General features: G+C 53.2%; 38 protein-coding genes and 1 pseudogene (1 of these 39 cut by a window edge). 18 read left to right on the forward strand and 21 right to left on the reverse strand.

Annotated elements, in window-relative coordinates; genetic code table 11:
- The 6 genes in view from lptD to apaH are tightly spaced (at most 53 nt apart) and all read left to right on the forward strand, a layout consistent with a single transcriptional unit that may run on beyond the window.
- Window positions 1-1,121, forward strand: the 3' end of a protein-coding gene (gene lptD, locus ABVN44_RS18170; protein ID WP_000746127.1) for an LPS assembly protein LptD. 1,240 nt of this gene lie to the left of the window's left edge; only the last 1,121 of its 2,361 coding nucleotides appear in the window; the start codon falls outside the window, past its left edge; it ends in the stop codon at window positions 1,119-1,121.
- Between the two features lie 53 nt (window positions 1,122-1,174).
- Entirely contained in the window at window positions 1,175-2,461 is a 1,287-nt protein-coding gene (surA, locus tag ABVN44_RS18175) for a peptidylprolyl isomerase SurA (RefSeq protein WP_000800482.1), read from the forward strand.
- Window positions 2,461-3,450, forward strand: a complete 990-nt coding sequence (gene pdxA / locus ABVN44_RS18180; RefSeq protein ID WP_023232477.1) for a 4-hydroxythreonine-4-phosphate dehydrogenase PdxA — start codon at window positions 2,461-2,463, stop codon at window positions 3,448-3,450. Before surA ends, pdxA begins: the two co-directional genes overlap by 1 nt.
- Complete coding sequence (gene rsmA, locus ABVN44_RS18185) at window positions 3,447-4,268, forward strand: 16S rRNA (adenine(1518)-N(6)/adenine(1519)-N(6))-dimethyltransferase RsmA (RefSeq protein ID WP_001065397.1); 822 nt, start codon at window positions 3,447-3,449, stop codon at window positions 4,266-4,268. The genes pdxA and rsmA overlap by 4 nt, the downstream gene beginning before the upstream one ends.
- A 2-nt stretch (window positions 4,269-4,270) precedes the next feature.
- Window positions 4,271-4,648, forward strand: a complete 378-nt coding sequence (gene apaG / locus ABVN44_RS18190; RefSeq protein ID WP_000610894.1) for a Co2+/Mg2+ efflux protein ApaG — start codon at window positions 4,271-4,273, stop codon at window positions 4,646-4,648.
- Window positions 4,649-4,658: 10 nt separating this feature from the next.
- On the forward strand, window positions 4,659-5,507 hold the full coding sequence (gene apaH / locus ABVN44_RS18195) for a bis(5'-nucleosyl)-tetraphosphatase (symmetrical) ApaH (RefSeq protein WP_000257211.1): 849 nt from the start codon (window positions 4,659-4,661) through the stop codon (window positions 5,505-5,507).
- A 105-nt stretch (window positions 5,508-5,612) separates the two neighbouring features.
- Here apaH and folA read toward each other — a convergent pair whose 3' ends face one another.
- The 3 genes from folA to kefF all read right to left on the reverse strand — a co-directional run bounded on the left by folA (window position 5,613) and on the right by kefF (window position 8,676).
- Window positions 5,613-6,092: a type 3 dihydrofolate reductase gene (folA, locus tag ABVN44_RS18200; protein WP_000624379.1), complete on the reverse strand. Its 480-nt coding sequence runs from the start codon at window positions 6,090-6,092 to the stop codon at window positions 5,613-5,615.
- 198 nt (window positions 6,093-6,290) lie between these two features.
- Entirely contained in the window at window positions 6,291-8,153 is a 1,863-nt protein-coding gene (kefC, locus tag ABVN44_RS18205; RefSeq protein WP_000377163.1) for a glutathione-regulated potassium-efflux system protein KefC, read from the reverse strand.
- Window positions 8,146-8,676 carry a glutathione-regulated potassium-efflux system oxidoreductase KefF gene (gene kefF / locus ABVN44_RS18210; RefSeq protein ID WP_023232476.1) on the reverse strand — a complete coding sequence of 177 codons (531 nt, stop codon included), beginning with the start codon at window positions 8,674-8,676 and terminating at the stop codon, window positions 8,146-8,148. The genes kefC and kefF overlap by 8 nt, the downstream gene beginning before the upstream one ends.
- Window positions 8,677-8,811: 135 nt before the next feature.
- On the opposite strand from kefF, the pseudogene ABVN44_RS18215 reads away from it, so the two are divergent.
- A pseudogene (locus tag ABVN44_RS18215) lies at window positions 8,812-8,877 on the forward strand (hypothetical protein); the annotation flags it as partial.
- A gap of 351 nt (window positions 8,878-9,228) precedes the next feature.
- Here the strand turns inward: ABVN44_RS18215 and ABVN44_RS18220 are convergent.
- Entirely contained in the window at window positions 9,229-11,118 is a 1,890-nt protein-coding gene (locus tag ABVN44_RS18220; RefSeq protein WP_001658528.1) for a sulfatase-like hydrolase/transferase, read from the reverse strand.
- 897 nt (window positions 11,119-12,015) lie between these two features.
- Here ABVN44_RS18220 and srfN point away from each other — a divergent pair.
- Entirely contained in the window at window positions 12,016-12,306 is a 291-nt protein-coding gene (gene srfN / locus ABVN44_RS18225; RefSeq protein ID WP_000710534.1) for a DUF1471 family virulence protein SrfN, read from the forward strand.
- Between the two features lie 223 nt (window positions 12,307-12,529).
- Here the strand turns inward: srfN and ABVN44_RS18230 are convergent, their stop codons facing one another.
- From ABVN44_RS18230 to ABVN44_RS18260, 7 genes are all read right to left on the reverse strand, one after another.
- Window positions 12,530-12,946, reverse strand: coding sequence for a hypothetical protein (locus ABVN44_RS18230; protein ID WP_161460226.1), 417 nt, complete (start codon window positions 12,944-12,946; stop codon window positions 12,530-12,532).
- Window positions 12,947-13,245: 299 nt separating this feature from the next.
- On the reverse strand, window positions 13,246-13,476 hold the full coding sequence (locus ABVN44_RS18235; RefSeq protein WP_001172089.1) for a YgdI/YgdR family lipoprotein: 231 nt from the start codon (window positions 13,474-13,476) through the stop codon (window positions 13,246-13,248).
- 88 nt (window positions 13,477-13,564) lie between these two features.
- Window positions 13,565-14,905, reverse strand: coding sequence for an MFS transporter (locus ABVN44_RS18240; RefSeq protein WP_001187057.1), 1,341 nt, complete (start codon window positions 14,903-14,905; stop codon window positions 13,565-13,567).
- A 146-nt stretch (window positions 14,906-15,051) separates the two neighbouring features.
- Window positions 15,052-15,339: a ferredoxin-like protein FixX gene (gene fixX, locus ABVN44_RS18245; protein WP_000203736.1), complete on the reverse strand. Its 288-nt coding sequence runs from the start codon at window positions 15,337-15,339 to the stop codon at window positions 15,052-15,054.
- Complete coding sequence (locus tag ABVN44_RS18250; protein WP_001287774.1) at window positions 15,336-16,622, reverse strand: FAD-dependent oxidoreductase; 1,287 nt, start codon at window positions 16,620-16,622, stop codon at window positions 15,336-15,338. The genes fixX and ABVN44_RS18250 overlap by 4 nt, the downstream gene beginning before the upstream one ends.
- A 49-nt stretch (window positions 16,623-16,671) precedes the next feature.
- Complete coding sequence (locus ABVN44_RS18255) at window positions 16,672-17,613, reverse strand: electron transfer flavoprotein subunit alpha/FixB family protein (protein WP_023232475.1); 942 nt, start codon at window positions 17,611-17,613, stop codon at window positions 16,672-16,674.
- Between the two features lie 15 nt (window positions 17,614-17,628).
- Window positions 17,629-18,399, reverse strand: a complete 771-nt coding sequence (locus ABVN44_RS18260) for an electron transfer flavoprotein FixA (protein WP_000692185.1) — start codon at window positions 18,397-18,399, stop codon at window positions 17,629-17,631.
- A gap of 480 nt (window positions 18,400-18,879) precedes the next feature.
- Between ABVN44_RS18260 and caiT the strand changes: the two genes are divergently transcribed.
- From caiT to caiE, 6 genes are all read left to right on the forward strand, one after another.
- A complete protein-coding gene (gene caiT / locus ABVN44_RS18265) occupies window positions 18,880-20,397 on the forward strand; it encodes an L-carnitine/gamma-butyrobetaine antiporter (RefSeq protein ID WP_000787073.1) in 1,518 nt (505 codons plus the stop codon).
- A gap of 34 nt (window positions 20,398-20,431) precedes the next feature.
- Window positions 20,432-21,574: a crotonobetainyl-CoA dehydrogenase gene (gene caiA / locus ABVN44_RS18270; protein WP_000347134.1), complete on the forward strand. Its 1,143-nt coding sequence runs from the start codon at window positions 20,432-20,434 to the stop codon at window positions 21,572-21,574.
- A 111-nt stretch (window positions 21,575-21,685) separates the two neighbouring features.
- Window positions 21,686-22,903 carry an L-carnitine CoA-transferase gene (gene caiB, locus ABVN44_RS18275; RefSeq protein ID WP_001016212.1) on the forward strand — a complete coding sequence of 406 codons (1,218 nt, stop codon included), beginning with the start codon at window positions 21,686-21,688 and terminating at the stop codon, window positions 22,901-22,903.
- A 62-nt stretch (window positions 22,904-22,965) separates the two neighbouring features.
- A complete protein-coding gene (gene caiC, locus ABVN44_RS18280) occupies window positions 22,966-24,519 on the forward strand; it encodes a crotonobetaine/carnitine-CoA ligase (RefSeq protein ID WP_000355818.1) in 1,554 nt (517 codons plus the stop codon).
- Between the two features lie 53 nt (window positions 24,520-24,572).
- Complete coding sequence (gene caiD / locus ABVN44_RS18285; protein WP_000004383.1) at window positions 24,573-25,358, forward strand: crotonobetainyl-CoA hydratase; 786 nt, start codon at window positions 24,573-24,575, stop codon at window positions 25,356-25,358.
- Between the two features lie 108 nt (window positions 25,359-25,466).
- Window positions 25,467-26,063 carry a carnitine operon protein CaiE gene (gene caiE, locus ABVN44_RS18290; RefSeq protein ID WP_000122863.1) on the forward strand — a complete coding sequence of 199 codons (597 nt, stop codon included), beginning with the start codon at window positions 25,467-25,469 and terminating at the stop codon, window positions 26,061-26,063.
- A 77-nt stretch (window positions 26,064-26,140) separates the two neighbouring features.
- On the opposite strand, the gene caiF is transcribed toward caiE, so the two are convergent.
- The 10 genes from caiF to citC all read right to left on the reverse strand — a co-directional run bounded on the left by caiF (window position 26,141) and on the right by citC (window position 38,264).
- Entirely contained in the window at window positions 26,141-26,536 is a 396-nt protein-coding gene (caiF, locus tag ABVN44_RS18295; RefSeq protein WP_000333324.1) for a carnitine metabolism transcriptional regulator CaiF, read from the reverse strand.
- A gap of 273 nt (window positions 26,537-26,809) precedes the next feature.
- Window positions 26,810-30,037 carry a carbamoyl-phosphate synthase large subunit gene (gene carB / locus ABVN44_RS18300; RefSeq protein ID WP_023232474.1) on the reverse strand — a complete coding sequence of 1,076 codons (3,228 nt, stop codon included), beginning with the start codon at window positions 30,035-30,037 and terminating at the stop codon, window positions 26,810-26,812.
- A gap of 15 nt (window positions 30,038-30,052) precedes the next feature.
- Window positions 30,053-31,201: a glutamine-hydrolyzing carbamoyl-phosphate synthase small subunit gene (carA, locus tag ABVN44_RS18305; RefSeq protein WP_000597277.1), complete on the reverse strand. Its 1,149-nt coding sequence runs from the start codon at window positions 31,199-31,201 to the stop codon at window positions 30,053-30,055.
- Window positions 31,202-32,062: 861 nt separating this feature from the next.
- Window positions 32,063-32,884, reverse strand: a complete 822-nt coding sequence (gene dapB, locus ABVN44_RS18310; protein ID WP_000544037.1) for a 4-hydroxy-tetrahydrodipicolinate reductase — start codon at window positions 32,882-32,884, stop codon at window positions 32,063-32,065.
- A 179-nt stretch (window positions 32,885-33,063) separates the two neighbouring features.
- Complete coding sequence (gene citG, locus ABVN44_RS18315) at window positions 33,064-33,972, reverse strand: triphosphoribosyl-dephospho-CoA synthase CitG (RefSeq protein ID WP_001103238.1); 909 nt, start codon at window positions 33,970-33,972, stop codon at window positions 33,064-33,066.
- Window positions 33,950-34,501, reverse strand: coding sequence for a citrate lyase holo-[acyl-carrier protein] synthase (gene citX, locus ABVN44_RS18320; RefSeq protein WP_023232516.1), 552 nt, complete (start codon window positions 34,499-34,501; stop codon window positions 33,950-33,952). Before citX ends, citG begins: the two co-directional genes overlap by 23 nt.
- Window positions 34,501-36,021, reverse strand: a complete 1,521-nt coding sequence (gene citF / locus ABVN44_RS18325; RefSeq protein ID WP_000665573.1) for a citrate lyase subunit alpha — start codon at window positions 36,019-36,021, stop codon at window positions 34,501-34,503. Before citF ends, citX begins: the two co-directional genes overlap by 1 nt.
- A 10-nt stretch (window positions 36,022-36,031) precedes the next feature.
- A complete protein-coding gene (citE, locus tag ABVN44_RS18330) occupies window positions 36,032-36,901 on the reverse strand; it encodes a citrate (pro-3S)-lyase subunit beta (protein ID WP_001247813.1) in 870 nt (289 codons plus the stop codon).
- Complete coding sequence (gene citD, locus ABVN44_RS18335) at window positions 36,898-37,191, reverse strand: citrate lyase acyl carrier protein (protein ID WP_000691461.1); 294 nt, start codon at window positions 37,189-37,191, stop codon at window positions 36,898-36,900. The genes citE and citD overlap by 4 nt, the downstream gene beginning before the upstream one ends.
- Window positions 37,192-37,220: 29 nt before the next feature.
- Window positions 37,221-38,264 (reverse strand): [citrate (pro-3S)-lyase] ligase, encoded by a 1,044-nt coding sequence (gene citC, locus ABVN44_RS18340; RefSeq protein WP_072103663.1) that lies wholly within the window; start codon window positions 38,262-38,264, stop codon window positions 37,221-37,223.
- A 244-nt stretch (window positions 38,265-38,508) separates the two neighbouring features.
- On the opposite strand from citC, the gene citS reads away from it, so the two are divergent.
- From citS to ABVN44_RS18360, 4 genes are all read left to right on the forward strand, one after another.
- The gene (gene citS, locus ABVN44_RS18345; RefSeq protein ID WP_000183602.1) at window positions 38,509-39,849 is read left to right on the forward strand and encodes a citrate/sodium symporter CitS; all 1,341 of its coding nucleotides are present in this window, start codon (window positions 38,509-38,511) and stop codon (window positions 39,847-39,849) included.
- 158 nt (window positions 39,850-40,007) lie between these two features.
- Window positions 40,008-40,247: an oxaloacetate decarboxylase subunit gamma gene (locus tag ABVN44_RS18350; protein ID WP_001001155.1), complete on the forward strand. Its 240-nt coding sequence runs from the start codon at window positions 40,008-40,010 to the stop codon at window positions 40,245-40,247.
- 15 nt (window positions 40,248-40,262) lie between these two features.
- Complete coding sequence (oadA, locus tag ABVN44_RS18355) at window positions 40,263-42,035, forward strand: sodium-extruding oxaloacetate decarboxylase subunit alpha (protein WP_079840669.1); 1,773 nt, start codon at window positions 40,263-40,265, stop codon at window positions 42,033-42,035.
- A 12-nt stretch (window positions 42,036-42,047) separates the two neighbouring features.
- Window positions 42,048-42,226 (forward strand): sodium ion-translocating decarboxylase subunit beta (locus ABVN44_RS18360; protein WP_001707323.1); only part of this gene is annotated, 179 nt, incomplete at its 3' end.

Genomic DNA, 42,226 nt, shown 5'->3' on the forward strand with positions numbered 1-42,226 from the left:
CGGTACATTTCGTCAACACCAAAGACAATATGCCGGAAGCGACCCGCGTCCACCTGGAGCCAACCATCAATTTGCCGCTCTCCAACCGCTGGGGCAGCCTGAACACCGAAGCGAAGCTGATGGCGACGCACTATCAGCAAACGAATCTGGACAGCTATAACAGCGATCCAAACAATAAAAATAAGCTGGAAGATTCGGTTAACCGCGTCATGCCGCAGTTTAAAGTCGACGGTAAGCTCATCTTCGAACGCGATATGGCGATGCTGGCGCCGGGGTATACCCAGACGCTGGAACCACGCGTGCAGTACCTGTATGTGCCGTACCGCGACCAGAGCGGCATCTATAACTACGATTCTTCTTTGCTGCAATCCGACTATAACGGCCTGTTCCGCGACCGCACTTATGGCGGTCTCGACCGTATTGCTTCCGCCAACCAGGTCACGACCGGCGTCACAACACGCATTTATGATGATGCCGCCGTTGAACGTTTTAACGTTTCTGTTGGTCAAATCTACTATTTCACGGAGTCTCGCACCGGCGATGACAACATTAAATGGGAGAATGACGACAAAACCGGTTCGCTGGTTTGGGCAGGCGACACTTACTGGCGTATTTCAGAACGCTGGGGGCTGCGTAGCGGAGTGCAGTACGATACCCGTCTGGATAGCGTCGCTACCAGCAGCAGCAGCCTCGAATACCGTCGGGATCAGGATCGTCTGGTACAGTTGAACTACCGCTATGCCAGCCCGGAATATATTCAGGCTACGTTGCCTTCGTATTATTCCACGGCAGAGCAGTATAAAAACGGCATCAACCAGGTGGGCGCGGTGGCAAGTTGGCCGATTGCCGATCGCTGGTCGATTGTCGGCGCGTACTACTTCGATACCAATTCGAGCAAACCTGCAGACCAGATGCTCGGCTTGCAGTACAACTCTTGCTGCTATGCGATCCGCGTCGGATACGAACGTAAGCTGAACGGTTGGGATAACGATAAACAACACGCGATTTATGATAACGCGATTGGCTTCAACATTGAGCTGCGCGGTTTGAGCTCTAACTACGGCCTCGGCACGCAAGAAATGTTGCGTTCGAACATTCTGCCGTACCAAAGCTCTATGTAATCTGATTGATTTACAACGTAATCCGCATTGCGGTTAATTGAAATGGAAAAAGTATGAAGAACTGGAAAACGCTGCTTCTCGGTATCGCCATGATCGCGAATACCAGTTTCGCTGCCCCCCAGGTAGTCGATAAAGTCGCAGCCGTCGTCAATAATGGCGTCGTGCTGGAAAGCGACGTTGATGGCTTAATGCAATCAGTCAAACTCAACGCGGGTCAGGCAGGTCAGCAGCTTCCGGACGACGCCACGCTGCGTCACCAGATCCTGGAACGTTTGATTATGGATCAAATTATCCTGCAGATGGGTCAGAAGATGGGGGTGAAGATTACGGATGAGCAGTTGGATCAGGCCATCGCCAACATCGCCAAACAAAACAATATGACGATGGATCAGATGCGCAGCCGTCTGGCTTACGATGGGCTGAACTATTCAACCTACCGTAACCAGATTCGTAAAGAGATGATTATCTCTGAAGTGCGCAACAACGAGGTTCGTCGCCGTATCACCGTTTTGCCGCAAGAAGTTGACGCGCTGGCAAAACAGATTGGCACCCAAAACGACGCCAGCACCGAGCTGAACCTGAGCCATATCCTGATTGCTCTGCCGGAAAACCCAACCTCCGAGCAGGTTAACGACGCGCAGCGCCAGGCGGAAAGCATTGTTGAAGAAGCGCGTAACGGCGCAGATTTCGGCAAACTGGCGATTACCTACTCTGCCGACCAGCAGGCGCTAAAAGGCGGTCAGATGGGCTGGGGCCGTATCCAGGAGCTGCCGGGGATTTTCGCCCAGGCGCTGAGCACCGCGAAGAAAGGCGACATTGTCGGCCCGATTCGCTCCGGCGTCGGCTTCCACATTCTGAAAGTAAACGACCTGCGCGGTCAGAGCCAGAGTATCTCCGTGACCGAAGTTCACGCTCGTCACATTCTGCTTAAGCCGTCGCCTATCATGAACGATCAGCAGGCACGCCTGAAGCTGGAAGAAATCGCGGCTGACATTAAGAGTGGTAAAACCACCTTTGCCGCTGCGGCGAAAGAGTACTCTCAGGACCCGGGCTCCGCTAACCAGGGCGGTGATTTGGGTTGGGCTACGCCAGATATTTTCGATCCGGCGTTCCGCGACGCGCTGACGAAGCTGCATAAAGGCCAAATAAGCGCGCCGGTACACTCCTCTTTCGGCTGGCATCTGATCGAATTGCTGGATACGCGTAAGGTAGACAAAACCGATGCGGCGCAGAAAGATCGCGCTTATCGTATGCTGATGAACCGTAAGTTCTCAGAAGAAGCGGCGACCTGGATGCAAGAACAGCGCGCCAGCGCTTACGTTAAGATTTTGAGTAACTAATGAGCAGTGCGCAACGCGTTGTTATCACTCCCGGCGAACCCGCCGGGATTGGCCCCGATCTTGTCGTCCAACTGGCGCAACGCGCGTGGCCGATTGAACTGGTCGTCTGTGCGGACGGCGCGCTCCTGACGGAGCGGGCCGCCATGCTCGGCCTGCCCCTCTCGCTTCTCCCTTACTCGCCTGATGTCCCCGCTGCGCCGCAGCCCGCGGGAACGCTGACCCTATTGCCGGTCTCGCTGCGCGCGCCTGCCCTCCCCGGTCAGTTGACGGTAGAAAATGGCCCCTACGTGGTAGAGACGCTGGCGCGAGCGTGTGATGGCTGTCTGAACGGTGAATTTGCCGCGCTGATCACAGGCCCCGTGCACAAAGGCGTTATTAACGACGCAGGCATTCCGTTTACCGGTCATACCGAGTTTTTCGAAGAGCGTTCGCAGGCGAAAAAAGTCGTGATGATGCTGGCAACCGAAGAACTTCGCGTGGCGCTGGCGACCACGCATCTGCCGCTACGGGCGATTGCAGACGCCATCACCCCTGGGCTTTTGCACGAAGTGATTGCTATTTTGCATCACGATTTGCGGACCAAATTTGGTATTGCCGAACCGCGCATTCTTGTCTGTGGCCTGAATCCGCACGCAGGCGAAGGCGGTCATATGGGCACGGAAGAGATAGACACCATCATTCCGGTGCTCGACGAGCTGCGGGCGCAGGGGATGAAACTCAACGGGCCGCTACCTGCTGATACGCTGTTTCAGCCCAAATATCTCGATAATGCCGACGCGGTGCTGGCAATGTACCACGATCAGGGCCTGCCCGTGCTAAAATACCAAGGATTCGGTCGGGGAGTGAATATTACGCTCGGCCTACCTTTTATTCGAACCTCCGTTGACCACGGCACCGCGCTTGAACTGGCAGGCCGTGGAAAAGCGGATGTCGGCAGTTTTATTACGGCGCTTAATCTCGCCATCAAAATGATTGTTAATACCCAATGAATAATCGAGTCCATCAGGGCCATTTAGCCCGTAAACGCTTCGGGCAAAACTTTCTCAACGATCGGTTTGTGATCGACAGTATTGTTTCTGCTATTAATCCGCAAAAAGGCCAGGCGATGGTTGAAATCGGCCCCGGTCTGGCGGCGCTGACGGAGCCGGTCGGCGAACGACTGGATAAGCTCACGGTCATTGAACTTGACCGCGATCTGGCGGCGCGTTTGCAAACCCATCCGTTCTTAGGGCCGAAGCTGACTATTTATCAGCAGGACGCCATGACCATGAACTTTGGCGAACTGTCTGCGCAGTTGGGCCAACCGCTGCGTGTGTTCGGCAATCTGCCCTATAATATATCCACCCCGCTGATGTTCCATCTCTTTAGCTATACTGATGCCATTGCCGACATGCACTTTATGTTGCAAAAAGAAGTGGTAAATCGTTTGGTTGCAGGGCCGAACAGCAAAGCGTATGGTCGTTTAAGCGTGATGGCGCAATATTACTGTCAGGTGATCCCGGTGCTTGAAGTGCCGCCATCCGCCTTCACGCCGCCACCCAAAGTGGACTCCGCCGTGGTGCGTCTGGTTCCACACGCAACAATGCCTTACCCGGTTAAAGATATTCGCGTGTTGAGCCGTATTACCACCGAGGCCTTTAACCAGCGCCGTAAAACGATCCGTAATAGTCTCGGCAATCTTTTTAGCGTTGAGACGTTGACGGAAATGGGTATTGACCCGGCAATGCGCGCGGAAAATATCTCTGTCGCGCAGTACTGCCAGATGGCCAATTATCTGTCGGAAAACGCGCCTTTGAAGGAGAGTTAAACATGATCAATTCGCCCAGAGTGTGTATTCAGGTGCAAAGCGTCTACATTGAGGCGCAATCCTCACCTGACGATGAACGTTACGTTTTTGCCTATACCGTAACCATCCGCAATCTGGGCCGGGCGCCAGTGCAGCTATTGGGCCGCTACTGGCTAATTACCAATGGTCATGGCCGTGAAACTGAAGTCCAGGGCGAAGGTGTGGTTGGCGTCCAGCCGCGCATTGCGCCTGGCGAAGAGTATCAGTACACCAGCGGCGCGGTAATTGAAACGCCGCTGGGCACCATGCAGGGTCATTACGAAATGATCGATGAAAATGGCGACGCCTTTACCATCGACATTCCCGTGTTTCGACTCGCCGTCCCTACACTCATTCACTAAAATTATAACAATGGCAACTTATCTCATCGGCGACGTTCACGGTTGCTACGACGAACTGATCGCCTTATTACAGCAAGTGGAATTTACGCCAGATACAGACACTCTATGGCTGACTGGCGATTTGGTCGCCCGCGGTCCCGGTTCGCTGGACGTGTTACGCTACGTCAAATCGCTTGGCAATAGCGTGCGTTTGGTGCTGGGGAATCACGATTTACACCTGTTGGCCGTATTCGCCGGGATTAGCCGCAACAAACCTAAAGACCGGCTGACCCCGCTTCTTGAAGCGCCGGACGCCGATGAGCTGTTGAATTGGTTACGCCGTCAGCCGCTGTTGCAGGTAGATGAAGAGAAAAAGCTGGTCATGGCGCATGCGGGTATTACCCCGCAGTGGGATTTGCAGACGGCAAAAGAGTGCGCCCGCGATGTTGAAGCGGTGCTGTCGAGCGACTCGTACCCGTTTTTCCTCGACGCGATGTATGGTGATATGCCGAATAACTGGTCGCCGGAGTTAAGCGGTCTGGCGCGGCTACGCTTTATTACTAATGCTTTTACCCGTATGCGTTACTGCTTTCCTAACGGTCAACTGGATATGTACAGTAAAGCGTCGCCGGAAAATGCCCCTGCGCCGCTGAAGCCGTGGTTCGCCATTCCGGGGCCGGTGAGCGAGGCTTACAGTATTGCGTTCGGGCACTGGGCGTCGCTGGAAGGGAAAGGGACGCCGGAAGGTATTTACGCGCTGGATACCGGCTGCTGCTGGGGCGGGGAGTTGACCTGTTTACGTTGGGAAGATAAACAGTATTTTGTGCAGCCGTCAAACCGCCAGATGGATATGGGCGAAGGCGAAGCGGTCAACGCCTGATAGGTTTATGCCTGATGGCGCTACGCTTATCAGGCCTACATCTGTCTACATCTGGCTCAAGAGTAGGCCGGATAAGGCGTTTCGCCGCCATCCGGCACTACAGTATTAACGACGCTCCAGAATCTCGAAACAATAGCTGTGAGAATTCTGCGCGTCGGCATCGTGAAACTCACTGAATACCGATTCCCAGTCATCCGGTTCATAATCCGGAAAATGGGTATCGCCTTCGACTTCCGCATCAATATGCGTCAGATAAAGCTTCTGCGCCTTTGGCAGGAACTGCTCGTACACGCGCCCGCCGCCAATAACCATAATTTCCGGCGCATCGCCGCAAGCGGCAATCGCCTCATCGACAGACTTCACCCACTGCACGCGATCGTCGGTGCCCGGCTGGCTGCTGATAACAATATTTTTACGTCCCGGTAAGGGGCGCCCGATGGACTCCCAGGTGTGACGTCCCATGACGACAGGTTTATTTAACGTGTTACGTTTAAACCAGGCGAGATCGGCAGGCAGGTTCCACGGCATGGCGTTTTCCATACCGATGACGCGATCCACCGCTAACGCCGCAATCAGACTGATCATTAATTATTTCCTGATACAAAAAAAATTGCCGCCACTATACGTAAAGCGCAATCTTTCGTCGACTGACGAAAAGAGGATGAGCACGAAAATTTTTCGTTCTGCTGGCGACGCCACTCATTTGATGTGGAGCGCCAGCATTACAGTAGTTCAAAAACAGCCAATTAGCAGTAAAGTTTGCAGAACATCACATTTTTTACTTTAGATTGACGGTTTGACCTCGGGTTCATCAGCGGCCTCCCCGGAATGTTTGCCCTCAGCCGTTCCCTGCCAGCCGTGGCGCTGAATCAACGACAGATGCTCCCGGTCCTCGGTAATAATTTCGCTCAACATCGCGCTGGTACGTTTATAGGCGGCGGCGCGAGATAACGGATCGTTTTCCCCTTTCGCCATCTCTTCCACCATCCGGGTATTAAAATGACGGAACAGATCCGCGCGCTCGCGGGCTTCATAACGCCCCAGCCCCAGCGCCTCCAGCGCCTGTCGCCCGCTTTTGAGCGCGCCTTCGAAGGTTTCACGTTCGGGCATCGCCACACCAGCCTGGCGCAGGCGAATGTAATGATCGACATCACGGGCGCGGGCGATAATCTGCAGATGCGGGAAATGCGACTTCACCAGTTCACTCAGTTGCAAATTGGTTTGCGGATCGTCAATGGCGTTAATCAATACCTCCGCCTTCGCCGCTCCGGCAGATTCCAGTAAATCCATACGCGTCGCGTCGCCATAAAAAACCTTCATGCCGAATTTACGCAGCGTTTCGATATGATCGGGGTCGTGATCGAGCACCACCATCTTCACCCCGCTCGACAGCAGCAGACGCCCGGCTATCTGCCCAAATCGTCCAAACCCGGCCACAATAACCCGCGGCTGCTCTTCGTCGATTTCATCCGCCTCGCGCGCTTCACCCGTCGCGGTCTTCTCCATGCGCGTCAGCAGCACCAGAAAAATCGGCGTTGCCGCCATCGACAGCGCGACCGCCAGCGTCAGCGCTTTTGCCCATTCCGGCTCAAGTACATCCGCCATTTGCGCCGCGCCAAAAACCACAAACGCAAACTCACTTCCCTGGCCTAATAAGACGGCAAACCAGCGACGCTGTTTTGCCGGTACGCCCAGCGGCCTCGCGACCAGCCACAGCATGACGATTTTGATTGCCAGAAAACCGGCCAACAACAGCAGAATGCGCAGCGGATTCTCCACCAGCGTGCCGAAATCAATCGACATGCCGACGCCAATAAAGAACAACCCCAGCAGCAACCCCTTAAAGGGTTCAATATCGCTTTCCAGCGCATGACGGTATTCCGAACTCGCCAGCAGAACGCCCGCCAGGAACGCGCCCATCGCCATTGACAGCCCAACCTCTTCCAGCAACAGGCCGAAACCAAACACCAGAAATAGCGCCACGGCGCTGAACACCTCCCGCAAACCAGAACGCGCGACAAAGCGCAGCGCCGGGCGCGTAACGTAGCGTCCCAGCAGCACCACCAGCGCCAACGCGCCTGCGACTTTCAACGCCGACAGCGCAAACGCGCCAAGCGTGGTGGATGCGCCGCTGGCGGCCAGCAGCGGAATCATCGCCACCAGCGGGATCGCCGCGATATCCTGGAACAAGAGCACTGCGAATGCGCTACGTCCTACTTGTGAAACGGTCAGGTTACGCTCATTCATTGCCTGCATGGCGATAGCCGTGGACGAAAGCGCCAGCGTCATGCCAATCAGTTCCGCCACCTGCCAACGCAGGCCAAGAAACATACAGAACAGACCAATCAGTCCGCCGCAGACCACCATCTGTAACGCGCCGCCGCCAAATACCGAGGCGCGCAGCTTCCATAACCGTTGCGGGTCCAGCTCAAGCCCAATAACAAACAACATCAGCACGACGCCGATTTCCGCAAAATGCAGAATAGATTCGGCGTCCGTCACCAGCCGTAGCCCCCAGGGGCCGATAATGCAACCCGCAATCAGATACCCCAGCACCGATCCTAAGCCCAAACGTACCGCAATCGGCACAATCAGCGCCGCCGAACCAAGATAGATCAGCGCCTGCAGTAGAGTATGGCTATCCATGATTCACCTCCAGCCATGCCAGTAAACGCTGTTTATACTGACGCGCCTGCGCCTGTAAGGTGTCGTCATCGCAAATGAACGTGCAGTGCATGGCAAACGGCGGCAGCCATTTGAGGCCACAATAGAGCGCCGTCGCCTGTAGCGGCTGAGAAAGGACGTCAAATCCCGGATGGGAGCCGATAGCAAAGTGGTTTTCACCACCGCCGGTCGTTACCGCCCACAGCAGATGTTTACCATGCAATGCCGTACCGCCATGACCGTAAGCCCAGCCGTGGGTGAGGACTTTATCCATCCATAATTTGAGTAAAGGAGGGACGCTGTACCACTGCATCGGATGCTGCCAGACGATAAGACTCGCGCGCGACAGCACCTCCTGCTCGGCGGCAACGTCAATATTGAAATCGGGATAGAGGTGATAAAGCGAACGTATTTCGACGTTTTCCAGCGTCCCTGCCTGTTCAAGCATCCGTTTATTCGCATGAGAATGATGCGGATACGGATGCGCATAAATAATGAGGATCATGATTAGCCTGTGATGATCTGTTTTTTATTACAAAGTGTAGTGACAAATTCGCCAGGCTAATAGTGAATATTATTGAGCGGCTAACCAGAAAAAATTGAATTAACGCCAGCAAGGAGTTGGCGCCATCCAGCCCCGGAAGACGCCCTCGAAGGGCCGCAGGCGTTTGCGGAAAAGCGCGATCCGGTGTGGGAAGGTCGGTGATGATAGCAGCCTTAAATCGCTGACCAATCGGTTTAAGGCCTTCTTGTCGGGCGGCGCTGCGCTAAATTTGCCTGTAATGACTGTAATATCAATCCATTACATGATGACACAGGCCCAATAAGCGCAGCGCCAACAGCATCTGAACCTCCAGACACGCTGGATGCCAGATCGCCGACGCATAAATTAACCTAATGGGTCAGACACTTAGAGCCTGGCCCAGTAGGCGTAATTGTTGAAGCCAGTTTGGGGCCGACCAGCGCGCAGAAACCGGAGCGTACACGTAGTACGTGAGGATTTTGAGCACTGCCCGGTCCCAAAATGGCGAATAAAATAGCCTAATGGGCCAGGCTCTTAATCTTTCGCCATGCGGTTAAACTGCTCAATAGTAAGATCCCACGGCTCATGGGCCGCATCCGGCATAAAACTGCCGTCATCCACGCCAATTTCGTCTTTGATAATTTTATTCAGTTTTTCATTCATCGTAAGAATGAGATCCTGATATTTCTGTTTATCAGCAGCAAGGTTATGGTTCTCATCGGGATCATTTTTAAGATCGTAAAGTTCAAGATCGTTGTACTTAATAAGATCCTCCCAGGTTTCCGGCGTATTATGCTCCCTTAGCGAGAAATAACGCGCAAACTTATAACGGCCATCGTTAATCATCCGCGTCCCTGAACGATGGCTGAAATCAGGATGCAAATGGGATATTTCCTGCTTGATTTGCGCCACCGTTTTTTGTTTATCTCTTTGTAGCGCGATAACGCGGTGGAGATAATGGGCATCGGTATACAAGATCATGCCATAGCAATATAAGCTGGCATTTCTCACCGCATTAACCGCAACGCTCTCCGGGTTTTTTAGCAATCCGCTAAAATTAACGCCTTTGCGGTTGCCTAACGCCTGGTGCTGTTTTTCTTCCGGCAAACCGGTCAGCCCAACTAATGTCGGCGCGATATCAAGATGACAGGTCAACGCCTGACATTTCTTATTACCGGGGTACGCCGGGTGGGAAATAATCATCGGTACATGGATCTGTTCTTTATAAACGGAAGCGCCTTTACCGTGCATCTGATGGCTTCCGCCTAATTCGCCATGATCGGCAGTAAATACAACAATCGTTTTATCAGTTAACTTGAGGGCATCCAGTTCATTTAATATCCGGTCAAGGTGAGTATCACAATCGCGGATACAGTTGAAATAGTAGTCAAGCAGTTTACGCCAACGACGATCTTCATCAGGAAATTGCCCTTCCAGCGCAGCGCGCGCCGTCTGGTATTCAAGATGCGCCGGCGGTCTTCCCTGCTCATTGAATGATTGATGCCTGTTTGCCGGCAGCGGATAGTTCGGCCAGCTTGCCTGATAAAGCTCGTTTTCCGGCGGCTGCGTGGGCGCCAGGGTATTATCATCCTGATCCAACTCGCCACGCCACTGTACCTTTTCTCCCTCTTTATCGGTATCAATAAACATGACGTCATGAGGATTAACGAGGTTAACGGCCAGGAACCAGGGCTTGTGTTGGTCATTCAAGGGCTGCCCCTTGCATCTTAACCAATTTATAGTCTGAGCCGTGGTGGTTGAATCATAAAAATAGCCGCCTTTACTATGGCCTATAATATCGCCGATGCCGTGATAGTCAGCAAAACCATATTTTTCCATAATTTTATGTAATTCTGGTTCAGGAATATCCCCGACATCAATATCCTCATCTTTTTCGTCAGGCAAAGGCTTCTCCAGTTTTTCTGTAAGATGCCACTTACCTTTATAGGCCGTATAGTATCCCAGTTCCCGCATCATATGGCCTGTGGTTCCAAGAGCGGGGTCAAGGTCATAAGGCATCCAGGGTAATCCCAGATTATCAAACATCTTTGTCTGGGGCATATGTAAGCCGGTATACAATACGGAGCGGGAAGGCGTACAGACATTACTGGTATTCTGATGATTACAGAATGTCACCCCCGTTTTCATGAGCCGCTCTCTGCCGGGTACCGGGAAAGGAAACGTAGGAAAAAAACGCTCCTGGTCGGTCACGACTAACAGAATATTATATCCTTCTGGCAATTTTTCCGGGATTTCGCCAGTAAACGGTTTATCCCACGTCGGTTTCGCCTTGACGGCGCATTTTTCATCAGCCTTTACCGCGCCGGATAGCATACCGCCGGCGGCAAGAATACCGGCACTGGTTAACAGTTTCCTACGCGTAAGATCCGTCTCTTCTGCGGACAGATTTTTTTTATTACTCATATTATTATACCTGTAGTCAGTAACTTTATCACATATTCATTTATTACTGTACGAGGAAGCGTGGATATGTATCAATGCCTTCCGGGTAAGAATATGTGTTATAAATTGATTTGTATTTCAAATTAGAAATATATTAATAAATAACCATAATTCACTGAAAAATTATTTAGATGAAAAGTTCATTGTTTTTATTTTAGAGATACAACTGCAGACATTACTTCATAAAAAAATACATTATTAAACATACTCTATAGCGCTGTGTTCGTGCCTTTTCCCTTCAGCTACGGTGATTACCCTATGCCGCTACAATAAAATCGCCCCGAAAGAAACACTATCAGTAACAGGCCGCGCAACCATAGACATACAACCGGTAATATCACTCTGGGAAATTAAAACATAACTCAATTCTGTTATGTTGCTTATGAATAAAACTAGCGTATTGCCGCGTGATTCAATAAAAATTACGCCATTAAAAGAAATAATATAAAAACTATTATTTACAGGGGGTTAAGTTTCTTTTTAGCTGGCAGCGCATTATTTTACATTGACAACAACATAAAGAGGTGACTATAACAAGATATAAGACGGTCACACCAAATAAGACTATTTTCAGATAATCAACCGAGGTTATTACCCAAAATAATTCGAGTTGCTTAAAGGCGGCAAGGGAGTGAGTCACCAGGAGCATAGATAATTATGAGACTGAGGTGAGCGACAAATCTGCCGGGAGCAGATTTGAACGTCGCGTGCGACGGCCCGTCAGGGCGAGGCCCATGGGTGGGCCGAGTAATCCGTAGCCAACCCATAAGCAACCTGAAGTATGAAGGGGATAAATAATTTCGTTACGGATTACTGATATTGCGCAAACCTTATCATCAATGCAACAGGAACAGAACCATGAAAAAATGCATTATTGCCGCCGCATTACTGGCAACGGTTGCTTCATTTAGCACCCTTGCGGCAGAGCAGGTCTCTAAGCAAGAAATCAGCCACTTCAAACTGGTTAAGGTCGGCACCATAAATGTGTCCCAGAGTGGCGGGCAGATTTCCTCACCCACTGATTTACGCGAAAAACTGTCAGCATTAGCCGATGCGAAAGGCGGAAAATATTACCATATTATCGCTGCACGTGAGCATGGTCCGAATTTTGAAGCCGTTGCCGAAGTTTATAACGATGCGACGAAATAAAGCTCTGATTGCGCCATAACGAGGGCACAGGCATGAAATAATAAGAGAGCGCCAGCAAGGTGCCATGTTACGTCACAATCCACTCAGGGCCGTCTGGAAACAGATGCTGGCCCTCTTTTTTATCAACAGTTCATCCGGGGCAGGCAAGCCGTTGGAATGTGCGCGCGCAGGCAGTAAGCCCTTCGTGAATAAGACGGTTTTGCGGGCTGTTTTAAGGTAATATTTAGTGCGCTTTTACCTGCCTGAACCAGTAATTTTCCATTTTCGTTATCCATTTCCCCTTTTTATTTTTCGGTATTACGCCAGCCCAAAGTAATTGCAGCTGTCGGTTATAGGTTCCAATAGCGTGTCCACCATACGCCCCTTCAAATGCTATCACCATGGGTCCCTGCCCTTTTACCCCCTCTTGTCCTTCATGGCAATAAAGCGCGTTGCGGTGAGTCACGTCAAGTTCATACTGCACGTTCAGTTTCACACATTTTTCCCCGCAGCCTTCTACTGGCGGCAATATTGTCATGGTATAAGGCGGGTTATCTGCCGTGGTTTTCCATGTTCCGATCAGGTCTTTGCAGGCGTTTATCTCCGTAGCCCCGGAGGCGGCAGAAAATAGCGCGAGAAAATAAAAAGGTATTAGTTTCAGTTTCATTACAGACTCCTGTTCCTTATACCTCATCATTTATACCTAATCATAAGGATAAATGCCCTGCGATATGTTTTTTTCCGGGAAATGTTGAGCCGCTGTTCAGAGAAATGTCGATGAGTGTAACCTCATGTAAGCGGACAGCGCGGTGGGGAAAGCGGGAACACGGGCGAATGGTCTAACGTATTTCGACGTTTTCCGGCGTCCCTGCCTGTTCAGGCATCCGTTTATTCGCATGGGAATAAATGGATGCGCATAAAGAGAGAATATTATTGCGCGGCTAACCAGAAAAAATTGAATTAATTATCCAGCTCGCTCATATTTTTCAGCTGATCGCGGTTAATCTGTTCGGTTTTCCCGGTGGCGGCGTTTTTGTAAGACACCATACCGGTATCGTTATCGACCTCGGGTTTCCCGTCGGTGACAATAGTTTTGCCATCCGTGGTTTCAACCGCCTGGTTAGAAGAGCATCCTGCGACGGTGAATAGTGTTGCTGCGGTAAACAGTGCGGTCATAAGACGTTTTTGCATGGTGTTCTCCCTGCTTTTCAGTTGTTTTAGCATGTGACTGTTAACTGTAGCGTTATGGGCGAAAAGCAGGGAGAAATGCAGAACACTCTTAACGAGGGTTATCCGATGGCGTTCCGCGCAAAGTCATGTTTCCGGTCTGTGTTAGCGTCAAGCCGCGAGTTTCCGGGGCAAACATCACCGATACGCCAAGCCCGACTAACGAAATCAACGCGCCAATCAGCATGACGTTATTAATACCGTAACGAGTAATGAAAATCGGTAATGCCCAGGTGGAGACAATGGTTCCGATGCGGCTTAATGACATGATGACCCCCACGGCCGAAGCGCGAATATCCGTCGGGAAGAGTTCATTAGGATAAAGCCATTGCAGTATGCCCGGTCCGCCGGAAAAGAAGGCGTATACCGCAAACGCCACCACGACCAGTATGATGCCCAGATTTGACACCAGCCCCAGCAGCGCCAGCGCGATAGTCATCATGGCGAAGCTGCCAATAAGCAGAGGGCGACGGCCAATACTGTTTAGCCAGAACATCGCCGGTATACAGCCCAGCATAAAAAAGAGGCTAATCACCACATTGCCGAGCGCCGCGTTGCGCCCCTGCTCCCAGCCGAGTAACCCGACGATCTGCGGCCCAAAGGTATAGATAGCGAACATCGGGATCACCTGACAGGTCCAGATAGCCGCAACGAACAATACAAACGGAAAATGACGGCGGTTAAACAGTTGCAGGAAGCGGGTCTCCTGCGGCGGCTCATCGTCAAAGCAGACCGGTTCGCCGAACAGTTTGATCATCATTTGTTCGCACTCTTTTACCCGTCCTTTTCGCAATAGCCAGCGTGGCGATTCCGGCAGGTCAAAGCGGCCAATCAAAATGATTAAGCACGGGATAAAGGCGCTGCCAAGCATCCAGCGCCAGCCGCCTTCCATGTCATACAGCCAGTAACCCACCAGGTTGGCGCAGGTCGCGCCGACGTACCACATCGCGGCGATAAAACCGATGGAGAACGCGCGCTGGCGGGTGTTGGAAAACTCCGTAATCATGGAAGTGGCGATAGGGTAATCCGCGCCGATAACAATGCCAATTAAAACGCGCATCACCAGTAATTCAAGCGGCGTGGAAACAAACATGGTCGCCACGGAGATAACGCCGATAGCGATAATATCAAGCAGGAACATTTTACGCCGCCCGACTTTATCGCAAATATAGCCAAACAACGAGGTGCCGATAAACAGTCCGGCAAGCGTAGCCGCGCCGAGCGCGCCAATCCATTCAGCATCAAGGTGCAATAGCGGCGTCAGTTGTTCCAGCGCCACGCCAATGATCACCAGCACGTAGCCATCAAGGAACGGGCCGCCGCTTCCCCACAGCATAATTCTGCGATGAATGGAGGAGAATTTAAGGTCATCAAAGTTCCTGGGCTGCTGCATGGTGATGTCCTGTGTCAACACGGGCAAAGCGCATCTGTAGGCCGGATAAGGCGTTTCCGCCGCCATCCGGCATTGGCGCCACATGATTGCCGGATGGCGACGCTACCGCATCTTATCCGGCCTACGGGGGCACAACCTCGTACTTATTAGCCGTAGCGGAACTCCACGCCAAACGTCCCGCGTGGGTATTCCCATTTTTCCAGCGCCGTATCAAGGCCGAGGATCCGGCACGTTCCGCACTCCAGGCACCCGGCGTAATCAAAACGAACGCTACCGTCGTCCTGCTTTTTATACAGTCCCGCCGGACAGGCCTTAATCAGCACCTCCAGCGCCTGTTTATCAGGATCGGTTTTGAGAATGATGTGCGGGCTGTCTTCATCCACATTGAACTTATTGACGCCCAGTTTGACGTCCACATTGACGGGAGATGTCATAATACGGTCACTCCTTTCAGGCCATCTTTCATCAGGTTGATGAAGCCCACTTTCTTCGCATGGCGCAGGATTTTTTTACGCATTGGCACCGGAGCGGAGCCATCCACGGTGAACAGGTCGCGCGCGATACTGACCGCCATTTCGGGATAAGCGGTAAACATGCGGGGATTATCAAGAAAAGCCGGCAGTTTCTGATACATGCGCATATCGCGCATCGGACCTTCGTCCAGATGCTGACGGTATTCCCCCAACGACTGCTTGCTAAAATCGTCACGCTTCATCGCCGAAAGCACCGTCTTCGCCGCCGCTTCGCCTGCGGATATGGCGAGATCCATACCACGGATGGTAAAACCGAGGTTCATACACATGCCGGCAGCGTCTCCGGCAATCAGTACGCCATCGCCCACCAGTTCAGGCTGCATATTCATTCCCGCCTCGGGTACAACGTGTGCGGCATATTCCACCAGCTTGCCACCGGCGATCAGCGGCGCAACTGCCGGATGCTGTTTGAAATCTTCCAGCATTTGCGGGACCGATTTTTTCGCGTCTTTCAGATGATGAAGTCCACAGACCAGCCCCAGGGAAAGGGTTGTTTCATTCGTATACAGGAAGCCACCGCCCATCAGACCATCGGTTGGCGCCCCGGCAAACAGACAGGCGGCACCTTCGTTGCCCTGTAACTGGAAACGATCTTCAATGACCGACTTCGGCAATTCGATCAGTTCCTTCACGCCGACGGCAACATGCGATGCCTCAACACGCTTGGCCATGCCCAGCTTTTCAGCCAGCAGAGAATTCACCCCATCAGCGAGGATCACGACTTTGGCTTCCAGAATATCGCCATCGGCTTCCACGCCCACGACTTTGCCATCACGCTGAACGACGTTATCGACGCGAATACCGGTGATCAGTTGCGCCCCCGCCTCTTCGGCCTGCTCCATCAGCCAGGCGTCAAATTTACTGCGCAAAACGGAATAAGAAACCTGCGACGCTGAAGCATCTTCACCATTGCAGTAGTCGATAGTCATCGCCCCGTTGTCGGTCATAAAGGCGAGTTTTTCGTGGGTGATCATGCGTTCAATGGGGGCCTGATCCGCAAAGCCGGGAATGATGCGTTCCAGGCTATGTGCATACAAACGCCCACCGGTGACATTCTTCGCGCCAGCAGAATTGCCGCGCTCGATAACCAGCACCTGTGCACCTTCGCGAGCAAGCACCAGCGCCGCAACCGAACCGGCCAGACCTGCACCCACGATGATGGCATCAAAGATATCTTCGGACATACGTACTCCTGTCAGCGGCAGGATACCTTCGCATCCTGCCCGAAATGGTTTATCGCGCTAAGGCAGCCGTCAGCGCAGGCAGGATCTTCAGCGCATCGCCAACGATGCCAAAATCCGCATACTGGAAGATTGGCGCGTTTTTATCTTTGTTGATGGCGAAAATCGTCTGCGCGCCGTTGGCGCCGACCATGTGTTGGATCTGCCCGGAGATCCCCACCGCCAGATACAGTTCAGGTTTGAGCATCAGGTTGGAGATACCGACGTAGCGCTCGTGCTCCATCCACTTCTCGTTTTCCGCCACCGGGCGGGAACAGGCCAGCTCGGCACCAATCGTCTGGCACAGCGCTTCGGCCAGCGAGATATTCTCTTTGCTGCCGATGCCGCGTCCCACGCTGACCACCAGACGCGCTTTGTCGAGGTCAACGCTGTTGCTCTGACGCGCCTGGGTTGCGGTGCGGGTCACGGCAGTGGCCGGAGCCTGCCACTGCACGGTGTGCATCTCGCCGCTGCGAGAAGCATCCGGTTGTTGTGCGTCAAACGTTCCGCTGCTGAGCGTGATCACGGCAAACGGCGAAGCGATGGTTTCTGCCCCTATCGCCAGACCGCCGTAGACCATATGTTTAACCGCCGCTTTTCCATCCTGCAGGGCGACTTCGCTGGCATCGTTGGAAACCGCAGCCGACAAGCGATAGCCCAGCTTTGCCGCCAACAGCTTGCCCCGACGCGTATTCGGCAGCAGCACCGCGCCGCCCTCGCTATGCTGACGAATAGTCTCAGCCATCGCAGCAGCGTAGTCTTCGATCATGCGGTCTTCTGGTTTGCCGCTGAGCAGCCAGACATGATCCGCGCCCAAATGGCATGCTGTCGCGCTGTCCGCTTCGTTCAGTACGAACGCGTTAACTTTTTCACCTACAGCCTGCGCGCTACTCATCAGTTCGGGCAGACGAGAAGGGGTATCGCTGAATACCCAGACACTGGAAAATTTGTTCATAACATCCCCTGATAATTAAATGATTTTGCGCAGATTCTCGACAAACGCGGCGATTTGTTCTTCACCGTCACCTTCAATCACCACGCGCTGACGCTCGCGCTGCTTCGGTGCGGCAACCTGTTGTGCGGAATACGCGGGTACGCTGTTCAGCCCGATATCCGCAGGCGACCAGACCTGAACCGGTTTTTTCGCCGCGCCAAGAATGGCTTTCATCGAAGGGATTTGTGGGGTGTTAATGTCGGTGGAAACCGCGATCACCGCCGGGAGCGGGATGCTCAGCGTTTCAACTTCATCTTCCAGTTCGCGTTCTACTGTCAATGTGCTGTCGGTAAGAGAGAGGATTTTACTCACGCCGTTAATCGCCGGAATGTTCAGCGCTTCGCCCACCAGCAAACCAACCTGCTGAGCATAAAGATCGGAAGAACCGTCGCCGCAGATAAGTAGATCGAAACCTGATTTTTGCGCGGCAGCGGCCAGCGCGGTAGCGGTGTGTTGCGGCAGCGCCTGCTCAAATTGATCGTCGATGACCACAATCAGTTCATCAGGGCCACGAGAGAGGACATCTTTGCGCCCTTTTGCATTAGTCAGCGCTTTGCCGCCAACGCTCATGGCGACAACCTGAGCGTCTCCCAACTGCTGTTTTAACTGGCAAGCAGCTTCAATTGCATTCAGATCATATTGGCTGATTTTGCTATCCGCTTTGCTGAAATCGAGTGTTCCGTCAGCATTATTAATCGCAATATCCTGCTCATCAGGTACGCATTTGTAGCAAGTAATTATCTTCATTGCATCTCCAGAAATCATGAAGGAAACGTATTTATATCGGCGGTGTTAAATACAGATATCACGCTCTTTAATTCGGAAATAAAACCTTAATCACCAATATTGAAAATGTCACACATTGATATTCGTAACTTTCAATAGTGTTACGCACCTCACCAATATTGAAAGAAATATGCCAAATATGAAAATTTTCAATATTGTTTGCTGGCTCAACAATATTGAACGCCAGATACTTAAAAAAGTTAAAAAACCACAACCAAATAATTGATAAATAAAGAAAAAATCAAAATTTAAACACAAAATAATCAACGCAAAAAAGTGTGACGAAGATAACAGAATCACCCGAAATGAATACCCATTATGAGTTACTCATTGAGGCGTCCCAGAGGTTAAAAACTTATCAACAAATCATTAATAATAAATAAACAAACGTTCATGGACTGGCACGCTAAATAAATTTCGTTTTCACACTGGAATTCACTTATGAAAAATGAAAAGAAAAAATCGGGAATTGAACCGAAGGTTTTTTTTCCGCCATTAATAATTGTCGGGATACTTTGCTGGCTAACAGTCAGAGATCTTGATGCCGCTAACGTCGTTATTAATGCGGTATTCAGTTATGTCACCAACGTCTGGGGTTGGGCATTTGAATGGTATATGGTCGTCATGCTCTTCGGCTGGTTCTGGCTGGTTTTTGGCCCCTATGCCAAAAAGAGATTAGGTGACGAAAAACCGGAGTTTAGCACCGCCAGCTGGATTTTCATGATGTTCGCCTCCTGTACATCCGCTGCGGTTCTGTTCTGGGGCTCTATTGAGATCTACTACTATATCTCCACCCCGCCGTTCGGTCTGGAACCCAATTCCACGGGCGCGAAAGAGATAGGTCTGGCGTACAGCCTGTTCCACTGGGGGCCATTGCCGTGGGCAACCTATAGCTTCCTTTCCGTGGCCTTCGCCTACTTCTTCTTTGTACGCAAGATGGATGTCATCCGCCCCAGCTCCACGCTGGTACCGCTCGTCGGTGAAAAGCATGCGAAAGGGTTGTTCGGTACCATCGTCGATAACTTCTACCTGGTGGCGCTGATCTTCGCGATGGGCACCAGCCTCGGTCTGGCTACCCCGCTGGTCACCGAGTGTATGCAATGGCTGTTCGGTATTCCGCATACGCTGCAATTGGATGCCATCATCATTACCTGCTGGATCATTCTGAACGCGATTTGCGTGGCCTGCGGCCTGCAAAAAGGGGTCAGAATCGCCAGCGATGTGCGTAGCTACCTGAGCTTCCTGATGCTCGGCTGGGTGTTTATCGTCAGCGGCGCCAGCTTCATCATGAACTACTTCACCGACTCCGTCGGGATGCTGTTAATGCATCTGCCACGGATGCTGTTCTATACCGACGCCATCGGTAAAGGCGGCTTCCCACAGGGCTGGACCGTTTTCTACTGGGCGTGGTGGGTTATTTACGCCATCCAGATGAGTATCTTCCTGGCCCGTATTTCCCGTGGTCGTACCGTACGTGAACTGTGCTTCGGGATGGTGATGGGCCTGACCGCGTCTACCTGGATCCTGTGGACAGTCCTTGGCAGTAACACGCTGCTGCTGATGGATAAAAACATCCTCAACATCCCGCAACTCATTGAGCAACACGGCGTGGCGCGCGCCATTATCGAAACCTGGGCCGCCTTGCCGCTCAGCACCGCCACCATGTGGGGCTTCTTCATCCTCTGCTTTATTGCCACCGTCACGCTGATTAACGCCTGCTCTTACACCCTGGCGATGTCGACCTGTCGCGAAGTTCGCGATGGTGAAGAGCCGCCTCTGTTAGTGCGTATCGGCTGGTCAGTGCTGGTCGGCATCATCGGTATCGTTCTGCTGGCGCTGGGTGGTTTGAAGCCGATTCAGACCGCGATTATCGCCGGAGGATGCCCGCTGTTCTTCGTCAACATTATGGTGACGCTGTCCTTTATTAAAGACGCCAAAGTGCACTGGAAAGACAAGTAATTCTTATTAACCCAATTGATCAAGAGGCTGAAAGATGGATTTCAACTTAAATGACGAACAGGAGCTGTTTGTCGCCGGTATTCGCGAACTGATGGCCAGTGAGAACTGGGAAGCTTATTTTGCCGAGTGCGATCGTGACAGCGTCTACCCTGAGCGTTTTGTAAAAGCGCTGGCGGATATGGGTATTGATAGCCTGCTGATCCCGGAGGAACACGGCGGTCTGGAAGCGGGTTTTGTTACCGTCGCCGCCGTCTGGATGGAGCTGGGACGTCTTGGCGCGCCAACTTACGTGTTGTACCAATTGCCAGGAGGTTTTAACACTTTCCTGCGTGAAGGGACTCAGGAGCAAATTGATAAAATCATGGCCTTCCGGGGCACCGGTAAGCAGATGTGGAACTCTGCTATCACCGAACCAGGAGCGGGATCGGATGTTGGTAGTCTGAAAACCACTTATACGCGCAAAAATGGTAAGGTTTATCTCAATGGCAGTAAGTGCTTTATCACCAGTAGCGCCTATACCCCGTACATCGTGGTCATGGCGAGAGACGGTGCATCGCCGGATAAACCGGTTTACACCGAGTGGTTTGTGGACATGAGCAAAGCAGGTATCAAGGTCAACAAACTGGAGAAACTCGGTCTGCGCATGGATAGCTGCTGTGAAATCACCTTTGACGACGTTGAACTGGACGAGAAAGACATGTTCGGTCGGGAAGGTAACGGCTTCAACCGCGTGAAAGAAGAGTTTGACCATGAGCGCTTCCTCGTCGCGCTGACCAACTACGGTACCGCAATGTGCGCTTTTGAAGACGCTGCGCGTTATGCGAATCAGCGCGTGCAGTTTGGTGAAGCTATTGGCCGTTTCCAGCTGATTCAGGAGAAGTTTGCGCATATGGCGATCAAACTGAACTCCATGAAAAATATGCTGCTGGAAGCCGCGTGGAAAGCGGATAACGGCACCATTACCTCCGGCGACGCGGCAATGTGCAAATACTTCTGCGCCAACGCCGCGTTTGAAGTGGTAGACACCGCCATGCAGGTACTGGGAGGTGTTGGTATCGCGGGCAACCACCGCATCACGCGTTTCTGGCGTGACCTGCGCGTTGACCGTGTTTCTGGTGGTTCTGACGAAATGCAGATCCTGACGTTGGGTCGTGCGGTACTCAAGCAATACCGCTAATCGATCCCTTGTAGGCCTGATAAGACGCGGGGCGTCGCCATCAGGCAATCATGCCGGATGGCGCTGTGCTTATCCGGCCTACATACCGCAAAAAATGCCAGGAGAAAAATGATGAATCATTTACCAATGCCAACCTTTGGCCCGCTTGCTGGGGTACGCGTTGTTTTTTCAGGAATCGAAATCGCCGGTCCATTCGCCGGACAGATGTTCGCCGAATGGGGCGCCGAGGTTATCTGGATTGAAAACGTCGCATGGGCCGATACCATCCGCGTACAGCCTAACTACCCGCAGCTCTCACGCCGCAACCTGCACGCCCTGTCGCTGAATATTTTCAAAGATGAAGGTCGGGAAGCGTTTCTGAAACTGATGGAAACCACCGATATTTTCATTGAAGCCAGTAAAGGCCCGGCCTTTGCCCGCCGTGGTATTACTGATGAAGTGCTGTGGGAACATAACCCGAAACTGGTCATTGCCCACCTTTCCGGCTTCGGCCAGTATGGTACCGAGGAGTACACCAATCTTCCGGCGTATAACACCATCGCGCAGGCATTCAGTGGTTATCTGATCCAAAACGGCGACGTTGATCAGCCGATGCCAGCCTTCCCGTATACCGCCGATTACTTCTCCGGGATGACCGCGACGACAGCCGCGCTGGCAGCCCTGCACAAAGTACGCGAAACGGGTAAAGGTGAAAGCATCGATATCGCCATGTACGAAGTGATGCTGCGCATGGGTCAGTACTTCATGATGGACTACTTCAACGGCGGCGAAATCTGTCCACGTATGACGAAAGGGAAAGACCCCTACTACGCCGGTTGCGGCCTGTATAAATGCGCCGATGGTTACATCGTCATGGAGTTGGTCGGCATCACGCAAATCAACGAGTGTTTTAAAGATATTGGCCTGGCGCACATTCTCGGTACGCCGGAAGTTCCGGAAGGCACGCAGCTCATCCATCGCGTGGAATGCCCTTACGGCCCGCTCGTCGAAGAGAAACTGGACGCCTGGCTGGCAACACACACCATCGCCGACGTTCAGGCGCGTTTTGCTGAGCTGAATATCGCCTGTGCGAAGGTGCTCACCATTCCGGAACTGGAAGGTAATCCGCAGTACGTTGCCCGCGAATCGATTACTCAGTGGCAAACAATGGACGGTCGCACCTGTAAAGGGCCGAACATCATGCCGAAATTTAAAAACAACCCGGGGAAAATCTGGCGTGGCATGCCGTCACACGGCATGGATACCGCCGCCATTCTGAAAAACATTGGTTATAGCGAAGCAGATATTAAGGAACTGGTCGGCAAAGGCCTGGCCAAAGTTGAGGATTAAACGCGATGCGCTAATCGGTTTTCCGGTTAGCGCTCACGCCTGATTTCAGTGGATAAAGCAATATGGATATCGTTGGCGGACAAAACTTACGTCAGATGTGGGACGACCTGGCCGGGGTGTACGGAGATAAAACGGCGCTAATTTTCGAATCCTGTGAGGGAATCGTTCGGCAGTTTAGCTATGCCTCGCTCAATGAAGAGATTAACCGCACGGCGAACCTTTTTTATTCCTTAGGGATCCGCAAGGGTGATAGGGTCGCGCTGCATCTGGATAACTGTCCGGAATTCATCTTTTGCTGGTTTGGACTGGCAAAAATCGGCGCCATTATGGTACCGATTAATGCCCGCTTACTGGGCGAAGAAAGCGCCTGGATCCTGCAAAACAGCCAGGTGAGTCTGCTGGTTACCAGCGTCCAGTTTTATCCTATGTACCGTGAAATACGCCAGGACAATAGCACTCCGCTTAATCATATCTGTCTGATTGGCGAGCAGCTTCCGGCTGACGATGGCGTGAGCCACTTTTCCCAACTGCAAGCACGTCAATCGGCCACGCTGTGCTATACGCCCGCGTTATCCACTGACGATACGGCGGAAATTCTGTTTACCTCCGGTACTACCTCGCGTCCAAAAGGGGTGGTGATTACCCACTATAACCTGCGTTTTGCAGGCTACTACTCTGCCTGGCAAATCGCCCTGCGCGATGATGACGTGTACATGACGGTGATGCCCGCTTTTCATATCGACTGCCAGTGTACCGCCGCAATGCCAGCCTTTTCCGCCGGCAGCACCTTTGTGCTCCTGGAGAAGTACAGCGCCAGGGCCTTCTGGGATCAGGTACGTAAATATCAGGCGACGGTGACCGAGTGCATCCCGATGATGATCCGCACGCTGATGGTCCAGCCCGCCGCACCAACGGACAGGCAGCATCACCTGCGCGAAGTGATGTTCTATCTCAATTTATCCGAGCAGGAAAAAGACGATTTTACCGAACGCTTTGGCGTCAGGCTGCTGACCTCTTATGGTATGACTGAAACCATTGTCGGAATTATTGGCGACCGTCCCGGAGACAAACGGCGCTGGCCTTCCATTGGTCGCGTGGGTTTTAGCTATGAAGCTGAAATTCGCGACGATCAAAATCGCCCGCTGCCCGCCGGAGAAATTGGCGAAATCTGTATTAAAGGCATTCCCGGCAAGACTATCTTCAAAGAGTATTACATGCAGCCGGAGGCAACCGCCAGGGCGCTGGAACCAGAGGGCTGGTTACATACCGGTGATTCGGGTTACCAGGATGAGGATGGCTATTTTTATTTCGTCGACAGGCGCTGCAACATGATTAAACGCGGCGGGGAAAATGTCTCCTGCGTCGAGCTGGAAAATATTATTTCTGCGCATCCGAAAATTCAGGACATTGTGGTGGTCGGTATTAAAGACGCGATCCGTGATGAGGCCATTAAAGCGTTTATCGTCCTTAATGAAGGTGAAACATTAAGCGAAGCCGAGTTTTTCAGCTTTTGCGAAAACAATATGGCGAAATTCAAGGTTCCCTCTTTTATGGAGATCAGAACCGACCTGCCGCGCAACTGTTCAGGAAAAATAATCAAAAAAAATCTGAAATAAACCTTCCGGCAGGAATCCTTCCCGCCGGGAAACTATTTATCTGGAGATGAACTATGAGTGAGTCATTACATCTGACCCGTAACGGCCCGATCCTGGAAATTACCCTTGACCGACCTAAAGCGAATGCCATTGACGCCAAAACCAGCTTTGCAATGGGTGAAGCTTTTCTTAATTTCCGTGACGATCCGGAATTACGCGTAGCAATCATTACCGGCGGCGGGGAGAAATTCTTTTCTGCTGGCTGGGACTTAAAAGCGGCAGCGGAAGGTGAAGCGCCGGATGCCGATTTTGGTCCCGGCGGCTTTGCTGGTTTAACCGAAATATTTGACCTCGATAAGCCGGTTATCGCCGCGGTGAACGGCTACGCGTTTGGCGGCGGTTTTGAGCTGGCGCTGGCGGCGGACTTTATTGTCTGCGCCGAAAACGCCAGCTTCGCGCTGCCGGAAGCCAAGCTCGGCATCGTGCCTGACAGCGGCGGCGTATTGCGTCTGCCTAAGCTGCTGCCACCGGCTATCGTCAACGAAATGGTAATGACCGGCAGACGAATGAGCGCCGAAGAAGCGCTGCGTTGGGGAGTCGTGAACCGCGTTGTCAGCCAGAGCGAACTGATGGATAGCGCGCGCGAACTGGCGCAACAACTGGTCAATAGCGCCCCGCTGGCTATCGCGGCGCTGAAAGAGATTTATCGCGCGACCAGCGAAATGCCGGTAGAAGAAGGCTACCGCTACATCCGCAGCGGCGTGCTGAAGCATTATCCGTCGGTACTGCATTCAGAAGATGCGCTCGAAGGACCGCAGGCATTTGCCGAAAAACGCGATCCGGTGTGGAAAGGTCGTTAATGTGACTATGCCGGATGGCGCTTCGCTCATCCGGCCTACAGCACATGCGCAACCGTAGGCCGGATAAGGTGTTTACGCTGCCATCCAGCAAAAAACCGAGGTACAACTATGAGCTATTACGCCTTTGAAGGACTGATCCCGGTGGTGCATCCGGACGCGTTTGTCCATCCCAGCGCCGTGCTGATTGGCGATGTCATCGTGGGCGCCGGTGTTTATATTGGCCCACTCGCGTCATTGCGTGGGGATTATGGTCGCCTGATCCTGGAGGCAGGCTCTAATCTGCAGGATGGCTGCATTATGCATGGCTACTGCGATACCGATACCATCGTGCATGAAAACGGCCATATCGGCCACGGCGCTATTCTACATGGCTGCGTGGTGGGACGGGACGCCCTGGTCGGCATGAATAGCGTCATTATGGACGGCGCAGTGATTGGCGAAGAGAGCATTGTCGCCGCCATGAGTTTTGTCAAAGCCGGATTTCAGGGTGAGGCAAGGCAACTGCTGGTGGGGTCACCGGCGCGCGTACTACGCCAGGTTACGGACCAGGAGCTGCACTGGAAACGCCTCAATACCAAAGAATATCAGGATCTTGCGATCCGTTGTCGAACGGGGTTATCTGAAACGAAGCCGTTAACGCAGGTCGAAGAAAACCGACCGCGCCTGAAAGGCACGACGGACGTGAAGCCAAAATCAGCACAGTAATTGATGCCGGATGCGCTCACGCTTATCCGGCCTACGCGTCAATTACCGTTTACCCCGCCATCAGGTTAAACAGACAATTAGCGACGCATACTCTTGGAGAGCATCATCTGCCATTTCTGCTCACGGTTTAGCTCTGTGGGGGGAACGGCAGACAGTCGCGGCGCTTTCGCCACGCTCACTTTTCTTTCCTGCAAATTATGATTCAATCGGCGATAGAGTTGAGAGTCGATACTCACGACTTTCACCAGACGCTGGCACTGGCAGCCTCGTCCTGCAATTTGGTTAGGGATCATCTTCACTTCACAAACAATTTCCCCCACTTCTGACAGAATATAGGAGAGCGTATTAATTGCTTTGCAATGTTCAATATCAAATTGACGGGAAATCTCCCTGGCAGTGATCCATCGGTTCTCTGCCATCATCCAGTCAGCAATTAACAAATAAAGCGGTCTTTCAACATATTTTTCACACATAAGCACACCATTTCACAAATTAAAAATCTGGCTACGGCCTGTCCAAACTAATAAAAACTAAGCCATATTAAAATTGTGGATATGCAAGATAGTATGCGACTTAAATATTGATTAGTGTGAGCAATATCGTGCTTATTACATTGAAAATGTGGTTACGGAAACGGACTTCTCCAGGAATGACCTTACGCAAGATAAAAAAAGGGTTTCTTTACAGAAACCCTTTCAACATTATATTACAGGTCCGGTTAGAGCAATATCCGCCGGACCCTTTGTTTACGACTTTTTGATCTGCGCGTGCATTTCCTGCACCGAGGTTACCTTCTCGGTGGCATCGGCATTGAGCGCCATCGTCGTGGCAAAACCGCCGTTCAGCGTGGTGTCATAATGCACTTTATACTGCAGCGCGCTGCGGCGAATCACCCTGGAGTCTTCAATCGCGCGGCGACCTGCGGTGGTGTTGATAATATAGGTATATTCGCCATTCTTGATACGGTCCTGAATGTGCGGACGACCTTCGTGCACCTTGTTCACCAGACGCGGGTTGATACCGGCTTCGCCCAGCACAATCGCCGTACCGTGGGTGGCATCCAGCTCAAAGCCCTGTTTCAGCAGCTTGGCGGCGAGATCCACCACCCGCTCTTTGTCGCCTTCGCGGACGGAGAGCAGCGCACGGCCCTGTTTCTTCATGGTGGAGTTACTGCCCAACTGTGCCTTGGCGAACGCTTCCGCAAAGGTACGGCCCACGCCCATCACTTCCCCGGTGGAGCGCATTTCTGGCCCTAACAGCGGGTCAACGCCGGGGAATTTGTTAAACGGCAACACCACTTCTTTCACCGAGTAGTACGGCGGGATAATTTCTTTGGTCACGCCCTGCTCGGTCAGCGATTTGCCGGCCATCACGCGCGCCGCCACTTTCGCCAGCGGCACGCCGGTGGCTTTAGAGACGAACGGTACGGTACGCGCCGCACGCGGGTTGACTTCAATCAGGTAGACTTCGTTGTCCTTGACCGCAAACTGCACGTTCATCAGGCCGCGCACCTGCAACTCGAAGGCCAGCTTCTGCACCTGCTGGCGCATCACGTCCTGAATTTCCTGGCTCAGCGTGTAGGCCGGCAGGGAACAGGCGGAGTCGCCGGAGTGTACGCCCGCCTGCTCGATGTGTTCCATGATGCCGCCAATCAGCACCATTTCGCCGTCGCAGATAGCGTCCACGTCCACTTCAACCGCGTCATCAAGGAAGCGGTCCAGCAGCACCGGCGCATCGTTAGAGACGCTGACCGCTGTCTGGAAGTAGCGGCGCAGGTCGGCTTCGTCATAGACAATTTCCATCGCCCGACCGCCCAGCACGTAAGAAGGACGCACCACCAGCGGGTAGCCGATCTCTTTCGCCTTCTCAACCGCTTGTTCAATGGCGGTGACGGTGGCGTTGGCCGGTTGCTTCAGCTTCAGACGGTCAACCGCGTGCTGGAAGCGCTCGCGGTCTTCCGCGCGGTCGATGGCGTCCGGGCTGGTGCCGATAACCGGCACGCCTGCCGCTTCCAGCGCGCGCGCCAGCTTCAGCGGCGTCTGGCCGCCGTACTGCACGATAACGCCTTTCGGCTTCTCGATGCGCACGATTTCCAGCACGTCTTCCAGCGTCACCGGCTCGAAGTACAGGCGGTCGGAAGTGTCGTAGTCGGTGGAAACGGTTTCCGGGTTACAGTTGACCATGATGGTCTCGTAACCGTCTTCGCGCAGCGCCAGCGAGGCGTGTACGCAGCAGTAGTCAAACTCAATGCCCTGGCCGATACGGTTCGGGCCGCCGCCGAGGACCATAATTTTATCGCGGTCAACGGACGGGTTCGCTTCGCACTCATCTTCATAAGTGGAGTACATATAGGCGGTGTCGGTGGCGAATTCCGCCGCGCAGGTATCCACACGCTTGTAGACCGGGTGCAGGTCATACTGGTCGCGCAGTTTGCGGATTTCCGCCTCGCGCACGCCCGCCAATTTTGCCAGACGCGCATCGGCAAAACCTTTACGCTTGAGCTGACGCAGGAAGTCGGCGTTGAGGCCAGTAATCCCGACTTCAGTTACTTTCTCTTCCAGACGCACCAGCTCTTCAATTTGCACCAGGAACCAGCGGTCGATGTTGGTCAGGTTGAACACGCCGTCGACGGAGAGGCCTGCGCGGAAGGCATCGGCGATATACCAGATACGATCTGCGCCCGCATCTTTCAGCTCGCGGCGGATTTTGGTCAGCGCTTCCGGGTCGTCGAGGCTGACTTTCGGGTCGAAACCGGTGGCGCCCACTTCCAGGCCACGCAGCGCTTTCTGCAGGGATTCCTGCTGCGTGCGACCAATCGCCATCACTTCCCCGACCGATTTCATCTGGGTGGTCAGACGGTCGTTAGCACCGGCGAATTTCTCGAAGTTAAAGCGCGGAATTTTGGTGACAACGTAGTCGATAGACGGCTCGAAGGAGGCCGGTGTACGGCCACCGGTGATGTCGTTCATCAGCTCGTCGAGGGTATAACCCACCGCCAGTTTGGCGGCTACCTTGGCAATCGGGAAACCGGTGGCTTTCGACGCCAGCGCCGAGGAGCGGGATACGCGCGGGTTCATTTCGATAACGATCAGACGACCGTTTTTCGGGTTCACTGCAAACTGGACGTTGGAACCGCCGGTTTCAACGCCGATTTCACGCAGCACCGCCATCGAGGCGTTACGCATGATTTGGTATTCTTTATCGGTCAGAGTCTGCGCGGGCGCCACGGTGATGGAGTCACCGGTGTGGATACCCATGGCATCGAAGTTTTCGATAGAGCAGACGATGATGCAGTTGTCGTTTTTATCACGCACCACTTCCATCTCGTACTCTTTCCAGCCGATCAGCGATTCATCAATCAGCAGCTCGTTGGTTGGCGAGAGGTCCAGACCGCGTTCGCAGATTTCTTCGAACTCTTCACGGTTGTAAGCGATACCGCCGCCGGTGCCGCCCATGGTAAAGGACGGACGGATGATGCACGGGAAGCCCACGTCAGCGGCAACCGCCAGCGCTTCTTCCATAGTGTGCGCGATACCGGAACGCGCGGTGTCGAGACCGATTTTCTTCATCGCGATATCGAAGCGACGACGGTCTTCGGCTTTATCAATGGCGTCGGCGGTGGCGCCAATCATGGTGACGCCGAACTCTTCGAGCACGCCCTGCCGCTCCAGCTCCAGCGCGCAGTTCAGCGCGGTCTGGCCGCCCATGGTCGGCAGCACCGCATCCGGACGCTCTTTTTCGATGATTTTGCGCACCACTTCCCAGTGAATCGGCTCGATGTAGGTGGCATCGGCCATTTCCGGGTCGGTCATGATGGTGGCCGGGTTAGAGTTCACCAGAATAACGCGGTAGCCTTCTTCGCGCAGCGCTTTACACGCCTGAGCGCCGGAGTAGTCAAACTCACACGCCTGACCGATAACAATCGGGCCCGCGCCCAGAATCAGGATGCTTTTTATATCTGTACGTTTTGGCATTTTGTTGGCTCCTGATTATTTTGCTGAAGAACGGTAGTGCTTAATCAATTCGATAAAGTGGTCGAACAGCGGCGCCGCATCGTGCGGGCCCGGGCTCGCCTCCGGGTGTCCCTGGAAGCTGAACGCCGGTTTGTCGGTACGGTGAATGCCCTGCAGGGTGCCGTCGAACAGCGACTTGTGGGTCACGCGCAGGTTGGCGGGCAGCGAGTCTTCATCCACCGCAAATCCGTGGTTCTGCGCGGTGATCATCACCACGTTTCTGTCCATATCTTTTACCGGATGGTTGCCGCCGTGATGGCCGAACTTCATCTTAACGGTCTTCGCACCGCTCGCCAGCGCCAGCAGTTGATGGCCGAGGCAGATGCCGAACACAGGAATGTCGGTCTGGAGGAATTTCTTAATCGCCTCGATGGCGTAGTCGCACGGCGCCGGGTCGCCAGGGCCGTTCGACAGGAAGATGCCGTCCGGATTCATTTTCAGCACCTCTTCAGCAGAGGTTTGCGCTGGCACCACCGTCAGGCGGCAGCCGCGATCCACCAGCATACGTAGAATGTTGCGCTTGGCGCCAAAATCGTAGGCCACCACGTGGAACGGCAGGTCATCCTCAGATTTCGCTTCCGGTAAACCGTCTTTCAGCGTCCAGCTACCCTGCGTCCAGCGGTAAGTTTCCGCCGTGGTCACTTCTTTCGCCAGATCCATACCGTTCAGTCCAGGAAATGCTTTCGCTTTTTCCAGCGCCAGCTTCGCATCCGGGCTATCGCCTGCAATGATGCAGCCGTTCTGTGCGCCTTTCTCACGCAGCAGTCGGGTCAGCTTGCGGGTATCGATATCAGCAATCGCCACGATGTTATGGCGTTTCAGGTAAGAAGAGAGGTCTTCGGTGTTACGGAAGTTGCTGGCAATCAACGGCAGATCGCGAATCACTAAACCTTGCGCATGAACCTGAGAAGATTCTTCATCGGCTTCATTGGTGCCGACATTACCAATATGGGGATAAGTAAGAGTGACGATTTGGCGGGAATAGGAAGGATCAGTGAGGATTTCTTGATAACCGGTCATTGAAGTATTGAAAACGACTTCCCCAACCGCCGAACCCGTTGCCCCAATGGCCCGACCGTGAAACTGGGTTCCGTCTTCCAGAACCAATAGCGCTGACTTAATCAAAACACCCTCCAGAGAATATTCACTCACTTTATTTGCATATTAATTCATTCAGTCAGTATGAAGCAATGCAAATTTGCTTACCCGTGGATTTCTGGCAAACGGCGGCATTCTGAAGTTAAGCCGGATAAAAGTCAACTTAAAGAGGGTATTTTTTATGTTATTTTGCACATTATAAGGAAGTTATTCTGTTTAAGAGGCAAAAAGATCAACTAAGTGACGATAGAAAACGCTTGCGCTTCCTTGAGTTCGCAAAAAACTGGCTGGCATGATAAAAAGTGGACCAAATGGTCAAATTTCACATTAAAACAACAAAAAACAACGATAAAAATTCATTTAATAGTCATCAACACCATTAAATGCATAAAAATTCAAAATTAAGCAAATTAACAACAAAAACATTTTAAAAATCAATATCTTAAAAATATAAAAAACAAATCAAATGCATTATAAAATCAACAAAAACAGCAAATTAAGACAATGTAATAAGAATTACAATCGCGATATAAAGATCCAGCTTCTTTTTCTTTAAGACTAGCGCATACGATTGGACCACAACCAGCCTCACTACAGCATAAAAAAGCCAACCTATTGAAACAAAAGAGATAAAACGCCCCCGTGGAACAGCACTACCCCCCGATGGATATCAGTCTTATCAGTCTGGTCGAGGTGCCTTTTGCATACGGTAAGCCACTGCGGCAGAACATGTCGTGGGCGAAGAAACTGTCGAAACATGAATGGTGAAAGGCGTTATTTATCTGGCCGAATAACCGGGGGGCAAAAAAACAAAAGGGCAATAATATATTGCCCTTTGTAATCAATTAATCTTGATTACCACAACCACATCACGAAGGTATTTAGTCGCTATAATACATCCAGCCCCAGCACATCCCGCATGTCAAATAGCCCATTTTTCTTCGTTTTTAGCCATAACGCCGATCGCAACGCGCCATTTGCAAACGTCATGCGACTGGAAGCTTTATGCGTAATCTCTACGCGCTCGCCAATATCGGCAAACATCGCGGTATGTTCGCCGACGATGTCGCCCGCGCGTACGGTCGCAAAGCCAATCGTGCCCGGTACGCGCTCGCCGGTATAACCTTCACGCGAGTAGACCGCGCAGTCCTTCAGATTTTTATCCAGCGCCCCGGCGATTGCCTCGCCCATTGCCAGCGCCGTACCCGACGGTGCATCCACTTTATGGCGGTGGTGCGCTTCAATAATTTCAATATCGCTATAGTCGCCCATTACCTTCGCGGCTTTCTCCAGCAGCTTGAGCATGACGTTAACGCCGACGCTAAAGTTTGCGGCGAAAACGATCGCAATCTCTTGCGACGCCTCGCGAATGGCCTGTTTACCGGCGTCGTCAAAGCCGGTAGTACCAATCACCATCCCTTTACCATGCTGGCGGCAAAACGCCAGATGCGTCAACGTGCCTTCCGGACGGGTAAAATCGATGAAAACGTCAAAATCATCTTTTACCGCCTCAAGGCTGCTTTGAACGATCACGCCGGACTTTCCCACCCCCGCCAGTTCGCCAGCATCGCTGCCCAGCAAGGAAGAGCCTTCGCGCTCCAGCGCGGCACCCAGCTGAACACCTTCCATCGCCATGGCGGCCTGGATTAACTGCCGTCCCATGCGGCCACCGGCGCCGGCAATGGCGACGCGGATTTGTGCTTCATGCATAGCTATTCTCTTTTGTAAAAATTGCGTAAACCGTTTTCAGAGTAACCAGCGCGCCCGGAGGCCGCCATCTAAAATCGCCGATAATTAGAAATTAATGATAAACAGGGAGCGATATCAGTAAAAGACATGATTCATCCCGCAGGATGAATCATTGCTGGAGAGAATGAAAAAAGAGAAACTTACTCAGGATAGAGGGAACCGGCAGGAAAATGACTTAAAAACCAGGTCACTGCCAGTAAATCCGCGCTACCGCCAGGGCTTAAGTTACGCAGGATGAGTTCATCATCGAGGGACTGCATCGCTTCAATGCCCCCCTCAACCAATACGCCCCCTTGCCACAACAATTTTTGTGCCTGCTGCTGCACGTAGTAAAGCCCTTCCAGGCCTCCCCGTGACACCAGATTGGTATCATCATTCCACGCCATCAGATGCAACAATGTTTGCAGTAGGGCAAGATGGGTATCGTCATGCTCCTGCACGACCCGGTTAAACACCGGCAAAGCCTGCGTTCTGACGGTTCGAAAACCGCTTTCCGCTTCTCCCCGCGCGCCCGACAGGCCATAGCACTGGAAATGGGTTTCACTCTTTGTCAGTTTTCCCGCTTTTTTTGCTGAGAGCTCGTGGGCAACAATATTCCGACTCAGGCGGGCAACCTGGTCGCAGATACGATTTTGCTCCAACGGTTCTCCCCGCGCGAGAAGTCGGCCAATCGCTGCGCTCAGCAGGCCAAAAGCGAAAATCGCCCCGCGATGGGTATTCACACCATTGGTCGCCTGTAGCATATCGTTCTCACAGGCCATCCCCAGCGGACGCAGCATCACCAGGACATTTTCTGCCGCCAGCGCCGCCGTGTTGTTGCCCATGATAAAAAACTTTTCCATCCACGGAGCAATGGCGGTAGTACTACGTTCAAATGCCGCCAGATCCATATCCCTATGCGCTCCCGAATTACGAATATCGACCAGACCGGGTTTTGGTGTCAGCCTGGCTTCCGTCAGCAGCGCTCTTGCAACCAACCCATTAAGTTCGCCAGCCGCCAGCGATGAGTACGCTGGCGTACGCCGTTCAGTCACAACGCTCACGTTCATAGCATTCAATCCTTCGTGCAATTTCATCCAACAAAAGGTCAAGGGTGTGATGCTTGCCCCGGGCACAGAGATGAGCATCCTGCTGGCATATCAAACATGGCCGGGCAGGATACCCGAGTTCACGGCGTGATAGCGACTTACCGTCGCTATCAATAATGTCGATGTCCCAAAGCCGCCCTAACGGATGGCTCATCTCTAGTGTCGACATGTGCTGTTTCAACGCCATTGCCGGCGCACAGACCGCTGCCATCCATTCCGGACCGCTGTGTTCATTTACCTGCATTTCCCAGACGTTGACCCACTCCATCTGTTCGCAAAGCGCCAGTATTTCGGCAATTGCGTAATCGGCGACACGCCGCCAGACCGCTGAGTTTTTAACGGCGCCCGGTGCAACCAGCGTGAGGGAAATCAACGGTAGCCGATAGCAGTTCAACGCCTGACGCTGCCTGGCGGCACGTTTATCGCGCGCTTGTAGCATCTCCTCCAGCGTAACTGCCTGGCCCTGGTACAGCAGGTCTGTGCCCTTCATCAGCCTTTAACCTGGCGAATCACGTCAATCACTGAACCGTCGCGATAACGCACCACAGCCACCACCCGATCGGTAAACTCAATCGGCTGCGGTTTACCGGTCAGTTGCTCAGCGCGCTGTTGCAGTTGTTCGATGGTCATCAGCGCCACGCCCGCAGCACGCAGGTTATCAAGCAGATCCTGACGCGCAGGGTTCACTGCAATACCATGGTCGGTAACCAGCACATCAACACTTGCCCCAGGCGTGACGGTAGTCAGCACTTTTTCCACCACACATGGGATTCGGCCACGGACCAGCGGTGCGGTAATAATGGTAAGATCGGCCCCTGCTGCCGTATCGCTATGGCCGCCCGAGGCGCCACGCAGTACGCCGTTTGAACCGGTCATCACGTTAACGTTGAAATTCACGTCAATTTCCAGTGCGCTCAGCATCACCACATTCAGGCGTTCGCATGCCGCGCCTTTAGAGGCGGGGTTCGCGTATTGATTGGTTGAAATTTCAATATGATGTGGATTCTGCGCCAGAGAACGGGCTGCATCGCCATCGAATGATTGCGTATCCAGCAGCGCTTTGATCAACCCTTTCTCATGCAGATCCACCATGGTGCCGGTGATCCCGCCCAGGCCAAAACTCGCCGTAATGTTGTGCCGACGCATTTTGTCTTCCAGGAAACGGGTGACCGCCAGAGATGCGCCACCGGTGCCGGTTTGCAGCGAGAAACCATCACAAAAATAACCTGAGTGTTCGATCACATTGGCCGCCTGCCGGGCGATCAACAGTTCACGCGGGTTGCTGGACAGACGAATCGCGCCCGCGGTGATTTTTTCCGGATCCCCTACTTCGTCCACCTGTACGATCAAATCAACCTGATCCTGCGCGATACTGGCCGGATAATTGGGGAACTCGACCCACTCTTCAGTCAGGAGCACCACACATTTAGCGTACTGCGCATCAACCTGCGCATACCCCAAAGAGCCGCAGCGTGACTTGCCGCTAAAACCGTTCGCATTACCAAATTCGTCGCAGCACGGCACGCCGAGGAAAGCGACATCAATATTCAGCTCACCGCTCTGAATCAGTTTTACGCGGCCGCCGTGAGAGTGGATCTGTACCGGGTTTTCCATCAGGCCAGCGGAGATCTCTTCCCCTAACTTGCCGCGCAGCCCGGAGGTGTAAATCTGCCGCACCACACCATTTTTAATGTGTTCGATAAGCGGCCAGTGGGCATCAATTAATGAGCTGGAGGCAAGCGTCAGATCGCGGAATCCCATTTCCGCCAGCTTCGCCATCACCATATTGACGACTTTGTCGCCACCACGAAACGCATGGTGGAAGGATATCGTCATACCATTTTTAAGCCCGGAACGACGGATAGCCTCCTCAAGCGAGTCACAAATTTTACGCCGACGCTTTTCCGTTTCACTGGCAAGCCACGGGCTGTTCGCTGTTACCCCCTGGTAGGGTTGTAATCCTTCCGGTACGACATATTGCTGGTTGAGCATGGTTACAGTCTCTTTCATGGTTCCTTCCTTAATCACGAATACCGGAAGCCGACAGCGCCACCACTTTGCGCGCGTGGTCGATAATCGGGCCGTCAATCATTTTGCCGTTGAGTGAAACGACGCCCAGACCGCGAGACTCAGCCTCTTCAGCGGCGGCAATCACCTCATACGCATGCTCAACTTCTTTACGTGTCGGAGAATAAGCCTGATGTAACAGCTCAATCTGACGTGGGTTCACTAAGGACTTACCGTTAAAACCAAGCCCTTTCGCCAACTGCACTTCCTTCAGGAAGCCTTCTTCATTATTGATATCCGACCAAACGACATCATAGGCGGCAATACCCGCAACGCGCGCCGCATGCAGCACTGCGCAGCGGGCGTAGAACAGCTCGGTGCCATCGCCCCGGCAGGTGCCCATATCCATCACGTAATCAAATGCCGCCAGCGCAATCGCCACCATGCGCGGGCTGGAGGTGGCGATGTCGACGGCATTGACCACGCCTTTCGCTGATTCGATCGCCGCCATTAGCCTGGTACTGCCAACTTCACGTCCACATTCACGCTCGATCCGTTCGATCTGCGCTTCCAGCTCCAGCACATCGTTTTTGCTGTCGGTTTTCGGTAGACGCACAATATCCACGCCACCACGCACGACGGCTTCAAGATCGGCCAGACCGAACGGCGTGTTCAGTGGATTAATGCGCACCACTTTTTCAACATCCTGATAGAACGGATGTTGAAGCGCGTGATGGACTAAAAGACGGGCGGTATCTTTCTCACGTAATGCTACGGCGTCTTCTAAGTCGAACATCACCGCGTCCGCACCATAGACAAACGAGGTGCTCAACATGGCCGCATTTGCGCCGGGGATAAACAACATACTGCGACGAGGTCTCATAACGCACTCCATTGAATTTCCGTTTGTTCTGCAGCGCGCAGCGCCGCCGCCTGCACTCGGGCGCGTAAAATGCACTCCAGCGCGCCTTTGTCATCGACGCTAACCAACGCGCGTTCGACGCCCAGCTTCGCCAGCGTTTCCCGAACCACCTGCTCAATCGCCGCGCCAAACTGCTGCTTCACCAGACTCTCTAGCTCCAGCCGAATTCCTGGCTCGCTGGATGGACCAATCCTGATCATCACATCGCTGGATTCCAGCGTGCCTGCCAGGGCATCTTTAATGATTTTCATTAGTTATGTTCCTTGTTAACGGTGTTACGTCATATGGTTTCAGTGTGTCTGGCGGCATGCCGCTGCAGATATGCCAGGGTGCCAGCAGGCACCAGCGCGCTTATCGCCGGCCAATTACGTTCGCTATACAGTTTTCTGACGCGAGAGGCGGAAATAGCCGCGCCGTTTTTCTCCACCCGCGCCAGCTCGACGACCTCAATAACCGGGCCGCTACACTTCGGATCGTGCAAAATGTCGTGCATTCGCTGGTTATAGGCGCAAGTCAGCGGACAGAACGGTTCACTGCCGACAAAACGATGGGTAATCCCCAGCGCTGGAGCCAAATGTTCACGGAAGAGTTGCAGATCGATCTGGCAATGGCAGTCGTCCACAACCCCTTTTTCTTTGAGGAAATAGCCGGGAAACGTCGCACGCGAGATCATATAAGCGGAGCCGGAATGCAACGTGACGTTGTCAATACCCGCGATTCCTTGTTCGATCAGCGCCCAACGGTCGGTATAGGAAAAAAATGAAGCATCTTCTTTGACCACAAACAGATGCAACCAGTCACAGGCCGCAGCCGCTTGCTCCACCAGATAACGGTGGCCCAAGGTAAACGGATTGGCGTTCATGACGATGGCGCCGATCGTTTTTCCCGGTTGACGATAAAGCGCCAGTTGGCGACAAAAGCGCGCTAACCGTTCACTGCTGTTCTCCATTAACACCGCCAGCTCACCTGCCTGCGCAATGGGCCAAAACCCCGCGCCAGAAAACAGCAACCGATTTTGCGGCTTAGTGAACAGGAAAAGCTCGCTGCGGTTTAACTCGTAGGCCAATGTAAGCAGCTCAGTCAGCAGTTTGAGGCTGAGCCCTTCCCCTTGTAAAACCGGGGAAACGGCGATGCATTTCAGTACGTTCCCGGCCAGAGAACCGCACCCGACTATCTCACCCTGCCAATATGCGCATACCGCGATTTCACAATCATCTTCCAGGGCGAGTCCCACGCCCTCCAGAAACATGGCGACCGACTCGCGACGCAATACATCCTTTTGCAAATAAATGCGTTTAAATATTAGATTCACTCTATTCTGCATCCGTCAGCAAATAACGTCGCATATTTCGCCAGCGTTTGTATTACTCGTCTGGAATAGACATCACACTTTCCCCCTTGCTTTTATAAGCTTTATGGTTTTTATTTCCTTAATTAACCAGAGTTAATAAAAATAATTAAATTAATTAAAAACACAACCATTCAGTGAAGATAGTCACATCTCACGGTTCATTGAATTTATTAGTATGCGCGGGTCTTGTTATCCATCAATACACAGGAAAATGTTTATGACCAACATGACCCAGGCTTCGGCGACGGAGAAAAAGGGGGCTAGCGATTTACTCAGATTCAAAATCTTTGGTATGCCGCTACCGCTTTATGCCTTTGCATTAATTACTTTATTACTTTCTCATTTTTATAATGCTATACCTACTGACTTAGTCGGTGGTTTTGCCCTTATGTTTGTGATGGGGGCCATTTTTGGTGAAATCGGCAAACGTTTACCGATCTTCAATAAATATATTGGCGGCGCACCGGTTATGATATTTCTGGTTGCAGCTTATTTTGTCTATGCTGGCATATTTACGCAGAAAGAAATTGATGCGATCAGCAACGTAATGGATAAAAGCAACTTCCTTAACCTGTTTATCGCAGTGTTGATCACAGGCGCGATCCTGTCGGTAAACCGTAAGCTGCTATTAAAATCACTGCTGGGCTATATCCCAACCATCCTCGCCGGGATTGTCGGCGCGTCCCTTTTCGGTATCGTCATTGGTCTGTGCTTCGGTATCCCGGTCGACCGTATCATGATGCTGTACGTTCTGCCGATTATGGGCGGTGGTAACGGCGCGGGCGCCGTGCCTCTGTCTGAAATTTATCACTCGGTTACCGGACGTTCTCGCGAAGAGTATTACTCAACGGCTATTGCTATTCTGACCATTGCGAATATCTTCGCCATTATTTTCGCCGCCCTCCTCGATATGATAGGCAAAAAATACACCTGGCTTAGCGGTGAAGGTGAATTGGTTCGTAAGGCTTCCTTCAAAACCGAAGATGATGAAAAGGCCGGTCAGATTACCCATCGTGAAACGGCGGTTGGCATGGTGCTATCCACCACCTGCTTCCTGCTGGCCTATGTCGTTGCCAAAAAAATTCTGCCAAGCATCGGCGGCGTCTCTATTCACTACTTCGCCTGGATGGTCCTGATTGTTGCTGCGCTGAACGCATCAGGTCTTTGCTCACCGGAGATTAAAGCCGGGGCGAAACGTCTTTCTGACTTCTTCTCCAAACAACTGCTGTGGGTGTTGATGGTCGGTGTGGGTGTTTGCTACACCGATCTGCAAGAGATCATCGATGCCCTGACGTTCGCGAACGTCGTTATCGCCGCAATCATTGTGGTCGGCGCTGTCGTTGGCGCAGCTATCGGGGGCTGGTTGATTGGCTTCTACCCGATTGAATCATCCATTACTGCGGGTCTTTGTATGGCCAACCGCGGCGGCTCCGGCGATCTGGAAGTGCTCTCCGCCTGTAACCGTATGAATCTCATTTCATATGCACAAATTTCCTCTCGTCTGGGCGGCGGTATTGTGCTGGTTATCGCTAGCATCGTGTTCAGCATGATGGTGTAAAAAAACGCACGGCGGTGTCTTTGCCGCAAATGACCTGGAGAAAAGTAGAGGCCAAAGCCAGAGGTGGCCAAGGGAAATCCACTCTACTCCTTAGCCGGATTCACCAGGAAGGTTGTCGTCAAGGCCACCGTCGTGCCTCTCATTATGGAAAATGATTCATGAATGAAGCTGTACTACTGGGTGAAGGTTTCACCCTGATGTTTTTAGGGATGGGGTTCGTACTGAGCTTTCTGTTCCTGCTGATTTTCGCCATTCGCGGCATGTCTGCCGTGATTACTCGCTTCTTCCCGGAACCCGTCGCCGCGCCCGCACCGCGCGCCGTTCCCGTCGTGGACGACTTCACCCGCTTAAAGCCGGTGATTGCCGCCGCCATTCACCATCACCGCCTTAACGCTTAATTCCCGGAGGGATCCATGACTATTGCCATTACCGACGTCGTCCTGCGTGACGCCCACCAGTCTCTGTTCGCCACCCGCCTGCGTCTTGACGATATGCTGCCGATTGCCGCTCAGCTCGACGACGTGGGCTACGGCTCCCTCGAATGCTGGGGCGGCGCCACCTTTGACGCCTGTATCCGCTTCCTCGGCGAAGACCCGTGGGTCCGCCTGCGCGAGCTTAAAAAGGCCATGCCGAAGACCCCGCTGCAGATGCTGCTGCGCGGCCAGAACCTGCTCGGCTACCGCCACTACGCCGATGACGTGGTGGAGCGCTTCACCGAGCGCGCCGTCAAAAACGGCATGGACGTGTTCCGCGTCTTCGATGCCATGAACGACCCGCGCAATATGAAAGCCGCCCTGCAGGCGGTGCGCAGCCACGGCGCGCACGCCCAGGGCACGCTGAGCTATACCACCAGCCCGGCGCACACGCTGCAGACCTGGCTGGACTTAACCGAACAGCTGCTGGAAACCGGCGTCGATTCCATTGCGATTAAGGATATGTCCGGCATTCTCACCCCGATGGCCGCTTTTGAGCTGGTCAGCGAAATCAAAAAACGTTTTGAGGTGCGCCTGCACCTGCACTGTCACGCCACCACCGGGATGGCGGAGATGGCGCTGCTGAAGGCCATCGAGGCGGGCGTTGACGGCGTCGACACGGCGATTTCCTCCATGAGCGCCACCTACGGCCACCCGGCCACCGAGGCGCTGGTGGCGACGTTGGCAGGTACTGAGCATGACACCGGGCTGGATATCCTGAAGCTGGAGAGCATCGCCGCGTACTTCCGCGAGGTGCGCAAAAAATACCACGCCTTTGAAGGCCAGCTGAAGGGCTACGACAGCCGCATCCTCGTGGCCCAGGTGCCGGGCGGGATGCTCACCAACCTCGAAAGCCAGCTGAAGCAGCAGAACGCGGCGGACAGGCTGGACCAGGTGCTGGCGGAAATCCCCCGCGTGCGCGAGGACCTCGGCTTTATCCCGCTGGTGACCCCGACCTCGCAGATTGTCGGCACCCAGGCGGTGCTCAACGTCCTGACCGGCGAGCGCTACAAAACCATCGCCAAAGAGACCGCCGGCATTCTGAAAGGCGAATACGGCCACACCCCGGTGCCGGTGAACGCCGCGTTACAGGCCCGCGTGCTGGAAGGGGGCGCTCCGGTGACCTGCCGTCCGGCGGATTTACTCAAACCGGAACTGGCTGAACTGGAAGCGGACGTCAGGCGCCAGGCGCAGGAGAAGGGCATCACTCTGGCGGGAAACGCCATCGACGACGTACTCACCGTGGCGCTGTTCCCGCAAATCGGCCTCAAATTCCTTGAGAACCGCCACAACCCGGCGGCGTTTGAGCCACTGCCGCAGGCGGAAGCCGCGCAGCCGGTGGCAAAAGCAGAGAAGCCTGCCGCCTCCGGCGTCTACACCGTGGAAGTGGAAGGCAAAGCCTTTGTGGTCAAAGTCAGCGACGGCGGCGATATCAGCCAACTGACGGCGGCTTCGTCTACGCCGGTTCAGGCGGCATCCCCGGTTGCTCCGGCAGGCGCCGGCACCCCGGTCACCGCGCCGCTGGCGGGTAACATCTGGAAGGTGATTGCCACCGAAGGCCAGAACGTGGCCGAAGGCGATGTGCTGCTGATTCTGGAAGCCATGAAGATGGAAACCGAAATCCGCGCCGCGCAGGCCGGCACCGTCCGCGGTATCGCGGTGAAGTCCGGGGACGCGGTCTCCGTGGGCGACACCCTGATGACGCTGGCGTAACGGAGAACTGAAATGGAAAGTCTGAACGCCCTGCTTCAGGGCATGGGACTGATGCACCTTGGCGCAGGCCAGGCCATCATGCTGCTGGTCAGCCTGCTGCTGCTGTGGCTGGCGATTGCGAAGAAGTTCGAGCCGTTGTTGTTGCTGCCGATTGGCTTCGGCGGCCTGCTCTCCAATATCCCGGAAGCGGG

The organism is Salmonella sp. SJTUF15570 (assembly GCF_043357055.1).
Lineage (GTDB): Bacteria > Pseudomonadota > Gammaproteobacteria > Enterobacterales > Enterobacteriaceae > Salmonella > Salmonella enterica.

Bases quoted from the DNA above. Each gene is read 5' to 3' on its own strand.
- kefF (WP_023232476.1), bottom strand. From the start codon at position 8,676: ATGATCCTCATTATTTATGCGCATCCGTATCCGCATCATTCTCATGCG.
- citC (WP_072103663.1), bottom strand. From the start codon at position 38,264: ATGCAGAATAGAGTGAATCTAATATTTAAACGCATTTATTTGCAAAAG.
- citS (WP_000183602.1), top strand. From the start codon at position 38,509: ATGACCAACATGACCCAGGCTTCGGCGACGGAGAAAAAGGGGGCTAGC.
- dapB (WP_000544037.1), bottom strand. From the start codon at position 32,884: ATGCATGAAGCACAAATCCGCGTCGCCATTGCCGGCGCCGGTGGCCGC.
- oadA (WP_079840669.1), top strand. From the start codon at position 40,263: ATGACTATTGCCATTACCGACGTCGTCCTGCGTGACGCCCACCAGTCT.
- caiT (WP_000787073.1), top strand. From the start codon at position 18,880: ATGAAAAATGAAAAGAAAAAATCGGGAATTGAACCGAAGGTTTTTTTT.
- kefC (WP_000377163.1), bottom strand. From the start codon at position 8,153: ATGGATAGCCATACTCTACTGCAGGCGCTGATCTATCTTGGTTCGGCG.
- ABVN44_RS18220 (WP_001658528.1), bottom strand. From the start codon at position 11,118: ATGAGTAATAAAAAAAATCTGTCCGCAGAAGAGACGGATCTTACGCGT.
- caiD (WP_000004383.1), top strand. From the start codon at position 24,573: ATGAGTGAGTCATTACATCTGACCCGTAACGGCCCGATCCTGGAAATT.
- carB (WP_023232474.1), bottom strand. From the start codon at position 30,037: ATGCCAAAACGTACAGATATAAAAAGCATCCTGATTCTGGGCGCGGGC.
- caiA (WP_000347134.1), top strand. From the start codon at position 20,432: ATGGATTTCAACTTAAATGACGAACAGGAGCTGTTTGTCGCCGGTATT.
- ABVN44_RS18240 (WP_001187057.1), bottom strand. From the start codon at position 14,905: ATGCAGCAGCCCAGGAACTTTGATGACCTTAAATTCTCCTCCATTCAT.
- ABVN44_RS18255 (WP_023232475.1), bottom strand. From the start codon at position 17,613: ATGAACAAATTTTCCAGTGTCTGGGTATTCAGCGATACCCCTTCTCGT.
- caiC (WP_000355818.1), top strand. From the start codon at position 22,966: ATGGATATCGTTGGCGGACAAAACTTACGTCAGATGTGGGACGACCTG.
- citE (WP_001247813.1), bottom strand. From the start codon at position 36,901: ATGAGACCTCGTCGCAGTATGTTGTTTATCCCCGGCGCAAATGCGGCC.
- citF (WP_000665573.1), bottom strand. From the start codon at position 36,021: ATGAAAGAGACTGTAACCATGCTCAACCAGCAATATGTCGTACCGGAA.
- ABVN44_RS18250 (WP_001287774.1), bottom strand. From the start codon at position 16,622: ATGTCCGAAGATATCTTTGATGCCATCATCGTGGGTGCAGGTCTGGCC.
- caiE (WP_000122863.1), top strand. From the start codon at position 25,467: ATGAGCTATTACGCCTTTGAAGGACTGATCCCGGTGGTGCATCCGGAC.
- caiF (WP_000333324.1), bottom strand. From the start codon at position 26,536: ATGTGTGAAAAATATGTTGAAAGACCGCTTTATTTGTTAATTGCTGAC.
- fixX (WP_000203736.1), bottom strand. From the start codon at position 15,339: ATGACATCTCCCGTCAATGTGGACGTCAAACTGGGCGTCAATAAGTTC.
- apaH (WP_000257211.1), top strand. From the start codon at position 4,659: ATGGCAACTTATCTCATCGGCGACGTTCACGGTTGCTACGACGAACTG.
- rsmA (WP_001065397.1), top strand. From the start codon at position 3,447: ATGAATAATCGAGTCCATCAGGGCCATTTAGCCCGTAAACGCTTCGGG.
- citX (WP_023232516.1), bottom strand. From the start codon at position 34,501: ATGAAGGGCACAGACCTGCTGTACCAGGGCCAGGCAGTTACGCTGGAG.
- srfN (WP_000710534.1), top strand. From the start codon at position 12,016: ATGAAAAAATGCATTATTGCCGCCGCATTACTGGCAACGGTTGCTTCA.
- folA (WP_000624379.1), bottom strand. From the start codon at position 6,092: ATGATCAGTCTGATTGCGGCGTTAGCGGTGGATCGCGTCATCGGTATG.
- ABVN44_RS18350 (WP_001001155.1), top strand. From the start codon at position 40,008: ATGAATGAAGCTGTACTACTGGGTGAAGGTTTCACCCTGATGTTTTTA.
- apaG (WP_000610894.1), top strand. From the start codon at position 4,271: ATGATCAATTCGCCCAGAGTGTGTATTCAGGTGCAAAGCGTCTACATT.
- caiB (WP_001016212.1), top strand. From the start codon at position 21,686: ATGAATCATTTACCAATGCCAACCTTTGGCCCGCTTGCTGGGGTACGC.
- citG (WP_001103238.1), bottom strand. From the start codon at position 33,972: ATGAACGTGAGCGTTGTGACTGAACGGCGTACGCCAGCGTACTCATCG.
- ABVN44_RS18260 (WP_000692185.1), bottom strand. From the start codon at position 18,399: ATGAAGATAATTACTTGCTACAAATGCGTACCTGATGAGCAGGATATT.
- ABVN44_RS18235 (WP_001172089.1), bottom strand. From the start codon at position 13,476: ATGCAAAAACGTCTTATGACCGCACTGTTTACCGCAGCAACACTATTC.
- pdxA (WP_023232477.1), top strand. From the start codon at position 2,461: ATGAGCAGTGCGCAACGCGTTGTTATCACTCCCGGCGAACCCGCCGGG.
- citD (WP_000691461.1), bottom strand. From the start codon at position 37,191: ATGAAAATCATTAAAGATGCCCTGGCAGGCACGCTGGAATCCAGCGAT.
- surA (WP_000800482.1), top strand. From the start codon at position 1,175: ATGAAGAACTGGAAAACGCTGCTTCTCGGTATCGCCATGATCGCGAAT.